This is a genomic window from Pantoea stewartii subsp. stewartii (assembly GCF_008801695.1).
GTDB lineage: Bacteria > Pseudomonadota > Gammaproteobacteria > Enterobacterales > Enterobacteriaceae > Pantoea > Pantoea stewartii.
The window spans coordinates 1-45,442 of record NZ_VZPF01000038.1 but is presented as its reverse complement, the minus strand read 5'-3'; the positions used below and the strand labels follow the sequence as shown (position 1 = coordinate 45,442).

Annotated in this window: 52 protein-coding genes, 1 tRNA gene and 2 pseudogenes; 26 read left to right on the top strand and 29 right to left on the bottom strand. The window is 55.4% G+C overall.

The genetic code is table 11. From position 1 onward, the window contains the following. Both F7Q90_RS13085 and F7Q90_RS13080 read left to right on the top strand, forming a co-directional pair. A partial coding sequence (locus tag F7Q90_RS13085) for a transposase domain-containing protein (RefSeq protein ID WP_151161016.1) occupies window positions 1-97 on the top strand: 97 nt, incomplete at its 5' end. A 31-nt stretch (window positions 98-128) separates the two neighbouring features. Next, a pseudogene (locus F7Q90_RS13080) lies at window positions 129-881 on the top strand (aldo/keto reductase); the annotation flags it as partial. 135 nt (window positions 882-1,016) lie between these two features. On the opposite strand, the gene pgpA reads toward F7Q90_RS13080, so the two are convergent. From pgpA to F7Q90_RS26695, 7 genes are all read right to left on the bottom strand, one after another. Further along, window positions 1,017-1,475, bottom strand: coding sequence for a phosphatidylglycerophosphatase A (gene pgpA, locus F7Q90_RS13075; protein WP_375093900.1), 459 nt, complete (start codon window positions 1,473-1,475; stop codon window positions 1,017-1,019). Window positions 1,476-1,500: 25 nt separating this feature from the next. Further along, complete coding sequence (thiL, locus tag F7Q90_RS13070) at window positions 1,501-2,478, bottom strand: thiamine-phosphate kinase (RefSeq protein ID WP_006117982.1); 978 nt, start codon at window positions 2,476-2,478, stop codon at window positions 1,501-1,503. A 54-nt stretch (window positions 2,479-2,532) separates the two neighbouring features. Next, a complete protein-coding gene (gene nusB / locus F7Q90_RS13065) occupies window positions 2,533-2,952 on the bottom strand; it encodes a transcription antitermination factor NusB (protein WP_006117983.1) in 420 nt (139 codons plus the stop codon). A gap of 19 nt (window positions 2,953-2,971) precedes the next feature. After that, window positions 2,972-3,442 (bottom strand): 6,7-dimethyl-8-ribityllumazine synthase, encoded by a 471-nt coding sequence (gene ribH, locus F7Q90_RS13060; RefSeq protein WP_006117984.1) that lies wholly within the window; start codon window positions 3,440-3,442, stop codon window positions 2,972-2,974. 90 nt (window positions 3,443-3,532) lie between these two features. Beyond that, window positions 3,533-4,636 (bottom strand): bifunctional diaminohydroxyphosphoribosylaminopyrimidine deaminase/5-amino-6-(5-phosphoribosylamino)uracil reductase RibD, encoded by a 1,104-nt coding sequence (gene ribD, locus F7Q90_RS13055; RefSeq protein ID WP_006117985.1) that lies wholly within the window; start codon window positions 4,634-4,636, stop codon window positions 3,533-3,535. 3 nt (window positions 4,637-4,639) lie between these two features. Then, the gene (gene nrdR / locus F7Q90_RS13050) at window positions 4,640-5,089 is read right to left on the bottom strand and encodes a transcriptional regulator NrdR (protein ID WP_006117986.1); all 450 of its coding nucleotides are present in this window, start codon (window positions 5,087-5,089) and stop codon (window positions 4,640-4,642) included. Between the two features lie 90 nt (window positions 5,090-5,179). Next, the gene (locus tag F7Q90_RS26695; protein WP_006117987.1) at window positions 5,180-5,344 is read right to left on the bottom strand and encodes a hypothetical protein; all 165 of its coding nucleotides are present in this window, start codon (window positions 5,342-5,344) and stop codon (window positions 5,180-5,182) included. Window positions 5,345-5,547: 203 nt separating this feature from the next. Between F7Q90_RS26695 and F7Q90_RS13045 the strand changes: the two genes are divergently transcribed. Continuing rightward, the gene (locus F7Q90_RS13045; RefSeq protein WP_006117988.1) at window positions 5,548-6,096 is read left to right on the top strand and encodes a SadB/YajI family lipoprotein; all 549 of its coding nucleotides are present in this window, start codon (window positions 5,548-5,550) and stop codon (window positions 6,094-6,096) included. A 51-nt stretch (window positions 6,097-6,147) separates the two neighbouring features. Here F7Q90_RS13045 and secF read toward each other — a convergent pair whose 3' ends face one another. The 9 genes from secF to F7Q90_RS13005 all read right to left on the bottom strand — a co-directional run bounded on the left by secF (window position 6,148) and on the right by F7Q90_RS13005 (window position 12,749). Beyond that, the gene (gene secF, locus F7Q90_RS13040) at window positions 6,148-7,116 is read right to left on the bottom strand and encodes a protein translocase subunit SecF (RefSeq protein ID WP_006117989.1); all 969 of its coding nucleotides are present in this window, start codon (window positions 7,114-7,116) and stop codon (window positions 6,148-6,150) included. Window positions 7,117-7,126: 10 nt separating this feature from the next. Beyond that, window positions 7,127-8,974 (bottom strand): protein translocase subunit SecD, encoded by a 1,848-nt coding sequence (secD, locus tag F7Q90_RS13035; protein ID WP_006117990.1) that lies wholly within the window; start codon window positions 8,972-8,974, stop codon window positions 7,127-7,129. 25 nt (window positions 8,975-8,999) lie between these two features. Next, window positions 9,000-9,332, bottom strand: coding sequence for a preprotein translocase subunit YajC (gene yajC, locus F7Q90_RS13030; RefSeq protein WP_006117993.1), 333 nt, complete (start codon window positions 9,330-9,332; stop codon window positions 9,000-9,002). Next, window positions 9,332-10,480 (bottom strand): tRNA guanosine(34) transglycosylase Tgt, encoded by a 1,149-nt coding sequence (tgt, locus tag F7Q90_RS13025; RefSeq protein WP_006117994.1) that lies wholly within the window; start codon window positions 10,478-10,480, stop codon window positions 9,332-9,334. Before tgt ends, yajC begins: the two co-directional genes overlap by 1 nt. A gap of 122 nt (window positions 10,481-10,602) precedes the next feature. Then, a complete protein-coding gene (locus F7Q90_RS13020) occupies window positions 10,603-10,956 on the bottom strand; it encodes a S24/S26 family peptidase (RefSeq protein WP_044241411.1) in 354 nt (117 codons plus the stop codon). Window position 10,957: 1 nt separating this feature from the next. After that, window positions 10,958-11,137 (bottom strand): DNA polymerase V, encoded by a 180-nt coding sequence (locus F7Q90_RS13015; RefSeq protein ID WP_237166074.1) that lies wholly within the window; start codon window positions 11,135-11,137, stop codon window positions 10,958-10,960. A 202-nt stretch (window positions 11,138-11,339) separates the two neighbouring features. Beyond that, window positions 11,340-11,492 (bottom strand): hypothetical protein, encoded by a 153-nt coding sequence (locus F7Q90_RS26690; RefSeq protein WP_006117996.1) that lies wholly within the window; start codon window positions 11,490-11,492, stop codon window positions 11,340-11,342. 1 nt (window position 11,493) lies between these two features. Further along, window positions 11,494-11,910: a tail fiber assembly protein gene (locus F7Q90_RS13010; RefSeq protein WP_052310104.1), complete on the bottom strand. Its 417-nt coding sequence runs from the start codon at window positions 11,908-11,910 to the stop codon at window positions 11,494-11,496. Continuing rightward, a complete protein-coding gene (locus F7Q90_RS13005) occupies window positions 11,910-12,749 on the bottom strand; it encodes a gp53-like domain-containing protein (RefSeq protein ID WP_006117998.1) in 840 nt (279 codons plus the stop codon). Before F7Q90_RS13005 ends, F7Q90_RS13010 begins: the two co-directional genes overlap by 1 nt. Window positions 12,750-13,022: 273 nt before the next feature. Here F7Q90_RS13005 and F7Q90_RS13000 point away from each other — a divergent pair, with 273 nt between their 5' ends. Beyond that, window positions 13,023-13,814: an endonuclease/exonuclease/phosphatase family protein gene (locus F7Q90_RS13000; RefSeq protein WP_006117999.1), complete on the top strand. Its 792-nt coding sequence runs from the start codon at window positions 13,023-13,025 to the stop codon at window positions 13,812-13,814. Between the two features lie 100 nt (window positions 13,815-13,914). Here F7Q90_RS13000 and mltD read toward each other — a convergent pair whose 3' ends face one another. Then, window positions 13,915-15,291: a murein transglycosylase D gene (gene mltD, locus F7Q90_RS12995; RefSeq protein WP_006118000.1), complete on the bottom strand. Its 1,377-nt coding sequence runs from the start codon at window positions 15,289-15,291 to the stop codon at window positions 13,915-13,917. Window positions 15,292-15,362: 71 nt separating this feature from the next. Next, a complete protein-coding gene (gene gloB, locus F7Q90_RS12990; protein WP_006118001.1) occupies window positions 15,363-16,118 on the bottom strand; it encodes a hydroxyacylglutathione hydrolase in 756 nt (251 codons plus the stop codon). Between the two features lie 40 nt (window positions 16,119-16,158). Between gloB and F7Q90_RS12985 the strand changes: the two genes are divergently transcribed. Next, a complete protein-coding gene (locus F7Q90_RS12985) occupies window positions 16,159-16,893 on the top strand; it encodes a class I SAM-dependent methyltransferase (protein ID WP_006118002.1) in 735 nt (244 codons plus the stop codon). Here F7Q90_RS12985 and rnhA read toward each other — a convergent pair. Continuing rightward, entirely contained in the window at window positions 16,878-17,345 is a 468-nt protein-coding gene (gene rnhA / locus F7Q90_RS12980; RefSeq protein WP_006118003.1) for a ribonuclease HI, read from the bottom strand. The genes F7Q90_RS12985 and rnhA overlap by 16 nt on opposite strands. Before the next feature lie 53 nt (window positions 17,346-17,398). Here rnhA and dnaQ point away from each other — a divergent pair, with 53 nt between their 5' ends. Both dnaQ and F7Q90_RS12970 read left to right on the top strand, forming a co-directional pair. Further along, window positions 17,399-18,130 carry a DNA polymerase III subunit epsilon gene (gene dnaQ, locus F7Q90_RS12975; RefSeq protein WP_006118004.1) on the top strand — a complete coding sequence of 244 codons (732 nt, stop codon included), beginning with the start codon at window positions 17,399-17,401 and terminating at the stop codon, window positions 18,128-18,130. A 134-nt stretch (window positions 18,131-18,264) separates the two neighbouring features. Continuing rightward, window positions 18,265-18,341, top strand: a tRNA-Asp gene (locus F7Q90_RS12970). 223 nt (window positions 18,342-18,564) lie between these two features. Here the strand turns inward: F7Q90_RS12970 and F7Q90_RS12965 are convergent. Beyond that, on the bottom strand, window positions 18,565-20,064 hold the full coding sequence (locus tag F7Q90_RS12965; protein WP_006118005.1) for an NCS1 family nucleobase:cation symporter-1: 1,500 nt from the start codon (window positions 20,062-20,064) through the stop codon (window positions 18,565-18,567). 142 nt (window positions 20,065-20,206) lie between these two features. On the opposite strand from F7Q90_RS12965, the gene F7Q90_RS12960 reads away from it, so the two are divergent. Genes F7Q90_RS12960 through puuE form a run of 3 tightly spaced genes read left to right on the top strand, consistent with a single transcriptional unit; the run spans window position 20,207 to window position 22,651 of the window. Next, complete coding sequence (locus F7Q90_RS12960; RefSeq protein WP_006118006.1) at window positions 20,207-20,929, top strand: GntR family transcriptional regulator; 723 nt, start codon at window positions 20,207-20,209, stop codon at window positions 20,927-20,929. Continuing rightward, entirely contained in the window at window positions 20,926-21,657 is a 732-nt protein-coding gene (gene hpxA, locus F7Q90_RS12955) for an allantoin racemase (protein WP_006118007.1), read from the top strand. Before F7Q90_RS12960 ends, hpxA begins: the two co-directional genes overlap by 4 nt. Before the next feature lie 34 nt (window positions 21,658-21,691). Continuing rightward, entirely contained in the window at window positions 21,692-22,651 is a 960-nt protein-coding gene (gene puuE / locus F7Q90_RS12950) for an allantoinase PuuE (RefSeq protein WP_006118008.1), read from the top strand. 84 nt (window positions 22,652-22,735) lie between these two features. On the opposite strand, the gene F7Q90_RS12945 is transcribed toward puuE, so the two are convergent. The 4 genes from F7Q90_RS12945 to F7Q90_RS12930 are packed head-to-tail and all read right to left on the bottom strand — an operon-like array spanning window position 22,736 to window position 26,773. Beyond that, window positions 22,736-23,467, bottom strand: a complete 732-nt coding sequence (locus F7Q90_RS12945) for a class II aldolase and adducin N-terminal domain-containing protein (protein WP_006118009.1) — start codon at window positions 23,465-23,467, stop codon at window positions 22,736-22,738. A gap of 43 nt (window positions 23,468-23,510) precedes the next feature. Continuing rightward, window positions 23,511-24,326, bottom strand: coding sequence for an ABC transporter substrate-binding protein (locus F7Q90_RS12940; protein ID WP_006118010.1), 816 nt, complete (start codon window positions 24,324-24,326; stop codon window positions 23,511-23,513). Window positions 24,327-24,349: 23 nt separating this feature from the next. Then, window positions 24,350-25,222, bottom strand: a complete 873-nt coding sequence (locus F7Q90_RS12935; RefSeq protein WP_006118011.1) for a phytanoyl-CoA dioxygenase family protein — start codon at window positions 25,220-25,222, stop codon at window positions 24,350-24,352. 27 nt (window positions 25,223-25,249) lie between these two features. Beyond that, on the bottom strand, window positions 25,250-26,773 hold the full coding sequence (locus F7Q90_RS12930; protein ID WP_006118012.1) for an amino acid ABC transporter permease/ATP-binding protein: 1,524 nt from the start codon (window positions 26,771-26,773) through the stop codon (window positions 25,250-25,252). A gap of 408 nt (window positions 26,774-27,181) precedes the next feature. On the opposite strand from F7Q90_RS12930, the gene F7Q90_RS12925 reads away from it, so the two are divergent. From F7Q90_RS12925 to argE, 5 genes are all read left to right on the top strand, one after another. Beyond that, window positions 27,182-28,087: a LysR substrate-binding domain-containing protein gene (locus F7Q90_RS12925; RefSeq protein ID WP_006118014.1), complete on the top strand. Its 906-nt coding sequence runs from the start codon at window positions 27,182-27,184 to the stop codon at window positions 28,085-28,087. A gap of 245 nt (window positions 28,088-28,332) precedes the next feature. Next, complete coding sequence (locus F7Q90_RS12920; RefSeq protein WP_006118015.1) at window positions 28,333-29,598, top strand: flavin-containing monooxygenase; 1,266 nt, start codon at window positions 28,333-28,335, stop codon at window positions 29,596-29,598. A gap of 17 nt (window positions 29,599-29,615) precedes the next feature. Beyond that, window positions 29,616-30,050, top strand: a complete 435-nt coding sequence (locus F7Q90_RS12915; RefSeq protein WP_006118016.1) for a RidA family protein — start codon at window positions 29,616-29,618, stop codon at window positions 30,048-30,050. Further along, window positions 30,047-30,721, top strand: coding sequence for a DUF1028 domain-containing protein (locus F7Q90_RS12910; protein ID WP_006118017.1), 675 nt, complete (start codon window positions 30,047-30,049; stop codon window positions 30,719-30,721). The genes F7Q90_RS12915 and F7Q90_RS12910 overlap by 4 nt, the downstream gene beginning before the upstream one ends. After that, window positions 30,699-31,910 carry an acetylornithine deacetylase gene (gene argE, locus F7Q90_RS12905; protein WP_006118018.1) on the top strand — a complete coding sequence of 404 codons (1,212 nt, stop codon included), beginning with the start codon at window positions 30,699-30,701 and terminating at the stop codon, window positions 31,908-31,910. Before F7Q90_RS12910 ends, argE begins: the two co-directional genes overlap by 23 nt. A gap of 26 nt (window positions 31,911-31,936) precedes the next feature. Here argE and F7Q90_RS12900 read toward each other — a convergent pair whose 3' ends face one another. Then, window positions 31,937-32,710: a HalD/BesD family halogenase gene (locus F7Q90_RS12900; protein WP_006118019.1), complete on the bottom strand. Its 774-nt coding sequence runs from the start codon at window positions 32,708-32,710 to the stop codon at window positions 31,937-31,939. A 98-nt stretch (window positions 32,711-32,808) separates the two neighbouring features. On the opposite strand from F7Q90_RS12900, the gene F7Q90_RS12895 reads away from it, so the two are divergent. Beyond that, the gene (locus F7Q90_RS12895; protein ID WP_006118020.1) at window positions 32,809-33,711 is read left to right on the top strand and encodes a LysR substrate-binding domain-containing protein; all 903 of its coding nucleotides are present in this window, start codon (window positions 32,809-32,811) and stop codon (window positions 33,709-33,711) included. A gap of 90 nt (window positions 33,712-33,801) precedes the next feature. Here F7Q90_RS12895 and hpxZ read toward each other — a convergent pair whose 3' ends face one another. The 4 genes from hpxZ to F7Q90_RS12875 are packed head-to-tail and all read right to left on the bottom strand — an operon-like array spanning window position 33,802 to window position 37,360. Continuing rightward, window positions 33,802-34,185 (bottom strand): oxalurate catabolism protein HpxZ, encoded by a 384-nt coding sequence (gene hpxZ, locus F7Q90_RS12890; protein WP_006118021.1) that lies wholly within the window; start codon window positions 34,183-34,185, stop codon window positions 33,802-33,804. Then, window positions 34,182-35,582 carry an AtzE family amidohydrolase gene (locus tag F7Q90_RS12885; RefSeq protein ID WP_006118022.1) on the bottom strand — a complete coding sequence of 467 codons (1,401 nt, stop codon included), beginning with the start codon at window positions 35,580-35,582 and terminating at the stop codon, window positions 34,182-34,184. Before F7Q90_RS12885 ends, hpxZ begins: the two co-directional genes overlap by 4 nt. Beyond that, entirely contained in the window at window positions 35,579-35,761 is a 183-nt protein-coding gene (gene hpxX / locus F7Q90_RS12880) for an oxalurate catabolism protein HpxX (protein WP_006118023.1), read from the bottom strand. The genes F7Q90_RS12885 and hpxX overlap by 4 nt, the downstream gene beginning before the upstream one ends. Before the next feature lie 12 nt (window positions 35,762-35,773). Beyond that, complete coding sequence (locus F7Q90_RS12875; protein ID WP_006118024.1) at window positions 35,774-37,360, bottom strand: gamma-glutamyltransferase family protein; 1,587 nt, start codon at window positions 37,358-37,360, stop codon at window positions 35,774-35,776. Window positions 37,361-37,517: 157 nt separating this feature from the next. On the opposite strand from F7Q90_RS12875, the gene hpxU reads away from it, so the two are divergent. From hpxU to F7Q90_RS12825, 10 genes and pseudogenes are all read left to right on the top strand, one after another. Further along, entirely contained in the window at window positions 37,518-38,357 is an 840-nt protein-coding gene (hpxU, locus tag F7Q90_RS12870) for a MurR/RpiR family transcriptional regulator HpxU (RefSeq protein WP_006118025.1), read from the top strand. Between the two features lie 192 nt (window positions 38,358-38,549). Then, the gene (locus tag F7Q90_RS12865; protein WP_006118026.1) at window positions 38,550-39,335 is read left to right on the top strand and encodes a transporter substrate-binding domain-containing protein; all 786 of its coding nucleotides are present in this window, start codon (window positions 38,550-38,552) and stop codon (window positions 39,333-39,335) included. A 10-nt stretch (window positions 39,336-39,345) separates the two neighbouring features. Continuing rightward, the gene (locus F7Q90_RS12860; protein WP_006118027.1) at window positions 39,346-40,011 is read left to right on the top strand and encodes an amino acid ABC transporter permease; all 666 of its coding nucleotides are present in this window, start codon (window positions 39,346-39,348) and stop codon (window positions 40,009-40,011) included. Beyond that, a complete protein-coding gene (locus F7Q90_RS12855; RefSeq protein WP_033738775.1) occupies window positions 40,011-40,667 on the top strand; it encodes an amino acid ABC transporter permease in 657 nt (218 codons plus the stop codon). The genes F7Q90_RS12860 and F7Q90_RS12855 overlap by 1 nt, the downstream gene beginning before the upstream one ends. Continuing rightward, a complete protein-coding gene (locus F7Q90_RS12850) occupies window positions 40,648-41,379 on the top strand; it encodes an amino acid ABC transporter ATP-binding protein (RefSeq protein WP_006118029.1) in 732 nt (243 codons plus the stop codon). The genes F7Q90_RS12855 and F7Q90_RS12850 overlap by 20 nt, the downstream gene beginning before the upstream one ends. Before the next feature lie 21 nt (window positions 41,380-41,400). Then, window positions 41,401-42,636 carry a pyridoxal-phosphate-dependent aminotransferase family protein gene (locus F7Q90_RS12845; protein ID WP_006118030.1) on the top strand — a complete coding sequence of 412 codons (1,236 nt, stop codon included), beginning with the start codon at window positions 41,401-41,403 and terminating at the stop codon, window positions 42,634-42,636. Next, window positions 42,633-43,886 carry an allantoate amidohydrolase gene (hpxK, locus tag F7Q90_RS12840; RefSeq protein WP_006118031.1) on the top strand — a complete coding sequence of 418 codons (1,254 nt, stop codon included), beginning with the start codon at window positions 42,633-42,635 and terminating at the stop codon, window positions 43,884-43,886. Before F7Q90_RS12845 ends, hpxK begins: the two co-directional genes overlap by 4 nt. 1 nt (window position 43,887) lies before the next feature. Continuing rightward, on the top strand, window positions 43,888-44,382 hold the full coding sequence (gene uraD, locus F7Q90_RS12835; protein ID WP_006118032.1) for a 2-oxo-4-hydroxy-4-carboxy-5-ureidoimidazoline decarboxylase: 495 nt from the start codon (window positions 43,888-43,890) through the stop codon (window positions 44,380-44,382). Further along, window positions 44,379-44,714: a hydroxyisourate hydrolase gene (uraH, locus tag F7Q90_RS12830; protein ID WP_006118033.1), complete on the top strand. Its 336-nt coding sequence runs from the start codon at window positions 44,379-44,381 to the stop codon at window positions 44,712-44,714. Before uraD ends, uraH begins: the two co-directional genes overlap by 4 nt. 137 nt (window positions 44,715-44,851) lie before the next feature. Continuing rightward, window positions 44,852-45,316, top strand: a pseudogene (locus tag F7Q90_RS12825) (catalase-peroxidase); the annotation flags it as partial. Between the last annotated feature and the right edge of the window lie 126 nt (window positions 45,317-45,442).

Below are 45,442 nucleotides of genomic sequence, written 5' to 3'. Positions count from 1 at the left end.
GGCGTGGCTGCGCTATGTGCTGGGGCATATCCAGGACTGGCCGGTAAACCGGCTGCACGATCTGCTGCCGTGGAAAGTCGATCTTACCTCAGCCTGACAGTCAATACGGTCTGGATGTGACGCTTACCAGGGATTTCGCCCGCCGCGAGGAGGTCGTGGTCGCCACCAAAGTCTATTTCCCGCTGAGTAATCTGTCACAAGGCCTGTCCCGTAAAAACATTCTGCAATCCATTGATGACAGCCTGCAACGGCTGGGCATGGAGTATGTCGATCTGCTGCAGATTCACCGCTGGGACTATGACACGCCGCTCGAAGAAACCCTGTCGGCACTTGATGAGGTGGTGAAATCCGGCAAAGCACGTTATATCGGCGCCTCGTCCATGCACGCCAGTCAGTTTGCACAGGCCTTAACCATGCAGGCAGAACAGGGCTGGGCCCGCTTCGTCAGCATGCAGGATCAGTACAACCTGATTCAGCGCGAAGAAGAACGTGAGATGCACCCGCTGTGCCAGCGTGAAAATGTTGCGGTCCTGCCATGGAGTCCACTGGCACGCGGTAAGCTCACCCGGCCATGGGGCGAAACCACCGCCCGCTCCGTTTCTGATGAGGTGATGAGCACGCTCTATGCTTCAACGGAGGAAAACGATGCGGCGATTGCGGCGCGCCTGGCGCAGGTAGCAGCCGACAAAGGCGTAACGCGAGCGCAGGTCGCACTGGCGTGGTTACTGAGCAAACCGGTGGTGACAGCGCCCATCATTGGCGCCTCCCGCGCAGAGCAGTTTGCTGAGCTGGTGGAAGCCGTGAACGTTGACCTGACAACGCAGGATATTGCGGCCCTGGAAAGTGAATATCAGCCTCACCCGGCAACCGGCTATCAGTGATACCAACGCAGCGTGTTCACAGGCGTGACGCGCTCATTCGGCCCGGCCGGGAGAGAGATAATGGTGAGACAACCGTACGCCGGTATTTCGGCTACGGTTGCAAAACGGTGATGATAAGGACCGCAGGACGAACGCTTAACCGGCGAGATAAACCCCGGCACCATAAAGGATGGCTGCAGCAATAATGCCCGCAATAATGTCATCGACCATAATGCCCATGCCGCCATGCACGTTACGGTCGAACCAGCGAATCGGCCAGGGCTTCCAGATATCCAGCACGCGGAACAGCACAAAACCGGCCACCACCCACTGCCAGCTGTTCACCGGAATGGCCATCAGCGTAATCCACATCCCGATAAACTCATCCCAGACAATGCTGCCGTGATCGTGAACGCCCATGTCTTTGGCGGTGCGATGGCAAAGGTACACGCCCACGCTGATGCCTAGCAGCACGACCAGCGAATACAGATCGTGCGGAAGCAAGGTCAGCAGACACCAAAAAGGAATGGCGGCCAGCGATCCCACTGTACCGGGCATAACAGGGCTGAGCCCACTGCCAAAACCGGTCGCCAGTAAATGCCAGGGATTACGCATCCGCAGACGACCTTTGGCGATATGTTTATCTGATGTCAAAATGGTCGAATCCTTTAAAACGCATATCTGTCGGTTTGCCGTTTTCGAGCAGTGACAGTCCTTCTGACTCGGGCGCCATCTGCCCAATACAGGTATAAGGCACGCCAAGATGTCCCAGCGCCACGTCCAGTGCACCCCGATTCACTTCCGGCACACTGAAGCACAGCTCATAGTCTTCGCCGCCGCTGAGCGCCCAGCGCAGCACCTGTGACGCATCAAAATTGTCACGCAGTGCCGGGGACAGCGGAAGCGCGTCAAGGTTGATACGTGCCCCGCAGCCGCTGGCTTTCAGCACATGACCTATATCAGAAATCAGCCCGTCTGAGATATCGATAGCGGAAGAGGCCAGCGAACGCAGTGACTGCCCCTGTAACACGCGCGGCATGGGCCGCAGGTGACGTTTAATCAGGGCTTCATGAATGGCCGGATCGTCAATGCGGCAGTGATGCTGCAGCAACGCCAGCCCGGCCGCGCTGTCGCCCAATGTACCGGTGACATAGATCCAGTCGCCGGGTTTTGCGCCCGAACGCTTTAACGCTTTGCCGTGAGGAATCAGCCCATGAATACCCAGCGTCAGGCTGAGAGGCCCCCGCGTCGTGTCTCCCCCCACCAGCTGCATATCGTAATATTCCAGCAGGTCAAACAGGCTTTCGCTGAAGCTGCTCAGCCAGCTTTCATTCACATCCGGCAAGGTCAGCGCCAGGGTTAGCCAGGCAGGATCGGCACCCATCGCGGCCAAATCGCTCAGATTCACCGCCAGTGATTTATAGGCTAAATCTGCAGGATGGATCGTGGGCAGGAAGTGGATACCGGAAACCAGCGTATCGGTGCTGACCGCCAGCGTTTGCTTTTCGGGCACGCTCAGCAGCGCGCAATCGTCGCCGATGCCGAGTTCGACATCACGGCGGCTACGCGTTCTGCGATTGAAGTAGCGTGCGATGAGTTCAAATTCACCACATGACATAATTGCGTTCCGCTTAACCATTAATGAAAAAGGCCGGCAAGCCGGCCTTATTGATTATTTGCGTTGGGGTCGAATTTGCGGACCGGCTTTATCCAGCACACCGTTGACAAATTTATGGCTGTCTTCAGCGCCAAATACTTTCGCCAGTTCGATACCTTCGTTGATGGCCACTTTATAAGGCACATCAGAACGCTTGCTCAGTTCATACAGCGACACACGCAGAATGGCTTTTTCCACCTGCCCCAGTTCTTCTAACTGGCGCGACAGATAGGGTTGCATCAATCCATCCAGGTACGCGCTGTTGGTCGCCACACCGGCCAGCAGTTCGCGGAAATAAGTAATATCGACGTCTTTAACGTCCTGTTCCGCCAGAAACTGGTATTCCACATCGGCAATGTCGTTGTTAGACAACTGCCAGGAGTAAAGCGCCTGGACAGCGCACTCACGGGCGCGACGGCGAGCAGCAGGTTTCACAAAATTCCCCTTACAAAAATCAGGCTTTAATGGCTTTCAATACGTTGATCATTTCAAGTGCGGTCAGGGCCGCTTCGGCACCTTTGTTACCCGCTTTGGTTCCAGCACGCTCAATGGCCTGCTCGATATTTTCGGTTGTCAGTACGCCGAATGCCACAGGAATATCGCTGTCCATGGCAACACTGGCAATGCCCGAGCTGGCTTCACCCGCGACGTATTCGAAGTGCGCCGTGCCACCACGAATCACGGTACCCAGCGCAATCACGGCATCATGTTTGCCGGTTTTAGCCAGCGCACGCGCGGCCAGCGGCAGTTCGTAAGCACCCGGTACCCAGACGACAGTGATATTGTCATCGTTGACCTGGCCGATACGCTTCAGGGCATCCACAGCGCCGTCTAACAGGCTCTCGTTGATAAAGTTGTTAAAACGCGCGATAACGATGGCAATTTTTGCCTCTGGCGTTGCAACGGCAGCTTCGATAACTTTCATACATATCCTTTCAGGGGTTTGTCTAGCCCCGCGCAGGGGGACGGATTCTAACATACTCTTTGGCGGCGTGCTCTCGCTTTTCCGCCTCTGTTATTGCGGTATCAGGGTCAGACGGAGATCGCTGCCGACCTGACGCACGTCGCTGAAAGCAAAAACCGGCGCGTCAGCCAACTGCGTCAGCCCCGTAAGCTGACACAAACCGCGCGCGTCATTACCCAGTAATTTCGGTGCCACATACACAATGAGTTCGTCAACCAGACCGGCCTGAAGCAGTGCCCCTGCCAGCGTGGCACCGGCTTCAACCCAGACGCTGTTAATCTGGCGCTGGCCCAGCACAATCATCAGCGCCACTAAATCCAGTTGGCTGTCGCGTAAAGGAACCGGAATTTGCGTCACCGAGTCAGGCCAGCGCTGAGTGTCGGCCTGCTGTCGCATCAGCCAGGTTTCGCCCAATTGTTCTATAAGTTTGTGCTGCGGTGTTACGCGATTCTGGCTGTCGACGATGACGCGTACTGGCTGGCGTAAGGTCTGCGCATCGATCAGGCGCTGACTGTCGCTGTCCAGTTCGGCCCAGCGTACGGTCAGGGAAGGATCGTCGGCCAGCACCGTTGCGCTGCTGCTGAGAATGGCGGCGCTCTGCGCTCGCAAACGCTGGACATCGCGTCGGGCAGCCGGCGAGGTGATCCACTGGCTTTCGCCACTCGCCATGGCGGTGCGGCCATCCAGTGATGCACCCAGTTTAAGCTGTATCCAGGGGAAGCCGGTCCGCATGCGTTTCAGGAATCCTCGGTTCAGGGCTTCCGCTTCCTGCATCATCAGTCCGTGGCTGACTTCAATGCCCGCCTGCTGCAGTCGATGTAATCCCCGTCCGGCGACCTGCGGATTGGGATCCTGCATCGCGGCCACGACGCGTTTTACACCGGCCTCAATAAGCGCGTCGCAACACGGCGGCGTGCGCCCGTGATGACTGCATGGTTCCAGCGTTACATAGGCTGTCGCCCCACGCGCACGCGCACCGGCCATGCGCAGGGCATGCACTTCCGCATGCGGTTCTCCGGCGCGCTGGTGCCAGCCTTCGCCAACAATGTCGCCATCGCGTACAATGACGCAACCGACATTAGGGTTTGGCATGGTAGTAAAACGTCCGCGCCGCGCCAGTTCCAGCGCGCGCGCCATATAACGTTCATCGGTCATGATTTAATCCTGTAATCTGGCAATCTCTTCGCCAAAATCACGCACGTCCTCAAAGCTGCGATAAACAGATGCAAAGCGAATATAGGCCACTTTATCGAGTTTTTTTAGCTCGTCCATGACCAGGTTACCGATCAGCTTGCTGGGAATTTCACGTTCACCCGTCGCACGCAACTGCGTTTTGATATGGCTTACCGCACTCTCTACGGCATCCGCACTGACCGGACGTTTCTCCAGCGCTTTCATCATGCCGCTGGCAAGTTTGTCTTCATTGAAAGGTTCACGCACATCGTTGCTTTTCACCACGCGTGGCATGACCAGCTCAGCGACTTCAAACGTAGTAAATCGCTCATGGCACACCAGACACTGACGACGGCGCCGCACTGACGAACCCTCACTGACCAGACGAGAATCAATCACTTTTGTGTCTACAGCGGAGCAGAATGGGCAATGCATGACGTTTCCTGACACGAGATAAATGGGCCGTACAGTGTAGCGCGAACTGCAAGTCAACAAAATCGATTCCCGTGTTTTACCCCGCCCGCTTCACAGACCGGATGGGAAATGCCCGCCCGCGTAAAACCCGCTACGCTTAAAGCGCTCAGGGCAAAAAGCGGAGAACGTAGCCACGTTCGTGCCGATCCGGGGTACTGCATCACCGGATACCTGCGCCACCGCGCTGGCCGGATGCCCGATATCAACCTGTTTCACCTTGCATCATTACGCGTAACGCGAGGTGAAATCGGCACGCCAGCGGCTACGGCATTTTATCGCTCAGGGAAAGGCAATTTCAGAGCACACTTAAGGTAATCGGCGTGATTTCAGTTCAGGCTTCAACGCCATAAGCGGATGCTGATGGGTCCCGCGACAAGGGGCAATTATTACGTCATTTGAATAAAGGATAAAAAAACATGATGAACAGGATGGTTTGGGCACCCGCGGCCCTGTCACTGGTTCTGCTAAGTGGTTGCAGCACCCCAGCCCAGCCGCAGGTGAAACAACTGCACCGGGAAGTCAGTCAGCTTAATCAGCAGATGCAGCAACTCACCAGCCAGGCAAGTGCGGTTGAAATTCAGGGACAGCTGAACGCCCATTCACAGCAGGGCGCATGGCTGTTGCCGCAGGCAAACACGCCCGTGGCACTTCAAACGCAGGTTGGCACGCTGCGCCTGTCGCTCGCACGCATTGAGGCTGAGGCCGGCGGTACGCATGCTGACCTGACGCTTCGCACACAAGACAATTCACCGCTGCCCGGGATGCATGCGACAGTAGTCTGGGGCCAGCTCGATCCCGCAACCGGTAAGCCAATTGAGGCCGACAGCCTGACGCAAACCCTCAGCGTTCCCGCTTCACTGACGCCACGCAGTTCGGTCACCGTACCATTACGGTTAAAGGATGTGACGCCGGAGCAACTGGGTTATGTTCGAATTCACCAGGTGATCGCAGATACGTCCAGGCCCTGAAAACAAAAAAGCCGCCAGATTACGCTGGCGGCTTTTTTTATCGTACCAATACTACGGCAGGATCGAAGGCTGATCGGCGCCCTCTTTCTCCACTTTCTGTACCAGCATATGTTCGCGTTTCATGCCCAGCTTCAGCGCCAGCGCTGAAGAAACGTAGATCGACGAAACGGTACCGATGGTGACACCAATCAGCATGGTCAGTGAGAAGCCTTTCAGCAGCGCACCACCAAAGATGAACAGGATCAGGATCATCGCCAGCGTAGTCAGGGAGGTGATCAGGGTACGGCTTAACGTCTGCGTCAGGGACACGTTCGTAATGTCATAAGAGGAGCCGCGACGGATCTTGCGGAAGTTCTCACGAATACGGTCCGAGACCACGATTTTATCGTTCAGCGAGTAACCGATGACCGACATCAGCGAGGCCACAATCGTAAGGTCAATCTCGACCCGGAACAGCGACAGCAGTCCACAGGTGATAATGACGTCATGCGCCAGCGCCAAAACCGTACCCAGTGCTAGACGCCACTCAAAGCGAATACCGATATAAATCAGAATTGCAATCAGTGCCGACAGCAGGGCTAACGCCCCGGCCTGCGCCAGATCGCTGCCCACGCTCGGTCCGACAAACTCGATACGTTTGACCGTCGCGTTTTGCTGCGTCGTCTGGTTGATAACCGTTACCACTTTATTACCCAGCTCGGTTCCCGCAGGCCCGGTGACCGGCGGCATACGCACCATCACATCGCGGCTGCTACCGAAATTCTGGATCAACGGTTCCTGGAACCCGGACTTCACCAGCGCACCGCGGATGGCGTCGAGATCGGCCGGTTTCTCCAGATTGATCTCAATGACCGTACCGCCGGTGAAATCGAGCCCCCAGTTAAAACCGCGTACGCCAACAATGGCAATCGAGATGATGATTAACAGTCCCGAAATGATGAATGCCAGCGTATCCCAGCGCATAAAGTCAACGACTTTACGGCCGTGGTTTAACTGCTCAATGTTATATTCCTGTGCCACAACGCACTCCTCAGATAGACAGCTTCTTAACGCGCTTGCCACCGTACATCAGGTTGATAATGGCGCGGGTTCCGACGATCGATGTGAACATGGAGGTCGCAATACCGATAGCCGTTGTAATCGCAAAGCCCTTAATGGAGCCCGTACCAATTGCATACAGAATCACCACCTTAATCAGGGTCGTCACGTTCGCATCGACAATACTGGAGAAGGCACCTTTGTAGCCCTCATGAATTGCCTGCTGTACGGAACGCCCGTTGCGCAGTTCTTCTTTAATACGTTCATTGATCAGGACGTTTGCATCGACTGCCACCGCCAGCGTCAGCACAATACCGGCGATGCCTGGCATGGTCAGCGTGGCCCCCGGTAACAGCGACATAATGCCGACAATCAGCACCAGGTTTGCCAGCAGTGCGCTGGTCGCAATCAGGCCCACTTTCTTGTAGTACAGCACCATAAACAGGATGGAGGCGACCAGGCCCCACAGGCAGGCTTCCAGCCCCTGAGTAATGTTCTGCTGACCCATTGTCGGACCGATTGTCCGCTCTTCCACAATCTGGATAGGCGCAATCAAGGCCCCGGCGCGCAGCAGCAGCGACAGCTGACGTGCTTCGTTCGGGTTGCTGATACCGGTGATGCGGAAGCTGTTGCCCAGGCGTGACTGGATGTTGGCGACGTTAATCACCTCTTCCTGTTTCACCAGAATGGCGCGACCATTCGCATCTTTCTTACCGCTGTCTTTGTACTCCACAAACAGGGTCGCCATCGGTTTACCGATGTTGTCCTTGGTGAAGTTCGACATGATATTACCGCCCACGCCATCGAGTGAAATATTCACCTGAGGCTGGTTGTATTCGTCCATGCTGGAGGTCGAATCGGTAATGTGGTCACCGGTCAGAATCACGCGTTTGTACAGCACGACAGGCTGGCCGTCACGCATGTCTTTGACCTCGGAATCCCCCGGCACGCGACCATTGGCGGCGGCGGTCGGATCAACGCTGGTATTGACCAGACGAAACTCCAGCGTCGCGGTTGCGCCCAGAATTTCTTTGGCGCGCGCCGTGTCCTGAATACCTGGCAGTTCTACCACGATGCGGTCAGAACCCTGACGTTGCACCAGCGGCTCCGCGACACCCAGTTGGTTCACACGATTACGCAGGATAGTGATGTTCTGCTGAACGGCATATTCGCGCGCTTCGCTGAGGCGAGCATCGGTCATGGTGGCTCGCAGAGCATCGTTACCGCTGTTGCTGATCACCAGATCCTGATGACGGGATGACAGCCACTTCACGGCAGCGTCACGGCTGGCTGCGTCACGGAAACGGATTTCCACGCCGTAGTTAGCAATCTTGCTGACGTTGGTATAAGGGATATTCTTTTCGCGCAGGTCGCTGCGCAGGCTGTCCGCATTCTGCTCTTGCAGTTTGCTCAGGGCAGTGTCCATATCCACTTCCATCAGGAAGTGCACGCCACCGCGCAGATCGAGGCCAAGTTTCATTGGCTGCGCCGCCAGCAGGGTAAGCCAGCGCGGCGTTGCGGGAGCCAGATTCAGCGCCACAACATAGTTTTCGCCCAGCGCTTTCATGATCGCTTCACGGGCGCGCAACTGCACATCCGTGTTAGAAAAACGCGCCGTAATCGCCCCGTTTTCCAGGGCAACAGACTTCGCCTGAATATTATCTTGTTTTAATACGTTCTGAATTTGATCCAACGTTTGCTCACTGGCGGCGCTTCCGCGCGCGCCAGTGATTTGAACAGCCGGATCCTCACCATAAAGGTTGGGAAGTGCATATACCAGGCCAATGACAAGCACCACGACCAGCATTATGTACTTCCACAAAGGATAACGATTTAACACGGCAGTTCCCTTAGGGAAGTAAAAATTACAGCGCCTTCATAGAACCTTTCGGCAGGACGGCAGCCACGAAATCACGTTTAATAACCACTTCGGTAGTGTCGTTCAGCGCAATCGCAATGTAGCCGGTTTCTGCCACTTTGGTTACGCGACCCACCAGGCCACCATTCGTCAGCACTTCATCACCTTTGGAGATAGAATCCATCAGCTTCTTGTGCTCTTTTGCGCGTTTCTGCTGAGGGCGCAGGATCATGAAGTAAAAAATCAGGCCAAAGACGACCAGCATGATCACCAGAGAATACGGACTTCCCTGAGACGGTGCGCCTGCTGCAGCCACAGCGTCAGAAATGAAAAAGCTCATTAAATTTCCCTCATTGATGAATTATCAGACGTTAAAGGCGGAACCGCTTTGCCCGTCCGTTGGTAGAACTCGGTAACAAAGCGCTCTAATTTACCCTCTTCAATAGCCTGGCGTAAACCTGCCATCAGGCGCTGGTAGTAGCGCAGGTTATGAATCGTGTTCAGACGCGCGCCCAGTATTTCGTTACAGCGATCAAGATGATGCAAGTAAGCACGGCTGTAATTGCGACAGGTGTAACAATCACACTCGGCATCCAGCGGCGACACATCGTCTTTATGCTTCGCATTGCGGATTTTTACCACGCCGTCCGTCACAAATAAGTGACCATTACGTGCATTACGCGTTGGCATCACACAGTCAAACATGTCCACGCCACGACGCACACCTTCGACCAGATCTTCAGGTTTGCCCACGCCCATTAAATAACGCGGTTTGTCCTCAGGGATCTGCGGGCAAACATGCTCCAGGATGCGGTGCATGTCCTCTTTCGGCTCACCGACCGCCAGGCCGCCCACAGCGTACCCATCAAAGCCAATCTCTACCAGACCTTTCACAGACACATCACGTAAATCTTCGTAAACCGAGCCCTGAATAATACCGAACAGCGCGTTCTTGTTGCCCAGGCTGTCAAAGCGGTCACGGCTGCGCTGCGCCCAGCGCAACGACATCTCCATTGAGCGTTTCGCATAATCCCAGTCGGCCGGGTACGGCGTGCACTCATCGAAGATCATGACGATATCGGAGCCCAGATCGTACTGAATTTCCATGGATTTTTCTGGATCGAGGAAAATCTGATCGCCATTGATCGGGTTACGGAAGTGAACGCCCGCTTCGGTGATTTTACGAATGTCGCCCAGGCTGAAGACCTGGAAACCGCCGGAGTCCGTCAGGATAGGGCCTTTCCACTGCATAAAATCATGCAGATCGCCATGCAGCTTCATGATTTCCTGACCGGGACGCAGCCAGAGGTGGAAAGTATTGCCCAGAATAATTTGCGCGCCGGTATCCTGCACTTCTTCCGGCGTCATGCCTTTTACGGTGCCATAGGTGCCCACGGGCATAAACGCCGGGGTTTCGACCACGCCACGATCAAAAATCAGACGCCCGCGACGCGCGCGACCGTCTGTGGTATCAAGCTCAAATTTCACAAGACCTCCATCGGAGAAACAGTCCGATGTATGATTAAAAGTGGCGCATGATAACAACCACAGAAGCCGCTACACAAGCCAGCCAGCAAGTTAGCGTATGACAGGATTTATCGATTTCTGCTTCATTGTGTCAATTTTCTGGCACAATTTTGCCACACCGGCATCCAGTCGGCTTCATATATAGAAAGGATTTCATGCGTCACTACCCCGAGCATCACCACACCCTCCAGTGATTCCCCGTCTATCGTCTCACCCTCTTCGGTGACGATTCCCGTTCTGAAGTACTTCCCAATCATCGGGTAGCCATCAACCTGCCAGGCAACCTTATTGCCCGGGACCGGAGTGATGGAACTGTCTACCAGAGCAAACCCTCTCGGCGTTTCAATTCGGATGGTAGATGACGGCCGGTGAATCATCAGCCTGTTCAAATCTATGCGGCTCTCAACGAAGTCTGCCGCTGGTGAAGGAAATCCCATATCAATACTCCCCGTAGTGATAGAAACGCTGCCAGAGCTTGTTCTCGCCCTCTTCCGGCGACTGATCTCTGAATGTCATCACGTTCTGCGCTATCCACTCATTGGCCTGCCTGTGGCTCATCTCCCAGTTACGCTTAGCAAGCTCAGCAACGAAGTCAGACGTTGAGACCGTAACACCCATTTTCGCGCTGCGCCGCATTGCCTCGTGGAATGAAACACTTATGTCGCCGTAACGTGGCATGACGATAGCTCCGATTTATACTGTATATAATTACAGTAATATCGATTTGCATAAGCGATCAAGTGGGAAGTGGCGGGAGTTTTGTAAAGTGGATGTTCTGGAAGGATTTATTGATGGGAAACAGGCCGTCCATGGCGATGGTTCATTCCTTAACTTCTTCATAGCCGCACTCAGGGCACTTCCAGATATCGAAAGTGACGCCGTCTACGGTCAGTGTTGAGGTTTGCATGATTTCGGCACAAATAGGGCAAAACTTAGGTAATACATAGCCTGTTGTTGCAGGTTTTTCGTCCATCTTATACCCCGTATTTAACCTTTAGCGCATTGCTGTCTGTAATGTACTGCGCTTTCAGGCTTTGATATTGCTGGTAAATAGCCGTTTGTTTTGTGTTTTGAGATGGACCGTCTGCCAAGGCGGCAGTGGCGTAAGATTCGCTCAGAGTGTTCACATCATTTTTATATTTAAGATTTAATGCGGCGGACTCTTCCTTATAAAGGTCATTATTAGTTTTTGCCGGAAGATCAACCCATGCAGGCATTGAGTCTTTTCCTGCGCCTCTTGTTTTTCCTTCTGGTGGTGTACCACTGAACTGCTCAAACACTTCATCTGATACCTCGATTCCGTCATCGGGCCACGTATTACTTTTGCGATAATCGGCCTCAAGTTCTGTAGGATAGAAGTTCTTATTTGATGGAGAAAATACGTACGTCATTATTTACCTCTCGCAAACCAGATGCAGTTAGCTGAAATAGATGGCTCTACTGCACTGTCACCTTTGACTACCTTGCCAATATTCCTTGCCTGAAAACCGCTCAATGTGATTGAGTTTATTTGCCACAAGGTCAGGTTCGTGCCTCCGCCATTGTCATGCTCACCTACAAAATAAACCCCAGTGGTAAATGGGACCGGAAAGGTAACGCTTACTGAATCAGTTGTTGCGCCAGAAACGCCCCACTGCTCAATAAAACCATCAGGGGCCTTTCTCCAGCCTGAGCTGCCCGTCCAGTACGACATATCTGGTATTTGAGTGGGGCTACTGTTGCCGACAGTTCTTGTTGATGCGTTGCCCAGAGAAAGGTTTGCTATGGCAGTTTTAACAAATGCTGTGGACGCCGTTTGTGTGCTGTTAGACGTACTTGCCGCTGTGGGAACGGTTGGTATCGCGCCTGTCGAGTCCAGTACGAACCATGACGTTGCAGCCGCTGACCAGATAACACGGACCAGGCTGCCTGCAGCAATCTCTCCCGCTGTTAACGTAGCGCCGAACTGATTAAGGACAGGGAACACACCCAGCGCTGAGACATTCAGCGTGCTTGCCGCCGTATTCGCGTTGGTGGCCCGAAAAAGCACCTCCATTCCTGATGTCAGAGAGGAAATTCCCGGATTGATGTTTACCACATAGGCATTAGCCGAGCCGGTATCTGCGCCATAGCGCAAAACATTGCGCTGAATGCCATCAATGACCCCCGCAGAAGGCAGAAAGGGGGCGTTCGCATATACACTGATATTTGAATCATTGTTTCCTTCACGTGAAATAGCGCCTGAGGCCATATACCGCTAATTAAAGCACAGCCTGCCGTTTACCCCCTTGGCGCGGATGGCTTTTTGGTAAAGCGGGCTAAAGAAGACGAAAGCGCCTTTCCGTCAGGCCGGTTATCTTTTTAGTGGAAGAAACGGTCTGCACAGGCCGGATTACGCCATTCGTGACGACAATAAAGTGGGAGGGCGGTCTCGAACAATCGTCGGCATCGATTGAAACTGCGTACTAAAATCCCTATAACAGATAAGTGACATGAATTTCTGAATGATTAGCCAGGCGGGACAGTGCGCAAAAAAACCTATGCGATGAGATATGTAGCCGGACAGCCAGCGGAAAGGATCTTTCCTCCGGGTGCCATGTTTCATCTCGGCCAGGCACTGCCACCGGGTGAGCCACTGCCCGCCGATCCCACTTTGAAAGTATTAGTATGGAATATCTTTAAGCAGCAGCGCGCTGACTGGATGTCCGTGCTGGAAGGGTTTGGTAAGGATGCCCATCTGGTTCTGCTTCAGGAAGCGCAGACGACGCCCGAGCTAATCCGCTTTGCGACCAGTAACTATCTGGCGGCCGATCAGGTTCCGGCTTTAGTGCTGCCTCAGCACCCCTCTGGCGTCATGACGTTAGCTTCTGCTCACCCTGTTTATTGTTGCCCCCTGCGCGAGCGAGAACCCCTGTTAAGGCTCTCAAAATCCGCCTTAGTCACAGCGTATCCGCTTCCCACGGGCGAGATGCTGATGGTGGTGAACATCCACGCGGTAAATTTTAGCCTGGGCGTGGATGTTTACAGCAAGCAGCTCGGCCCCATTGGCGAACAGATTATCCATCATCGCGGGCCTGTCATTATGGCGGGCGACTTCAATGCCTGGAGCCGCCAGCGCATTAACGCCCTCTATCGCTTTGCGCATCAGATGAAACTGGAAGAGGTGATGTTTACCGCCGATCACCGACGTAAAGCCTTTGGCAGACCTTTAGATTTCGTTTTTTATCGCGATATACACGTCAGTGAAGCCTCGGTTCTGGTGACGCAGGCATCCGACCATAACCCGCTTTTGGTTGAGTTCAGTACCAGACGATAAAGGTGACATCAGGCAGGAAAGGGCAGAGAGAACGTGGTCACGGGCAGGATGTAGAATCAAACAAGAAAAAAGGCTGACAAATGTCAGCCTTTTCAACGTATCAGGTATCTGGTGTTGCGTTATTCTTAACGAACAACGTGAGCTCGTCACCAGGCTGAATATCTTTTGCGTTACTCACAACACTGTTCCAGCGCATCACGTCTTTGATGTTAACGCCGTGACGACGGGCGATACTGTCAAGAGAATCACCCTTACGAACGCGATAGGTGATGCTGTTGCTATTATCCGCCAGGCTCGTGCCATTCGAACCCACAGTCAGTAACTGACCGGGACGAATACTGGCACTGCGCAGGTTATTTTGCTGCTTCAGTGTGGCCACGCTGACGCCTAACTTATTCGCAATACCGGATAAGGTATCGCCGCTTCGCACTTTGTAGCCCCCCTCATTGCTGGCTTTCGCCAGTTGTGTGGGCTGCACGGCAGAGATATCACCGGAAGCCAGTGAATCACGCAGCTTTGCGACGTTAGACTTCGGCACCAGAATGTAATGTGGCCCATTGGGTGCTGTTGCGCCGCCTTTATAACCGGTATTGAAGCTCTTCAACTTGGTGAGCGACATCCCCGCCATTTCTGCGGCCTGCGTCAGTTTTATCTGCTGACCCACTTCAACGCGTGCCAGAGCACGGTTTTCGTCAGGCGTCGGCAGTTTGATACTGTAACGCTTGTTGTGCTTAAGCAACTCGCTCAAGGCCAACATTTTTGGTACATAAACCGTGGTTTCACGTGGAAGCGAAAGATGCCAGAAGTCGGTAGGCTTACCGCGCGCCTTGTTCTGTTTAATCGCTTTGAGTACCCGTCCTTCTCCGCTGTTGTAAGCCGCCACTGTCAAAAGCCAGTCACCACCAAACATCGTATTAAGACGCTGCATCATATCCAGTGCTACTTTCGTTGAGGCGACAACATCGCGACGACCATCGTAGTAACGGTTCTGTTTTAAACCATAGTTTCGACCCGTACTCCCAACGATCTGCCAGATGCCAGCGGCATTTGCAGATGACGTTGCGTGAGGATCAAAAGCGCTCTCCACTATGGGTAGCAGTACCAGTTCCATCGGCATATTACGTTTCTTAATCTGCTCGACTATCCAGTACATGTACGGCTCTGCCCGTAATGTTACATCGTGGAGATAGCTCTTATTTTTTAAAAACTTTAATTTCTGTTCGCGGATCCGGGCGTTTTCCGGAATCCCCATCTTCAACTCGTCACTAATGAAACGCCAGAGATCATTATCTTCTGCGAGGCCAGTTCCATCTTCCTGCCATCGCGGCGATAAAAGTCGATCACCGTATTTTCCATTTTCACTTTGACCAGCTGAAGACAGACTCTGGGCATGCTGTTCGGGGATATTGGCGTCATTCCGTGATGCCTGACATCCTACCAGCAAGACCGAGGCGAATAATATCGCTTTAGCCTTCATGTGTGTGTCAATAGTTCGCTTAAAAGACGAGCAACTATACGTGACGGTCCTTCACAACACAACCCGAAAAATCAAAAAGCGTCTTTCTTCTCGCGTAGAACAGCAAATGTTTGCCATACGGGCCCAACCCCAGCATCAACGTTTAAAGCGCGTTGTAAATCAGAATCTTGCGTTCGGAGAAATAAATTTATCACACGCTCATGGGCCAGTTTTGTAGGTAAAGTAATGCGGTTTTCGGCCCGTAAGTCCTTAATTTTATGGTATTCAGCCGTTATTTGCGGATCGTGGGGTAAAATTGCCGCAGCAAACTTCAAATTGGATAAAGTATATTCATGCGCACAGCACACTAATGTGTCTTCCGGGAGCGAATTAAGCTTTTGAAAGGATTGGTACATTTGCTCAGGGGTGCCTTCGAAAAGCCGTCCGCAACCACCTGAGAACATCGTATCTCCACAAAAAAGATAAGGTGCACTGTAATATGAGATATGTCCTAAAGTGTGCCCCGGCGTAGCGATGACCGCGAATGACAGGCCCAAAACGTCAACGTTATCTCCTTCACGCACGCATGTTTTTGCCCCTTTATCTGCCGTTTCCTGCGGACCGTAAACGGCAATCTCGGGAAAATGTTCACAGAGCGTTTTCACGCCACCGACATGATCGTTGTGATGATGCGTCAGCAAAATGGCGACAGGCTGCCAGTCATTGGCCTGAATTTTCTCCAGAACCGGCTGGGCTTCACCCGGGTCAACAATCAGGCATTTTCCTTCGTCATCTGTTAACGTCCAGATGTAGTTATCTTGCAGTGCAGGAATGCTGGTAAGATTCATAAATACCTCTCGCTGGTCGTTAAAAGGAAAATGGTAAAGCATGAAGCCCGCCAAGACACGCCAAATCCTGAACGCCCCACGCTCATGGCACGATATGCCATGGGGCATTTACTTTCGCGATGCCCTGACGCAGCAACTTCAGCCTTACCTCGGAAAGCTTTATGGCTTTCATATGCTTAAGCTTGGCAACCTCAGCGCAGAAATCAATACGGAACAGTGCGCGATTTCCCATCAGGTCAGCGTAGGTGTCGAAGGTGAAGGCTTACAGGTCCTGGCGCATCCCACCCAGCTCCCGTTCGAAGCCAAGTCTGTCGATGCCTGTTTACTGGCACATACGTTATCCTGGAGTCAGGATCCCCACCGGGTATTGCGGGAAGTGGACCGGGTATTGATCGATGATGGCTGGATGATAATCAGCGGCTTCAATCCGTTCAGTCTGCTGGGCATCAGTAAAATAGTACCCGGAATACAGCGTAAAGCGCCCTGGAGCGGGCGCATGTTCAGCCAGATGCGATTACTGGACTGGCTGGGATTGCTGAATTATGAAGTGGTCTTTCGTACGCGTTTTCAGGTGTTGCCCTGGCACCGGCAGGGCGGCAGAATGATCAGCGCTCACTTACCTGCTTTAGGGTGCCTGAATATCGTCGTTGCGCGTAAGCGCAGTTTCCCTCTCACGCCGACCAAGGCAAGAATGAGTCTGAGCAAAAGGCCCCTGCCGCAGCCTGTGAATGCGACACGGCAGTTCAGACACGTCAACGATCAGGATTCTGGTTGATAGCCGATATCATCAAAAGCCGGATGGTTTGCGGCATGGCGTGCCAGTTCATCGCAGCGTTCATTCTCCGGGTGGCCCGCATGGCCTTTAACCCACTCCCATTGAATCTGATGGGTGCTGAGCGCAGTATCAAGCCGTTGCCACAGATCGACGTTCTTAACCGGCTTCTTATCGGCTGTTTTCCAGCCGCGTTTTTTCCAGTTATGAATCCATTGCGTAATGCCCTGGCGCACATACTGACTGTCGGTACTCAATACCACGTCACAGGGTTGTTTCAGGGCTTCCAGCGAGACGATAGCCGCCATCAGTTCCATGCGATTATTGGTCGTCAGGCGGTAACCGGCGCTAAATGTTTTTTCATGTTGCCCATAACGCAAAATTGCGCCATAACCCCCCGGGCCCGGGTTGCCGAGGCAGGAACCATCGGTATAAATTTCTACCTGTTTGCGCATCTCTGGTAGACTTCCTTCTGACAAAACGCCAAGTCTGACATAAAACGAGCCCTATGAGCACTGCAAATAACCGCCAAATCGTTCTCGATACTGAAACCACCGGTATGAATATGATCGGGGTGCATTATGAAGGTCACCGCATCATTGAGATCGGTGCCGTTGAAGTGGTGAACCGTCGCCTGACAGGGAACAACTTCCACATGTATCTCAAGCCCGATCGGCTGGTCGACCCGGAAGCGTTTGGCGTTCACGGTATTGCCGATGAGTTTCTGCTGGATAAACCGACCTTCAGTGAGATTGCCGATGAGTTTCTTGACTACATCCGTGGTGCAGAACTTGTCATTCATAATGCCTCGTTTGATATCGGCTTTATGGATTATGAGTTCAGCAAGCTTGAGCGCGGCATCGAAAAAACGGAAACCTTCTGCAAGATTACTGACAGCCTGGCGATGGCGCGCCGTATGTTCCCCGGTAAGCGCAACAGCCTTGACGCGCTGTGTTCACGTTATGAGATAGACAACAGTAAGCGTACGTTGCACGGCGCACTGCTCGATGCCGAGATCCTGGCCGAAGTCTTTTTAACCATGACGGGCGGACAAACGTCCTTGTCTTTCTCGTCGGAGGAGGATCGCTCGCGTCAGCAGCAGAGCGAAGGCATTCAGCGCATCGTTCGGCCCACATCAGGATTGCGCGTGGTCACCGCCAGTGATGAGGAAATCAGTCATCACGAATCACGGCTGGATCTGATCATGAAGAAGGGGGGCAGTTGCCTCTGGCGCGCCTGAGTCGCAAAGATTTGTGTGTAAAATCAACATCGGGGCGAAAATAGCAGCAAACGGAAGCGGGCAGGGGGAAAACCGTTGACGGCGAGTAATGATGTGATTAATATGCGCCTCGTTCCCGACGGGGAACAAAGCGCGGAGCGGTAGTTCAGTTGGTTAGAATACCTGCCTGTCACGCAGGGGGTCGCGGGTTCGAGCCCCGTCCGTTCCGCCAAATTTTGACGCCATGCTGGTTATCAGCATGGCGTTTTTGCTTTCTGGCTCTGGACGTTTCTCGTCTTCCTCTCAACAGCCGGTTTTCCCGTCACGCTCAGTGCTATCCCGTATTTTCGACCTGATGCCCGTCGCACCCAATAAATGCCCCATAAAGGCAGGGTAAGAACGACGTTCCCACAGCCAGTCCTCACAGAAACGGACTGACTGACAGTAAGCGTGAATCAGTCTTTCTGCATCGCGACGGCACCCGACGGGATTGTCGTATGTTTTCCTGCAACCTGTTTTTCCCGCGCCACCAGCCAGTAGCAGCTCGCCGCCAGCGCCACGCCGATAAACCAGCTAAAGTTGGCGACCTGATGCAGAGAAGGGATAAAGCTAATCACCAGACAAATAGCGACCGAGGGCAGCAGGGCAACAATGGCTTTCGGGTTAAATCCACCGCGATACCAGTAGCGCCCCTGCGGTGTGGCATCGAACAGATCGTCCACAGAAATACGGCCGCCTTTGATCAGGTAAAAATCGGCTAACAGAATGCCAAACAAAGGCCCGATAAACGAACCCAGTACGTCCAGCGTATAGTGAATCAGTTCAGGCGACTGGAACAAATTCCACGGCGTGAGCAGGACCGAACCCACCGCTGCAATCATCCCCCCGGTACGAAAACTGATTTTCTGAGGCGAGCAGTTAGAAAAATCGAAAGCAGGAGACACGAAGTTCGCCACGATGTTGATGCCAATCGTCGCGGTAATCATGGTCAGTAAGCCAATCGCCACGGCTAAATCGCTGCCAACCATGCTCACGGTTTCGATAGGATCGGTGATCATTTTGCCAAACAAGGACTGCGTACCCGATACAATCACAACGGTCACGATGGAGAACAGCAGGAAATTGAACGGCAGTCCCCAGCGGTTACCCCGGCGAACCTCACACATGCTTTTGCCGTAGCGAGAAAAGTCACCAAAGTTCAGCAGCGGGCCTGAGAAGTAAGACACGACCAGTGCCGTTGCCGTAATCATCTGCCAGGTTTGTTCACCGATGGACAGCGATTTGCCGGCCAGCGTAAACGAAATACCGTCGAATCCGGTTTTGTATACAATCCAGCCCGCCAGTGCCAGCATGACGACGTAAACGGCGGGACCAGCGATATCAATAAAGCGCTTAATCGCACTCATGCCGTGCCAGAACACCATCGCCTGCAGAACCCACATCACGCCAAAGCAGTACCAGCCCAGTTGCGATAAGCCAAGCCAGTGGCTGTGCGTCAGGCTTTCCAGCGACGGATAAAACTTCAGCAGCACCAGCATCAGCGCATTCGCCGCCAGCCAGGTCTGAATACCGTACCAGGCAAACGCAATCAGGCCGCGGATCACCGCCGGAATATTGGCGCCAAAGACACCGAATGCCTGGCGGCAAATGACCGCATAAGGCACGCCGGCCATCTGGCTGGGTTTAGCGACCAGGTTGGCGCAGAGCTGAACAATACAGATTCCCGCCAGCAAACACAGCAGCACCTGCCAGCTGGCCAGCCCTAATGTGAAGAAGCTTGCCGCGACCACGTAGCCGCCCATGCTGTGCACATCCGACATCCAGAAGGAAAAGATGTTGTACCACGACCAGTTTTGATGACGGGTAGGCGCCAGGTCAGCATTACATAGCTTCGGACTGTATGCTTTTCCGGCTTCAGAGGCCGATGTGTTACCCACCGTTGAATGATTTGGCATGAAACCTGCTCCTCTCAAAGACATGAATAAAATAACCTTGTGAAATCACATTGCAGGATCCAGGCCAGATTTGTTTTTTGTATACAAAATTTATTTTTCACGTATACGATAAGTGACGCAATGATGTTTACCGGAGCGGGTGATGAAGAGTGAAACAGGCCAGAGAACGGCGGCCGAGCTGCATGATAAAGATGAACCTATCTATCAGGCGTTAATGAACGCCATTGTCGAACATCAACTGCCGCCCGGCAGCAAATTGCCGGAAGAAGCGCTTTCAGAGGTCTTTGGCGTGAGCCGCACGGGCATCCGTAAGGTCTTGCAGCGCCTTGCTGCGGTGCAAATGATCACGCTCACGCCCAAACGTGGTGCACATGTCGCCACACCGGGCGTGGAGGAAGCGCGGGATATTTTCCGCACCCGAAGCCTGCTTGAGTGCGGCAATCTTTCTGCGGTGCTGGAACATCTGCAGGCACCGCACCTGGCCGGGCTCACGGCCCTGGTTGAGCAGGAAAAAGAGGCGATTGCCCGGCATGACGGGCCGGCGGCGATTCGTCTGTCCGCGGCCTTTCATATCCAGTTGCAGGCGATTTCGGGCAATCAGGTATTAACGGATTTGGTGACGCAACTGGCCCAGCGATCGTCGCTGGTGATTGCCACCTGGGGCGCGCCCTGGCAGCGCGGTTGTCGCTGTGACGATCACGGCCAGTTACTCCAGCGACTCCGGGAAAAAGACCTGGTGTCACTGACCGCCTCGCTGCAGCACCATTTTGAACACATCGTTGCCAGCCTCCATTTTGAGCGCGGAGGCGAAACACTACCGGATTTTTCCCGACTGTTTGCCGGGCATAAAGGAGCTGTATCATGAGCCTGATTCAGGTTATCAATCCCAATACCAGCCAGGCGATGACCGAAACCATCGGTCATGCGGCCCGCGCGGTGGCCGCACTTGGAACGGACATTATTGCCGTTTGCCCTTCGCAGGGCGTGCCGTCGATTGAAGGGCATTTTGATGAGGCGATAGCGGCGATCGGCGTGCTGGAACAGGTGAAGCTCGGCAAAGCGCAGGGCGTCAGTGGCCATGTGATTGCCTGTTTTGGCGATCCTGGCTTGCTGGCGGCACGCGAACTGGCCAGCGGGCCGGTCATCGGTATCGCGGAGGCGGCCATGCATACCGCCACATTGGTGGCAACGCGTTTTTCAATTGTCACGACGTTGCCCCGCACGCTGGTCATCGCACGCCATTTACTTCAGCAGTACGGTTTTACGCACCATTGTGCTGCTTTACATGCTATTGATTTACCCGTGCTGGCGCTGGAAGACGGCAGCGGCGTGGCGCAGGAGAAAGTGCGCCAGCGCTGTATCCAGGCAAAGCGGGAAGATGGCTGTGGCGCCATTGTTTTAGGCTGTGGGGGCATGGCAACGCTGGCCGCGTCGCTGACAAAAGAGCTGGAGATGCCGGTGATTGATGGCGTCAGCGCCGCCGTTAAGATGGTGGAATCGCTGGTGGCGCTGGGTTTTGGCACCAGTAAACAAGGCGATTTAGCTTATCCGCTACATAAACCGCTCTCAGGTGTCTTTCAGCACCTAAACTAAGCAGATGTTCCCGTTCAACGACAGGATGCAAGTGATGACTGAAAGCCAGGATAAAAAAACCTACAGCTTCAATAAGAATTACCCGCGTGACCTGATCGGTTACGGTGGAAAGCCTCCACATGCGCGCTGGCCAAAGAAAGCGCGCGTCGCGGTGCAGTTTGCACTCAACTATGAGGAAGGGGCAGAAAACAACGTTTTGCACGGCGACACGGGTTCAGAACAGTTCCTGTCTGACATCGTTGGGGCGGCCAGTTATCCGGATCGGCATATGTCGATGGAATCCCTGTACGAGTATGGATCCCGCGCCGGTTTCTGGCGCATTCACAATGAGTTTCAGAAGCGCGGACTGCCCCTGACCGTGTTTGGCGTCGCGATGGCGTTGGCGCGCCACCCGGACATCGTGGACGCCATAAAACAGGCGCAGTATGACGTGGTCAGCCACGGCTGGCGCTGGATCCACTATCAGTGCATTGATGCTAAAACCGAACGTCAGCACATGCAGCAGGCGGTGGATGTGTTAACGGACCTGTTTGGCAAAGCGCCCACAGGCTGGTACACCGGACGCGACAGCCCCAATACGCGGCGGCTGGTGGTGGAACAGGGCGGCTTCAGTTATGACAGCGACTATTATGGTGATGATTTGCCATTCTGGACTCAGGTCACCTGTCAGGACGGTACGGTAAAACCCCATCTGATCATTCCTTACACGCTGGAATGCAACGATATGCGCTTTGCCTCGCCCCAGGGTTTCAATACCGCAGAGCAGTTCTTCACCTATCTGCGCGATACGTTCGACGTGCTTTATGAAGAAGGCGAAACCGCGCCCAAAATGATGTCGGTGGGGATGCACTGCCGCCTGTTAGGTCGCCCGGGAAAATTCCGCGCCTTGCAAAATTTCCTCGACCACATTCAGCAGCATAAAGATGTGTGGATTTGCACCCGGCAGCAGATTGCCGATCACTGGATAAAAACCTACCCCGCGCCAGAGGCGTAATCTCCCGGCGGCAAGCGCGTGACGGCAAAAGGATGTCGCCACGCGCTGCCCCGGTTTCCGGCATTGTCGTCCGCACGGCCCCACTCAGTCACATAACGTGGGATCGGCCTCAATCATCAACTGCTTCATCTCTTCGAAATGCCGCAGAGAGAAGTCGGGGATGCCTTCCCAGTCACGGGCCGTTTTTTCCGCGACCTCGTCGCTCAGCACCTTCAACGGTTGCCCGGTAGACCAGGCGGTGACCAGAATCTGGCAGGCCCGCTCCAGTGTCCAGATATCATCATAGGCCTCGCCCACCGTCTGGGCGGTAACCATAACGCCGTGATTACCCATCAACAGACGACGCTTATCGGTCAGCAGGCTGGCCAGTCGGGCGCCTTCCTCCTGAGTGTCTGCCATGCCCCCGTACAGGGTATCCACCGCGATACGGTTGAAGTAGCGCGCACTGTTTTGATCGACAGGCGGAATGTGTGGCTGCGCCAGACAGGCGACGCTGGTGGTGTAAACCGGATGCAGATGCATCACGACCCGGGTTTCTGGCAGCCGCTGATGAATTTGCCCATGGATCGACCAGGCGGTGGCGTCTACATCGTCCCGCTCTCCACAGGCGGTATCTTCTGCATTAAGCAGCAGCAGGTCGCTGGCGCGAAGCCGTGAAAAGTGTTTCCACTTTGGGTTCATCAGAAACTGCTTACCATCCGGTGAAACTGCGGCACTGAAATGGTTCGCTACCGCCTCATGCATGCCCAGGTGGGCAATAATGCGAAAGGCCGCCGCCAGATCGATACGGGTCTGCTCTTCAAAAGAAAGCGCCATATTCCCTCCTGAAAATGAACGCGTGACGGGCACGCGTTTGAGATTAAGGTTTTGGCATCAGGGTGTTGAGATCGTCGGCTGTTGGCGCTTCAAAATGGTATTTTTTGAGCAGCGCGGCATATTCAGGCGTTTTACTGAAGGTAGCCAGCGCAGCGACCAGGGCTTTTTTCACCTCCGTATTGTCCTTCTTCACGCCAAAACCGTTTAACACCGGATAGATAAGTGTCGTGGAGGAAATCTGAATACGGTCGCCCAGCTTTTGCACCACACCACGCGCCACGGCGGCATCGGTAATCTGTGCTTCGACCGCATGGGAGAGCATCGCCTGCGTTGTCTGCGGATCGGTCGAATATTCGCTAATCGCGATGGGGGGTTTACCGTTTTTCACACAGTAGTCGTCAGACAGTTTGTGTAACTGCTGCAACCACGACGTGGCGCCCATCGAACCGATTTTATGGCCGCAGAAATCTTCAGGCGTTTTGGGTTGATAATCGCTTCCCTTCAACGACAGGATAGCTTCGCCGCTTTTCAGATAGGGAATCATGTCGATCACTTTCATGCGATCGGCGGTGATGTACATCGACGAATTAGTAATATCAAACCGGTTACTCTGCAAGCCGGTAATCAGGTTAGGGAAACGGGTATCAATGTTAACGGCCTGACGGCCCATCACTTTGGCCAGACCATCAAGAAACTCAATGTCAAAGCCGGCGGGTTTATTATCCTTCATGTACTCATACGGAAAGAAGGTCATATCCGATCCGGCGATAATTTTGCCGGGTTGTAAAAAGGCTGAGGCGTTAAAGGACGCCAGTACAGCGCCTGCGGCAAGCAGACTTAACATGTAGGTTTTCATCATTATTCTCTCTCTGAAAAATGCCATCAGACGTTGGCAAGATCTTTACCGGCCTGTTGAACAAAAAACGAAGCACCGCGCGGTTTCTGCGGCAGGCGGAAGGCGTTTGCGGTGCTGCGGATCATGCCGCTCTCCTGACCGTAAACCAGCGTGCCCGCATCCGGGCTGGGTAACGGGTTTTCACCGAACGGCAGTGCATCTTCAGCGGCGTACACGGCGATAAACAGTGTGCGCGGCCATTCGGTTTCATTGGGACTGGAGGCGTGCAGCAGTCGGGTATGCATAAAGCACACAGAACCCGAGGGACCAAAACAGGCGGTAGGCTGCTGGCACTGTTCTTTCACCACTGCGGGATCAACGGCACCGGTAAAGCGGCCACCCTGCCAGTGTGAATAAACCGGCCCCTGATGGCTGCCCGGCACCACGTTCAGCGGACCATTTTCCGGCGTGACCTCACTGACCATCAGCAGCGCGGTCACGATATCGTCGTTGCTGTGCGGGGTGAACAGGAAATCCTGGTGCCACTCCACTTTCGTTGCGGTATGGGGCAGTTTCGAGTTGATCTTACTGTGATGATAGCGTGCACCGCTGCCCCCGATTAACTGTCCGGCAATCTGCGCCATACGTGACTGCAGTGCCGCATGGCGATAGGCGGCAGAGATATCGTTCGGTGAGCTGACGCGGCGCAAAGAAGGATGATCGGCACGGTGATCGCTCTCAATATCGAAACGCGGACGCCCATCCTGCGTATCGCCCCAGGGCGCATTCTGGCTGCGGCTTTCCTCAACCCACTGGTCAAAGTCGTGTTGTAGCGCTGCGATTTCATCGCTTGTCAGGACATTTTCAACTACCAGAAATCCCTGCTGGTGATACTGATCTACCTGCCACTGTTCAATCATGGTCGTGCCCTCGTGATTAATACATCGTTACGCCAGCGAGACATCCTTCAGAAAAGCTTCCACGCGCGGATGCTGGCCATCGCGTAGAGCCTGCGGCGCGTCGTCACAGACCACGCGTCCTTTTTCCATAAAGACAATCCGGTCAGACACCTTGAAGGCGAAGTTCATCTCATGAGTCACGATCACCATGGTGATGCCCTCGCTTGCTAGGGCTTCAATGACCTGAAGCACTTCATTCACTTTTTCGGGATCCAGTGCAGAGGTGGGTTCATCGAACAGCATGATTTGCGGACGCATCATCAAGGCACGTGCGATAGCCACGCGTTGCTGCTGACCGCCGGAGAGCTGATGAGGGTACTTCCACGCATGGTCGAGCATGCCGACTTTAAAAAGCAGCGCAGCTGCCTGCTGTTTTAATACCGCGGCAGGCGCGAGCTTGTGATAGCGAGGCGCCAGCAACAGGTTGTCCATAACGCTGAGATGACTGAACAAATTAAAGCTCTGAAAGACCATCCCGATATTAAGACGATGCTCTGCATGCTCAACGAAGCGTGGCTTGCGTTGCTCTCCCTGCTGACTGAGATGAATAAAGGGTTTTCCGTTAATACGAATTTCACCGTTATCGATCTGCTCCAGACCATTAAGCAGGCGAATCAGCGTGGTTTTTCCTGAACCTGAAGGCCCGATTACGGAAACCACTTCGCCAGGATGGATCTGCAGGTTAACGGCGCCCAGCACTTCAACATTGTTGTAAGCCTTGTGCAGACGCAGGGCCTGCAACGCTGGTCCGCTGGCGTGAAACGCCTGACGGACAGGATTCACCGCTGCGCGTTGTGCGAGTTCGAAAAGATGTGCATCAGGTTTGCCGGACGGTTGGCGTTGTGTCACGTCCAGATAGCGCTCCAGCTGTTTCAGCAGGAAGTCAAAGACGGTAACGATCAGCACGTAATAGAAGGCCACTGCCGCCATGGTTTCCATGACCAGAAAGTTTTGCGAGTAGAGTCGCTGGCCGACCATCAAAATTTCGGTAAGCGAGATAACAGAGACCAGTGACGTCAGCTTCACGATCGCGATGTATTCATTCGCCAGTGCCGGTAAGGCCACACGCAGTGCCTGCGGGATAATGATGCGCCACTGAATGCCTGCATAGCGTAATCCCAGTGCCCGGGCAGCCTCGCTCTGGCCTTTGGGAATCGCCAGCAGCCCGCCACGGTGAATCTCTGCGATATAGGCGCTTTCACACATGGTCAGCGCAATAAATCCTGCCCAGAATGGATCGCTCAGTACCGTCGACGTGGCGGGCAATGCCTGAGGCAGGTTATAAACAAAGATCAGCAGCACCAGCAAAGGCAGGCTGCGAAAGAGCCAGATATAAAACCGGGCCGGCAGCGTCAATAAGGGATGGCGCGACTGCTTGGCCAGCGCCAGGATAAATCCCGCAATAATGCTCGTTCCCCAGGTCAGCAGGCTCAGTTTGATGACAGTCCATGTCGCCAGCCAAAAAGTAGCGTCGCTAAACAGACTGAACATATAGTTCCAGTTAAATGTCATGGGCTTGCTCACATTAAACAGAAGGGGTGAATAATTCTGTAATTCACTATGGCGGCAGGACGGGAACGATAGCAATTAGTAATTTGCTGGCTTCTGATTTTAAAAAAACTATCCAACTGTTATATCCCTTTTTAAACGGTGTCTTTTTAACAGTGCAGGGCAATAATTAACGTATTCTTTTCCTGTTTGCGCTTATTTAGGGCAGCACGCTGATCATTGCGACGCAGGGTGAGAGTTATTGGTGCAATTTCTTTTTGATGATTACGTTTCTGCCAGACGTAAAAAAACAGGTAATACATAAACGGCGTTCAGGTGGAACGGGCAGGTAAGTGGCACAGCATTTGCTGTGTTGCTTAGGCCGGAACGAAGCAAGGTGTCTTGCTGACTATAAAAAACAGAGGTAACACCATGAGTCGCTTTACACTTAAACAGCTCAGATATTTCGTCGCCGTGGTGAAGACGGAAAGCATTGCGGAAGCCTCGCGTCAGTTGCATATCGCTCAGCCCTCCATTTCCGTTTCCATCAAAAACCTGGAGGACGCCTTCGATCAGCAACTGCTCATCCGCCATCACGCACAAGGTGTTTCACTGACGCCCGGCGGCCGCCGTTTTTACGAAAAGGCGCAGGAGCTGCTACGTCTGACACACGAGTTTGAGCAAAACTCACGTGCAGATAACACCCTGATTTCAGGCACGATTGCGGTGGGATGTTTTGAATCTGCGGCGCCGCTGTATATGCCCAAACTGATAGCCGGGTTTAAAAAACACTATCCGGATATTACCATTGAACTGTACGATGGCGAGCAGCATGAACTGATGCATGGACTCCATCGCGGACGTTTTGATCTGGCTTTTCTCTACGATCTTGAGCTGGATAACACCATTCAAAAAACCACGTTAAACGCCCCGCATAAACCTTACGTGCTCCTGCCGGTAAACCATCCACTGGCACAAAAATCCCTGGTCACGCTGCGTGAGCTGAGTCAGGAACCTATGATTTTGCTGGATGCGGTACCCAGCAGGAATTACTTCATCAATATTTTCAAAAGCAAAGGGTACCACCCGCAGGTAGCCTACAGTTCGCCCTCCATTGAAATGGTGCGTTGCATGGTAGGGCTGGGGTTTTCAGTTCTGGTCACCCGCCCCTGCACTGATGTGACTTATGACGGTGAAAAGCTGGCGCAGATTGATATTGAAGATGATATGGAAGCCTCGACGTTAATCATGGCCTGGTTAAGTCATAATGAACCGACTCGACCGACAAAACTTTTTATGGACTATTGCCAGAATAGTGCGTTGGGGCCCACCGTGTAAAAGTGCCGCGCAATTACCGTGCTGTTTGGTAAGAAAAAGAAATGTATTTGCGGTAAATCTCATCGGCTAATTTCGCGCTTTATTCGCTGAGTGGCTTTAATAACCGGGCACGTATCTTCTGCTTATTAATTTCTTATTCAGATATTAGCTTTATAATATTTTACCCATTCATCTGCCTCGAATAGTCTTGGCGCTGGCGCGTGTCAGGAACACGTCATTAAAACGTCGGGCTTGAGGATGATGGAATGACAATATCAGAGCAAGAAACAGATACCCTGGTGATTGGGGCAGGGCAGGCCGGCATCGCCATGAGCGAGCATCTGGGGCGGCTCGGCATTCCGCATTGCGTGCTGGAAAAAAATCGTATTGCCGAAGCGTGGCGGACCCGGCGCTGGGACTCGCTGGTCGCCAACGGCCCGGCCTGGCACGATCGGTTTCCCGGCATGACTTTTCCGGGGCAGGATCCTGACAGCTTTGTGCCTAAAGAACAGATTGCTGACTATTTTGAAGCGTATGTGCAGCATATCGAGGCGCCTGTCAAAACGGGCGTCGAAGTCATCAGCGTGGTACCGCGTGTCGGGCGCAGCGGGTTCGACGTCTCAACCTCTGCTGGTCCGATCGTTGCCCGGCGCGTAGTCGTCGCCACAGGGCCTTTTCAGAAGCCTGTGATTCCCACCATTGCGCCCACGGATACACGGTTCACCCAGTTACATTCGGCGGACTACCGTAACCCGCAACAACTGCCTGAAGGTGGTGTGCTGGTTATCGGCGCGGGCTCGTCAGGGGTGCAGATTGCCGATGAGCTTCAGCGTGCAGGAAAAGACGTGTGGCTCTCCGTTGGTCCCCACGATCGTCCGCCTCGCCGCTATCGCAACCGGGACTTTTGCTGGTGGTTAGGAGTCCTTGGCCTGTGGGATGCGGCAGCCAGCCAACCTGGGAAAGAACACGTCACCATCGCGGTCAGCGGCGCGCGCGGCGGGCATACCGTCGACTTTCGCAAACTGGCGGAGCAGGGCATCAACCTGGTCGGATTGACGGAGCGCTTTTCCGGCGAGGTCGTGACCTTTAAGCCCGATCTGGCGCAAAACATTGCCGCAGGCGATGAAAACTATTTATCCCTGCTGGATGCGGCCGATGCCTGGGTTGAACGCCATGGCCTGAATTTACCCGAGGATCCGGCCGCACGCGCCTTTCTGCCCGATCCGGAAAGCGTCTCGCATCCCGTGCAGTCGCTCAATCTGGTCCGCGCAGGGATCACGACGCTCATCTGGGCGACAGGCTATGCCACGGATTATACCTGGCTGAAGGTTAACGCCTTTGACGAGAAAAACAGCCCCCTCCATCAACGCGGCGTCTCCCCAGAGTCCGGACTCTATTTCTTCGGGCTGCCCTGGCAGTCGCGCCGCGGCTCCTCGTTTATCTGGGGCGTGTGGCATGACGCAAAGTATGTTGCCGACCATATTGCTATCCAGCGCCAATATCAGGATTACCGTGCCGCGTCAGAAAACTGAACCAGGAGACTGCTGTTATGCCAACCCATACTCGTATTCGGATGTTTAACACCAAAGAAACGTACCCTAATCAAACGCTGGACAACGATCTTTGCCAGGTCGTACGTGCAGGTAACACGGTGTACCTGCGCGGCCAGGTCGGCACTGACTTCGACGGTAATCTGATTGGCCTGGGCGATCCGGCCGCGCAGGCGGCGCAGGCGATGAAAAATGTGAAGCAACTGCTGGAAGAGGCGGGGAGCGATCTGTCGCATATTGTCAAAACCACCACGTATATAGTCGACCCGCGTTATCGCGAACCGGTCTACCGGGAAGTCGGAAAGTGGCTAAAAGGTGTTTTCCCCGTCTCAACAGGGCTGATGATTTCGGCTCTGGCACAGCCGCAGTGGCTGATGGAAATTGATGTCATTGCGGTGATTCCGGATGACTGGAAATGTGGAGCAGACCAATGACCTTATCAGTGACAGCACGGTGTGAAGAAACCGGTCAGCTCGGCATCGCTATCAGTTCATCCAGCATTGCGGTAGGCGCGCGCTGTCCCTGGCTCCACGCCGGCGTGGGTGCCGTATCCAGCCAGAATATTACGTTGCCCTCTCTGGGGCAGCAGATTCTGTTGCATCTGGATCAGGGCAGCGATCTGAACGTGGCGCTAAAGCGGGCGCTGGCCGGCGACAGATTCAGTGATTACCGCCAGGTCGCCGCGATTGATATTCAGGGTAACACGGCGTTTTTCAGTGGCAGCAAGACGCTGGGTATCTGGAGCATGGCCGAAGGAAAAAACTGTATCGCCGCAGGCAATATGCTGGCGAACAAGGGCGTAACGGCATCCATGTGCGCAGCCTTTGAAGCGGCCTCCGGTGAACTGGCCAGTCGGCTGCTTGCCGCCCTTCAGGCCGGCGTGGCAGCAGGCGGAGAAGCCGGGCCGTTACATTCAGCTGCGCTCAAACTTGTGGATGATTATCCCTGGCCGCTGGTGGATCTGCGCATCGACTGGACCGTGCACGACCCTGTCGGGCAGTTGACACAACTGTGGCTTGCCTATGAACCCCAGATGGAAGCCTATGTCACGCGCGCGCTGGATCCGCGTGAGGCACCGGCCTATGGTGTGCCCGGCGATGAATGAGACGTTACGGGCGCTTCTGGCCTCTCTGCTGGCCTTTGACACAACCAGTCGGGTGTCAAACCTGGCCCTGATCCAGTTTATTGACGACTACCTGACTGACAGAGGCATAACGACGCAGTGGCTGTATGACGACAGCGGTAAAAAAGCCAATCTGTATGCGCGTCTGGGGCCGGAGGGCGAAGGCGGCGTTATGCTGTCAGGGCATACGGACGTGGTGCCGGTTGAGGGGCAAAACTGGTCCGTGCCGCCTTTCGCCCTGACGGAACGTGACGGACGATATTACGGTCGGGGAAGCGCCGATATGAAAGGCTTTATTGCCTGCGTGCTGGCCATGCTGGATGCGTTTCTTCAGCAGCCTCTGCGCATGCCTTTGCATCTGGCGTTTTCCTGTGACGAAGAGGTGGGGTGCCTGGGCGTGCGCTCGCTGGTGGCGATGCTCAATGCCTCACCGGCAAAACCGGCGATGTGTATTGTGGGTGAGCCGACCGCCATGCAGCCGGTTTACGGACATAAGGGAAAACGGGCGGTGCGCTGTCGGGTGCAGGGCCACGCCTGCCACTCTGCCTATACGCATCAGGGCGTGAATGCGGTTCACTACGCCGCCCGGTTAATTGCGCATCTTTTGCAGCAGGAAGAAGCGTTAAAGCAGCAACGTGACGAACGGTTTGAACCGCCTTACAGCACGCTGCAGATTGGCACGATTCAGGGCGGGACAGCACTGAATATTGTTCCTGAGACCTGCCAGTTTGATATGGAGTGGCGAACGCTGCCTGGTACGGATGCTCAGGCGCTGTATGACAGCGTACGCCACTTCGCCGAAGCAGAACTGGTGCCTGAAATGCAGCGCACTGAACCGTTGTGCAACATTACCTTTCAACCACTGAGCGACTACCCTGGCTTATTGACCGATCCGCAGACCGACTTTGCCCGCTGGCTGGCGCAGTGGAGCGGACATAACGAGTTCGCTACGGTCGCCTTTGGCACCGAAGGGGGATTATTTGACGAGATTGGGGTAGCCACGTTGGTCTGCGGGCCGGGAAGCATGGAACAGGGACACAAAGCAGATGAGTTTGTCAGTCTTGAACAGCTTGAATGCTGTATGGCAATGCTACAAAACCTGCGTCAGTGGATGGCGGTAACGTCCACCAATAAAGCCACGCAGGGTAGAGCGCGCCGCGCGGCCAGATGATCGGCAAAAACGTTTGCGGGTGCGGTTTACAACCGGCCGTAAAACGTCAGGCGGGCCGTTTCCGACAGGGCGATGCCGGGCGCGGTATTGTAGGCCAGCACCGCCAGCATGCGCGTGACGTCGCCTTCTGTGGGCGTCACGCGATGCAGTGAATTTCGCCCACGAAACAGTACCAGGTCACCGGCATCCATAGCCAGTTCATCGACGGGGTGCTGTTCATCGAGCACGGCGGCCACGCCCGCGTAATTCATTTCGCCCGCATCAGCATCCCGCAGGTCTTTCACATACTGAAACCGTCCACCGCCCAGCGGTTTCTGCACCAGCAACGTGATGGCAAACGAGGAGTTATCAAAATGCCACCCCAGCTCTTTATCCTGTGGCGCATAGTGCAGGTTAATCGAAGACAACGGGTCGGCGTAGGGATACAGCGCCTCTTCGTCCAGCACTTCGCATAAGAAAGACTGAAACAGCGCATCGTCATACAACTGACGCAGCGGGGAATCCGCTGCAATCATATCGTCCGTAATGCACCCTTTGGTGCTGTTCACTTCGCGGTTGCGTGGATGGCTGTCGCTGAAGCCGGCATCCGTTTTCATCAGGTAAACGTTGTGCTGACTGACAGTGTAATAAGCCCGATCGCGCTGCGCATTGCCTTCTGCGACGATGGCCTGCAGGGCGGCAGGCTGCAAAAAATGACGCAACACCAGCGCGCCGTGTTGATTAAGTTGCCTGCGACAGTCTTGACGCCAGGCGTGGTCGGTCAGAGGATGTAAGTCAGTACGTACCAGGGCTTTGGGCATCGTCGCGGTCTCATAATGAAGGGATGAATTGTCACACTAGCCTGCCCGGCATCAGCTGAATACCAATAAATCGTTAATACCCTGATAAGGAATGCTTAATGCCCAACCCGCCATCGCGCCTGCCTAAAATCAACGTGATTCAGTCATTTAAAGTGGCTGCGGAAACCGGCAGCCTGACCAGGGCCGCGGCACAGCTGGCCTTAACCCCTGCGGCGGTGAGTCAGCAAATTCGCCAGCTTGAAGATCATCTTGGCTGCGTCCTGTTTTTACGTACGCAACAGGGTGTGATGCTGACGGAGACGGGCAAGCAGTATCTTCGCTATGTCACGGAAGCCTTTGCGGTTCTCCAGCTTGGTCAGCGCAACATAGGACGCACTGAGACCGCCGCACAGCTTACGCTTTACACGCTGCCGGCGCTGGCGTCGAAATGGCTGTTGCCGCATCTGTGCCGCTGGCGTGAACGCTGTCCGGATGTCAGTCTTTCCTTACATGGCACGCACGCGGAGGTGGATTTTGCTCAAACGCCGGCCGACTTTGTGATGTGCTTCGGCGAGGAAGCGTATCCCAGACTGAATAAAGCGTATCTGTTTCATGATGAGGTGCTCCCGGTCGCCAGCCCGCGGCTGATCGACGCCTTTTCCCGCGAGGATCTGTTACGGCATGCGCCGCTGATTCATCTCGACTGGGGCAAAGAAGGGCGCTTTTTGCCAGACTGGTCGGGCTGGTTTGAGGCGAAAGGAATGGCTGTGCCAGCAGCTCGTCCAGCCATGACCTTTAACCTGACCTCGCTGGCGATTGATGCCGCCGTGGCCGGCGCTGGTGTGCTGCTGGGACAGCGCCGGATGATCGCCCAGGTGCTGGACCGGGGCGAACTGGTCATTGTAGATGCGCTCGCGTTGCCGCTCAGCAAGCCCTATTATCTGGCCTGGCCGAATCGCACGCTGAACCAGCCTGGCGCAGAGGCAATGATCGCCTGGTTAGGCGAGCTCGCCGCCCTGTAGGGCGGCGTAGGGGTTGCAGTTGAGCGCTTTCGCGACGTGAAGCGTTAGACTCAGGCCTCCCGGCCTTAACATATGACTGCTCCGCCGGGCTTAGCTCATCAGACTGACCTGCGCTGCTACGATGCGCCAGCCCTGCGGAAACTTCACCCAGGTCTGTTGCTGACGGCCAATTTTCTCCGTGCCCGCCCGGGTAAATTCGGTGCTGCACACCGCGTACGCGTCACCAAACGTGGTGATCACCGTATTGCGCAGCGTGCGGTCCAGCCCCGCCGACGGTCTTGCCGCGCGAAACGCGCGGATTTCATCGATGCCGTACAGGTTCTCGCCAGCGCCTAAGCGCACGGTCCGCGGATCGTGCCAGAACAGCTCATCCAGGACGGCAATGTCGTTGCCCGTCAGCGCCTTTTCATAACGGTAGAACGCGGCGGTAACGGCGTTCAGCACCTCGGGAAGATTAATCGCGTCAGTATTCATTGTGCTCCTGCCCTGCGGATGGGCGAAAATGTCAGTCCTTGTTGTTCAAGGGCACAGGCTGCGCGTAAGACAGCCTGTTCGTTAAAGGGGGCGCCAATTAACTGCACGCCAATCGGTAAACCGCTCGCCGTCGTCATCGGCACAGTACAGACGGGAAGTCCAAGGAAGGAGATCGGCTGCGTCAGCATGCCCATGCTGGCCTTCGTCGGCAGATTCTGCCCGTTAATGGCAATCGTTTCCTGACCAATTAACGGCGCGCTACATGGCGTGGCAGGGGCGATAAGCACATCGTACTGCGCAAACAGCGGGACGACCTGCTGCTGAAAGTGGCGGCGGAAGCGCTGGGCCTGAACATACCATGCCGCGGGCAGCATCGCACCAGCCAGCAGGCGTTCACGCGAATGGGGCTCAAACAGGTCGGGCTGCTGACGCAGCGCAGGCAGGTAATGATTGCCGCCTTCAGAGGCGGTCATAATAAAGGCGGCCGAGCGTGCTAACTCAGCCTCCGCGATTACCACGTCGTCCTGAGCCTGTAACGCCTGCGCCACCTGTAATTGCGCCGCGCGGGCATCATCATTACACCAGGTCGAAAAGAAGCCGCCCAGTACGGCACAGCGCAAATCCTGTGCACCGTTTTTCAACTGCGGTAAGGTGGCTGCCAGCGGGCGATCGGCCTGGAAGGCGTCCGTGCTGTCGTGCCCTTGCAACAGATCGTAAACCAGGGCCAGATCGTCCACCCGACGGGCGAAGGGACCGATATGATCCAGGCTGGCGACAAACGGATGGCTGCCGCTGCGGGATAAGCGGCCAAAAGTCGGTTTCAGGCCAAAAATCCCACACAGGGAAGCCGGGACGCGGATTGAGCCGTTGGTGTCCGTCCCCAGCGAGAAAGGCACCAGTCCCGCTGCCACGGCGGCGGCCGAACCGCCGGATGAGCCGCCCGCAATGCGCGCCAGATCATGCGGGTTGTGCGTCGCCCCATAGTGGGTATTTTCGGTGGTAAAACCGTAGGCATAGGCATCCATGTTGACCATGCCGGAAAGCAGGGCACCGGCCTGCTGAAGTTGGGTGATGGCAAAGGCATCCCGGGTTGCGGTCGGACGCTGACGAAACAGTCTGGCCCCCGCCAGGGTAGTGTAACCCTGCACGTCAAACAGGTTTTTTACCGCATAGGGAATGCCCGCCAGCGGCGGTAAGGTCTCGCCGCGCAGGCGTTGCTTGTCTATCGCATCCGCTTCCTGCACCATCCGCGTTGCGGTGATATCCGTCCAGGCATTAAGCTGCGGATTCTGTTTCTCAATCACGGTCAGTGTCTGCTCCGCCACTTCACGGGCGCTGATATCACCGTGCTGAATCGCCTGCTGAAGTGCCTGAATGGAAACCTCGTCTGGTCTCATGCTTTGTACACTCCTGCGACTTCGAGCCGGTCGTCCAGCGGATAAGCCATCAACGGGGCCGCCATATCGGCAATGCGCGTCATCTGTTGTAGCAGGGCGGCACGGCGATCCTCGTCCAGTTCCACGTTCAGGATTTGCTCCATTTGGGCAATATAGGCTGCCCAGTCACTCTGATTCATGATTTACTCCTGTCAGAAACCGGCGGCGCTGCCGTTGCTGCGCGGATCGCTTGCGCCTTCAAACATACCGTTGTTGTGACGAACAATGGCACCTGCATGGCCGACGGCCTCACTGTAGGCCGGCAGCGACTCCACGTCATGTCCTAACGCACGTAGCGCCTCCAGGGTGTCGGGCGCGAAGCGACTTTCCAGTTTGAGCGAGTCCGACAGCTGGCCCCAGGTCCGCCCCAGCAGCCAGCGAGGTGCGCTAACGGCCTGCTGCAGCGGCAGGCGCTGAATAACATGGCGGGTAAAAATGGCTGCCTGAGTTTGCGGCTGGCCATCGCCGCCCATGGAGCCGTATACCATGGTGCGACCATCCTTCAGGCGTGCGGCGGCAGGATTCAGCGTATGGAAGGGTTGTTTACCGGGCGCCAGCGCCAGCATATGGTCGGGATCGAGGCTAAAAGCCGCTCCCCGGTTTTGCCAGACAAGTCCGGTGCCGGGCACCACTACACCGCTGCCAAACTCATGATAAATACTTTGGATAAAGGAAACGGAAAGCCCGCTGCTGTCCATCACGCCCATCCAGACGGTATCGCCAGGCCCGCGACCGGTTCCCCAGGGCGCAGCGCGATCATCCTGAATCTGGCTGGCGAGGGTGGCGAGGGTTTCGCCGTCAAGCAGTGCCTGCAGATCCTCAACCACATGGCGGGGATCGGTAATATGCTGATCCCGAAGGGCAAACGCTTTTTTGGTGGCTTCGACGATACGGTGGATCGTTTGCACCTCATCTGCGTTCGCCATGTCCAGATGATCCGTGATGCCCAGTATGGCCAGCGACACCATACCTTGTGTCGGTGGAGTGATATTCCAGATATCGCCTTCGCTGTGGCGAATATGGAGCGGCGTGACGCGGCGAGCCCGTTGCTGCTGTAAATCCGCTAGGGTGATGGGAATGCCCAGATTGACCATTTCTTCCGCAAGGTGCTGTGCCAGCGTGCCGCGATAAAAACTGTCCAGACCTTCTTCGCTCAGCAGGCTCAATGTACGGGCTAAATCAGGCTGGGTGAAACGGCTGCCTTCCGCTGGCACATCGCCGTCCGGTAAAAACGTGGCGGCAAAGCCAGGCAGATGCTGTAGCTCGTCGCGCTTCGTCCGCGTCGCAGCGGCTTGTGAGGCGGTGACGGGAATGCCATCGGCAGCATAGCGAACAGCATCGCGGAGTAAGCGCGGTAAAGGCAGGGTGGTTCCCCCCAGTTCTGCGGACAGGTCCAGTGCCGCCTGCCAGCCGCTCACCGTGCCCGCCACCGTCAGGGCCGCTTTAGGCCCACGATGAGGGATATGGGTTTCCCCCTTATAGAAGTCAAAATTCGCCAGCGAACCCGCTCTGCCACTGCCATCAATGCCAACCGGATCGCCTTTGCCTGGCATGATCAGCCAGAATCCGTCACCGCCCAGCCCATTCATGTGCGGATAGACCACCGCAATCGTCGCCGCGGCGGCCACCATGGCCTCAATCGCGTTCCCCCCTTCCCGCAGTACCGCCAGCGCACTTTCACTGGCCAGATGATGCGGCGTCACGGCCATGCCTAACGGGGCCAAATTGCTCTGAATCATGCTCTTCTCATTCTGTTTTTCAGGGTACAAAGCAAAAGGTTAAGCAAGAGCCGTTCCAGTTTTTAAGAAGACAACGTCTCTGGACAGGTTTATCTGGCCCAAATTATGCTAGCTTCTGTGGCAATCCCGCGATTGAAACAAAAGTTACAGGACCTGAATGAAACAGCTTGATGAGCGACTCAGAACGCATTACCCCCAGCTTTCGCTGCAGGAGCAGCGTATAGCCGACTTTATTTTTGACCACTTTGATGACCTGATTAGCTATAACAGTGCCGAGCTGGCACGCCTGAGCGGTGTCTCAAAAGCCACGGTGAGCCGACTGTTTAAGCGCCTGGGCTATGACAAATATAAAGACATGCGCGATGAGCTTCGTACCCTGCGCCAGAGCGGTATGCCGTTAACGGATAACCGGGATGCGGTACAGGGAAATACCCTGCTGTCGCGGCATTACAAGCAGGAAATGGCCAATCTGACACAATGGGTTAACAGCATTGATCCCCAGCAATTCGCCGATGTGATCGCCCAACTGGCGCAGGCAAAGCGTATCTATATTGTTGGCATGCGTAATGCCTATCCGGTGGCGCTGCATCTGCGTCAGCAGCTCATTCAGACGCGTGCTCAGGTGCATATTCTGCCCCAGCCGGGCCAGACGCTGGCAGAGGATTTGGTGGACATCACGCCGGAGGACATGGTGGTCGTGATTGCGTTTCGCCGCCGCACCCGCATTATTCAGCCGTTAATGCAGCAGCTGCAAAACGCAAGGATTCCGGTACTGGCGCTGTGTGAGCCTCAGGCGCAGAGCGTGATTTCACTGGCGCGCTGGCAGTTTTGCGCCCCGCTGGACAGCGTCTCCGCCTTCGACAGCTACGCTTCGGCCATGAGCCTGGTGAACCTGCTCGCCAACGCCCTGCTGCATGAATTACTGGCGCTGGGGCGGCCGCGTATTCATCAGATTGCCGATCTTTATCAGCACCTTGATGAGCTGGAGCACCGTTAGTAGGCACCATTTTGGTGCTTTGCCCCTTTTTGGACCGTCTCCCGGGGTGACTCGGGAATCGTATCGAGCTTAGTAAAAGCCGCCATTTCAGCGTTAATCCGCATTTATCTCCCTCCCGTTGCGTTGGCACATTAGTTGCAGAATGCCAATCATAAGAATCTTTTGTTTCACACAATTTCACCGGGGTGCATAATGAAAAAAGTATTAATGGCCGTTGTCGCGGCAGCCGTACTGATGGCACAGGCTGGCAGCGTGCTGGCGGATCAACTGCAGGACATCCAGAAACGCGGCGTGCTGCGGGTGGCAGTACCGCAGGATTTCCCACCGTTTGGCTCCGTGGGGACCGATCTGCAACCGCAGGGCTATGACATCGACATGGCAAAGTATCTGGCCAAACAGATGAAACTTAAGTTGCAACTGGTGCCGGTCAGCAGTGCCAACCGTGTGCCTTATCTGCAGACGGACAAGGTGGATCTGGTGATCTCCAGCATGGGGAAAAATCCTGAGCGTGAAAAGGTAATTGATTTCAGCCGGGCTTACGCGCCGTTCTTTCTGGGCGTTTTTGGACCTAAAGGCGATCATCTGAAAGATCCCGCCGCGCTGAGCGGCAAGTCGGTGGGTGTCACCCGTGGTGCGGTGGAAGATATGGTGCTGAGCGAGGTGGCGCCGAAAGACGCGCAGGTGAAACGTTATGAAGATAACAACACCACGTTATCAGCCTACCTCTCCGGACAGGTGCAGTATGTCGCTACCGGCAACCTGGTCGTCGCAGCCATTACGCGTCAGAACCCGGCTAAAGCCCCTGTTGCGCAGTTCATGCTGAAAGACTCGCCGTGCTATATCGGACTGAAAAAAGACGAGCCGGCACTGAAAGAGAAAGTGAATGCGCTGATCGACCAGGGCATTAAAGACGGCACGCTGAACAAAATGTCCGAAGAGTGGCTGAAAGCGCCGCTGCCAGCCAACCTGGGCGCATAAGGACGGGGCAATGACCGGGCAACTTAATTTCCCTGCATTATTGCCGTACTGGCCGGAGTTGCTCTCCGGCCTGTGGGTAACGATCCAGTTAACGGTGCTGGCGACGGTCGGCGGCGTCAGTATCGGTATTATCGGCGCGGCGCTGCGCAGCGGTAAACCCAGTTGGTTAAGCCGCCTGTGGGGCATCTATGTCGAACTGATTCGTAATACGCCGTTTGTGGTGCAGCTGTTCTTTATTGTGTTCGGTTTACCCAACCTGGGGCTGAAACTCACCGCAGGGGAAGCCGCACTGCTGGCGATGCTGGTTAACCTGGGTGCCTATAGCACGGAAATTATCCGGGCGGGCATTCAGGTCACGCCAAAAGGGCAGTGGGAAGCCGGTCGGGTGCTGGGATTAACGCGCAGCCAGACCTTTCTGCGCGTGGTGTTGCCACCGTCGCTGCAACGGATTTATCCGGCGCTGGTGAGTCAGTGCATCATTGTGATGCTGGGATCGTCGGTCGTCTCGCAGGTCTCCTACGAGGAGCTGACCTTTGCCGCCAACCTGATTCAGTCACGCACGTTTTTGAGTTTCGAAGTCTACTCGGTGACCACGTTGATCTACCTGGCGTTGTCGATAGTGATGCGTCAGCTGCTGCTGGCGATTGGCCGCAAGTGGCTGGGGGTGCAGGCATGATGACAACCTTTACCGACTGGGACATCGTGCGCAACCTGCTGCTGGCCGCGCGCTGGACGATTGCCCTGTCGCTGGTGGCCTTTTTAGGCGGTACGCTCGTGACGTTACCTCTGCTGTTTTTACGTCTGTTAAAGCGTAAATGGCTGACGCGAATCATTCGCGCGTACACCGAGCTGTTCCAGGGCACACCGCTGCTGATGCAGCTGTTTCTGGCTTTCTTTGGCGTCGGGCTGTTTGGCATCGACGTTGCGCCCTGGACCGCTGCGTCGCTGGCGCTGACCTTTTATACCAGCGCCTATTTGCTGGATATCTGGCACGGCAGTATTCAGGCGCTGCCAAAAGGGCAGTGGGAAGCGTCACGCTGCCTCGGCCTGAACTTTGGTCAGACGCTCACGCGGGTGATTGCGCCTCAGGCGATCCGTATTGCGATTGCCCCGACAGTGGGGTTTGCCGTGCAGGTCATTAAAGGCACCGCGCTGGCCTCCATTATCGGATTTGTCGAGCTGACCAAAGCCGGCACCATTTTGAATAACGTGACCTACCAGCCGTTTAAAGTCTTTGGGCTGGTGGCACTGGGCTACTTCCTGATGTGTTATCCGCTGTCGCGTTACAGCCAGTATCTGGAGAAAAAATTCAATGCCGCTCATCACCATTAATCAGGTCCAGAAGTATTACGGCACCAACCATGTTTTGAAAGGCGTGGATCTGGATATCGATATGGGAGAAGTGATCTCGATTATCGGTCGCAGCGGTTCCGGCAAAAGTACACTGCTGCGCTGCATGAACGGGCTGGAAGGCTATCAGGATGGCAGCATTAAACTCGGCGGCATGACCATCACCGACCGCGACTCACAGGCGCGCGAAATCAGCCGCTCCGTAGGGATGGTATTTCAGAACTTCAACCTGTTCCCACATATGACGGCGCTGGAAAACGTCATGCTGGCACCGCGTCGGGTTCTGAAAAAAAGTCAGGCCGAGTGCCGCGAACTGGCAGCCCGTATGCTGGAAAAAGTGGGGCTGGGCGAGCGGCTGGATTATTACCCGTCCAGCCTGTCAGGCGGACAGCAACAGCGCGTAGCCATTGCCCGCGCACTGGCCATGGAACCCCGGGTATTACTGTGTGATGAGATCACCTCAGCCCTGGACCCGGAGCTGGTCGGCGAAGTGCTGAAAGTGCTGGAGCAACTTGCCGCCGAAGGCATGACGTTAATTCTCGTCACCCATGAAATGAACTTCGCCCGCGATGTGGGCGATCGTGTGGTCTTTATGCATCAGGGGCGCGTCTGGGAACAGGGGGACAGCAAAACACTGTTTGCCCATCCGCAGACGGCGGAGCTAAAGCAGTTTATTTCCTCTGTGCGTCTGTGAGTGCTTAACAAGGAATTCACTATGGATATCTCTCAATTTTCGCAAATTAATCCGCCTCAGCGCCTGTTAATGGGCCCCGGTCCGATCAACGCCGATCCGCGTGTGCTGCGCGCGATGTCGAGCCAGTTGCTCGGACAATATGATCCGGCGATGACCCATTACATGAATGAAGTGATGGCGCTCTATCGCGGCGTGTTCCGCACCGAAAACCGCTGGACGCTGCTGATCGACGGTACCTCACGCGCCGGTATTGAAGCGATCCTGCTGTCGGCGATTCGCCCTGGCGATAAGGTGCTGGTGCCGGTCTATGGCCGTTTTGGTCATCTGCTGTGTGAAATTGCCCGTCGCTGCCGGGCCGATGTGCACACCATTGCGGTGCCGTGGGGAGAGGTGTTTACGCCCGATCAGATCGAAGATGCGATTAAAAAAGTAAAACCGCGTTTGCTGTTGACCGTACAGGGCGATACCTCAACCACTATGCTGCAGCCGCTGGCGGAGCTGGGGGCGATCTGCAAAAAATATGGTGTGCTGTTTTACACCGATGCCACGGCGTCGCTGGCGGGCAATGCGCTGGAAACCGATGCATGGGGCCTGGACGCGGTGTCCGCCGGCATGCAGAAATGCCTGGGTGGTCCGTCAGGAACTTCGCCGATCACGCTGAGCGATGAGATGGCAGCGGTGATCCGCCAGCGCAAATGCGTAGAGCAGGGGATCCGCACGGATGCGCACCAGGATGGCGATGACGAGATGATCTACTCCAACTATTTCGATCTCGGCATGATCATGGATTACTGGGGCCCGGAACGCCTCAATCATCACACTGAAGCGACCAGCGCCCTGTTCGGCGCGCGTGAATGCGCGCGTCTGATTCTGCAGGAAGGGCTGGATAACGGGATTGCGCGCCACAAGCTGCACGGCGAAGCGATGTTAAAAGGCATTCAGGGGATGGGGCTGGAAACCTTTGGCGATCTCAGCAACAAAATGAGTAACGTGCTGGGCGTAGTGATCCCTCAGGGCGTCAATGGCGATGAGGTCCGTAAGCTGATGCTGGAAGATTTCGGCATTGAAATCGGCACGTCGTTTGGTCCGCTGCACGGCAAAGTCTGGCGCATCGGCACAATGGGTTACAACGCGCGCAAAGACTGCGTGATGCAAACCCTGGCCGCGCTGGAAATGGTGTTGTCGCATGTCGGTTACCGTACGCCACAGGGCGCGGGCTCGCAGGCGGCATGGAACCACTACGGGAGCCATGCATGATGATGAATGCCAGCGAGGCTCAGGTTGCCGCCCGGCGCGTGATGGCGCGCTGTGATGCGCTGGCTGAGATCAGTGAAAGCGAACAAGGGCTGACAAGGGTTTATCTGTCGCCGGAACACCTGCGTGCCAACGCGCGCGTCGGTGAGTGGATGCAGGCCGCCGGTATGACGGTCTGGCAGGATGAAGTCGGCAATATCTGCGGCCGCTACGACGCCGCCCAGCCTGGCGCACCTGCGCTGCTGCTGGGCTCGCATCTGGACACGGTTCGTAATGCGGGCCGCTATGACGGCATGCTGGGCGTGCTGAGCGCGATTGAAACCGTGCAGTGGCTCCACGATCGCCAGCGTCGCCTGCCCCTGGCCATTGAAATCATCGGCTTTGGTGATGAAGAAGGCACGCGTTTTGGCATTACCCTGCTGGGCAGTCGCGGCATTACCGGCACCTGGCCTGACAGCTGGTCGACCCATCCTGACGGCAATGGCATTACGGTGGCACAGGCGATGCAGGATGTCGGCCTGGACGCCAGCCAGATCTCACGTGCCGCGCGTAACGTCAGCGACATCGTGGCCTATCTTGAACTGCACATAGAGCAGGGGCCTTGCCTGGAGCAGGAAGATCTCGCGTTGGGTGTGGTTACCGCGATCAACGGTGCCCGTCGCCTCAATTGCTGTTTCACCGGTGAGGCCGGTCATGCCGGAACCGTACCCATGGCGCATCGTAAAGACGCGCTGGCCGCTGCCGCAGAGTGGATGGTATTCATCGAGCATACCACGCGCGATCAGACTTCACCGCTGGTCGCCACGGTGGGCACGCTGAACTGCGCGCCGGGCGCGGTGAACGTCATTCCGGGGGAGGTGCATCTGTCGCTGGATGTGCGTGGACCCGAGGACGCGCCACTTGAATCGTTGCTGTCCTCGTTGCTGACCCAGGCGGAAGCCATTGCACTGCGTCGCGGTTTAACCTTTAGCGCGCAGGAGTATTACCGTATCGCGGCAACGGCCTGCGATGCCGGATTGCAACAGGCGCTGAGCCACGCGGTAGAAACCGTTCAGGGACGCTGCCTGGCGCTGCCCAGCGGGGCGGGTCATGATGCTATTGCCATTGCAGAGCGCTGGCCGGTGGGGATGCTGTTCGTGCGTAACCACCGCGGCATCAGCCACCATCCGGCAGAATCGGTGAATGAAGCCGATGTCGCGCCAGCGGTTCAGGCCTATTTGCAGACGATTTGCCACCTTGCGGAGCAGCATTAATATGGATCTGGATACCTTTAACCAGTTACCGGAAGCCGCTGCACAGCTTGCCCTGTCCCACTGCGTTGCGCTGCCGCACTGGCAGCTGGCGCTGGTGGCGGCCCGCCCGTTTCACAGCCTTGATGCCCTGCTGGCTGAAGCACAACGGCTGACACAGGACTGGCAGGAGGACGATCTGAATCAGGCGCTCTCCGCTCATCCACGTATCGGGGAAAAGGCGCAGGGCAACGAGAAGGAAAAACAGTTGTCGCGTAGCGAACAGGCGGCCATGCAACACGCAGACGACGCGTTACATCAGGCCATGGTGCGGGGCAATCAGGCATATGAGGCGCGCTTTAAACGGGTATTTTTGATTCGGGCCAAAGGACGCAGCGCACAGACGCTGCTTGATGAACTCACTCGGCGGCTGGACAACAGCCCGGAAACCGAGCAACAGGAAGCCCTGGCGCAGTTGCGGGAAATCACCCTGCTGCGCTTAAAGGAGAGTTTTTCATGAGCACCATCAGCACTCACATTCTGGATACGGCGCTGGGAAAACCCGCGCCGGGCGTTGCCATGTTGCTGGAACAGCACACGGCACAAGGCTGGACTCCCTGTGCACAAGGCGTCACAGATAACGATGGTCGTCTGAAGGATCTGACACCTGAGCCACTTGCGCCTGGGCAGTATCGCCTCACGGCAGATATTGGCGCCTACTTTCGCGCGGACGGACGGGAAACCTTATACGTCAGCGCACAAATTGATTTTGTCCTCACGGAAAGCGGCAGCCATTACCACTTGCCCTTTTTGATATCCCCCTGGAGCTGGTCCACCTATCGCGGCAGCTGACGGGTCCATCGGGCGCAGCTTTTTTTTCGCTGCGCTTGAAAGCTAATGGCTATCAATACCTTCGGCCCATCCGACTATATTCCTGCTAACGCCAGGGTTATCTTAGCGATGACAATGTGAAGGCAACGGAGCCGATAATGAGCACGCCAAAAGATAATGATGTAGCCGCTTCAGGTAAATGTCCCTTTCATCACGGTAAATCGGAAGAAGAAAGCGTTCTGGCTCGTGGAGCCGGTAGTGGTACCAGCAATCGCGACTGGTGGCCAAATATGCTGCGCGTGGATCTGCTGAACCAGCACTCCAAGCGCTCTAATCCCCTCGGCGAGAACTTCAACTACCGCGAAGAGTTCAGCAAACTGGACTATTCCGCACTGAAAGCCGATATCCGGGCGTTGCTCACCGACTCCCAGTCATGGTGGCCTGCCGACTGGGGCAGCTACATTGGTCTGTTCATCCGCAAGGCGTGGCACAGTGCCGGCACATACCGCACTATCGATGGCCGTGGCGGCTCCGGTCGTGGTCAGCAGCGTTTCGCGCCGCTGAACTCCTGGCCTGACAACGTCAGCCTGGACAAAGCCCGTCGCCTGCTGTGGCCGGTCAAATCGGCATAGGAGGCAGGCATCTCAGCCTGCTCCCCTGCCACACCACCCGGCATGCGGGCCCGCACCGGGCGGTTCGAAAGTTTGAGGTTACACGAGTCGGGGTAAACCTTGTCTGTCGAACCACGC

Excerpts from the sequence above, each read along its gene's own strand:
- F7Q90_RS12940 (WP_006118010.1), bottom strand. The coding sequence starts at position 24,326 with ATGATGAAAACCTACATGTTAAGTCTGCTTGCCGCAGGCGCTGTACTG.
- F7Q90_RS12885 (WP_006118022.1), bottom strand. The coding sequence starts at position 35,582 with ATGAGACCAGACGAGGTTTCCATTCAGGCACTTCAGCAGGCGATTCAG.
- F7Q90_RS12960 (WP_006118006.1), top strand. The coding sequence starts at position 20,207 with ATGAAGAGTGAAACAGGCCAGAGAACGGCGGCCGAGCTGCATGATAAA.
- ribD (WP_006117985.1), bottom strand. The coding sequence starts at position 4,636 with ATGACCGATGAACGTTATATGGCGCGCGCGCTGGAACTGGCGCGGCGC.
- F7Q90_RS13020 (WP_044241411.1), bottom strand. The coding sequence starts at position 10,956 with ATGGGATTTCCTTCACCAGCGGCAGACTTCGTTGAGAGCCGCATAGAT.
- F7Q90_RS13010 (WP_052310104.1), bottom strand. The coding sequence starts at position 11,910 with ATGACGTACGTATTTTCTCCATCAAATAAGAACTTCTATCCTACAGAA.
- hpxU (WP_006118025.1), top strand. The coding sequence starts at position 37,518 with ATGAAACAGCTTGATGAGCGACTCAGAACGCATTACCCCCAGCTTTCG.
- argE (WP_006118018.1), top strand. The coding sequence starts at position 30,699 with ATGGTGTGCCCGGCGATGAATGAGACGTTACGGGCGCTTCTGGCCTCT.
- F7Q90_RS12855 (WP_033738775.1), top strand. The coding sequence starts at position 40,011 with ATGACAACCTTTACCGACTGGGACATCGTGCGCAACCTGCTGCTGGCC.
- F7Q90_RS12935 (WP_006118011.1), bottom strand. The coding sequence starts at position 25,222 with ATGATTGAACAGTGGCAGGTAGATCAGTATCACCAGCAGGGATTTCTG.
- F7Q90_RS12965 (WP_006118005.1), bottom strand. The coding sequence starts at position 20,064 with ATGCCAAATCATTCAACGGTGGGTAACACATCGGCCTCTGAAGCCGGA.
- F7Q90_RS12860 (WP_006118027.1), top strand. The coding sequence starts at position 39,346 with ATGACCGGGCAACTTAATTTCCCTGCATTATTGCCGTACTGGCCGGAG.
- rnhA (WP_006118003.1), bottom strand. The coding sequence starts at position 17,345 with ATGCGCAAACAGGTAGAAATTTATACCGATGGTTCCTGCCTCGGCAAC.
- F7Q90_RS12925 (WP_006118014.1), top strand. The coding sequence starts at position 27,182 with ATGAGTCGCTTTACACTTAAACAGCTCAGATATTTCGTCGCCGTGGTG.
- dnaQ (WP_006118004.1), top strand. The coding sequence starts at position 17,399 with ATGAGCACTGCAAATAACCGCCAAATCGTTCTCGATACTGAAACCACC.
- pgpA (WP_375093900.1), bottom strand. The coding sequence starts at position 1,475 with ATGCGTAATCCCTGGCATTTACTGGCGACCGGTTTTGGCAGTGGGCTC.
- gloB (WP_006118001.1), bottom strand. The coding sequence starts at position 16,118 with ATGAATCTTACCAGCATTCCTGCACTGCAAGATAACTACATCTGGACG.
- F7Q90_RS13045 (WP_006117988.1), top strand. The coding sequence starts at position 5,548 with ATGAACAGGATGGTTTGGGCACCCGCGGCCCTGTCACTGGTTCTGCTA.
- F7Q90_RS12910 (WP_006118017.1), top strand. The coding sequence starts at position 30,047 with ATGACCTTATCAGTGACAGCACGGTGTGAAGAAACCGGTCAGCTCGGC.
- puuE (WP_006118008.1), top strand. The coding sequence starts at position 21,692 with ATGACTGAAAGCCAGGATAAAAAAACCTACAGCTTCAATAAGAATTAC.
- uraH (WP_006118033.1), top strand. The coding sequence starts at position 44,379 with ATGAGCACCATCAGCACTCACATTCTGGATACGGCGCTGGGAAAACCC.
- uraD (WP_006118032.1), top strand. The coding sequence starts at position 43,888 with ATGGATCTGGATACCTTTAACCAGTTACCGGAAGCCGCTGCACAGCTT.
- F7Q90_RS26690 (WP_006117996.1), bottom strand. The coding sequence starts at position 11,492 with ATGGACGAAAAACCTGCAACAACAGGCTATGTATTACCTAAGTTTTGC.
- nrdR (WP_006117986.1), bottom strand. The coding sequence starts at position 5,089 with ATGCATTGCCCATTCTGCTCCGCTGTAGACACAAAAGTGATTGATTCT.
- thiL (WP_006117982.1), bottom strand. The coding sequence starts at position 2,478 with ATGTCATGTGGTGAATTTGAACTCATCGCACGCTACTTCAATCGCAGA.
- yajC (WP_006117993.1), bottom strand. The coding sequence starts at position 9,332 with ATGAGCTTTTTCATTTCTGACGCTGTGGCTGCAGCAGGCGCACCGTCT.
- ribH (WP_006117984.1), bottom strand. The coding sequence starts at position 3,442 with ATGAAAGTTATCGAAGCTGCCGTTGCAACGCCAGAGGCAAAAATTGCC.
- hpxK (WP_006118031.1), top strand. The coding sequence starts at position 42,633 with ATGATGATGAATGCCAGCGAGGCTCAGGTTGCCGCCCGGCGCGTGATG.
- F7Q90_RS12865 (WP_006118026.1), top strand. The coding sequence starts at position 38,550 with ATGAAAAAAGTATTAATGGCCGTTGTCGCGGCAGCCGTACTGATGGCA.
- F7Q90_RS12875 (WP_006118024.1), bottom strand. The coding sequence starts at position 37,360 with ATGATTCAGAGCAATTTGGCCCCGTTAGGCATGGCCGTGACGCCGCAT.
- F7Q90_RS12850 (WP_006118029.1), top strand. The coding sequence starts at position 40,648 with ATGCCGCTCATCACCATTAATCAGGTCCAGAAGTATTACGGCACCAAC.
- mltD (WP_006118000.1), bottom strand. The coding sequence starts at position 15,291 with ATGAAGGCTAAAGCGATATTATTCGCCTCGGTCTTGCTGGTAGGATGT.
- F7Q90_RS12930 (WP_006118012.1), bottom strand. The coding sequence starts at position 26,773 with ATGACATTTAACTGGAACTATATGTTCAGTCTGTTTAGCGACGCTACT.
- F7Q90_RS13005 (WP_006117998.1), bottom strand. The coding sequence starts at position 12,749 with ATGGCCTCAGGCGCTATTTCACGTGAAGGAAACAATGATTCAAATATC.
- F7Q90_RS12920 (WP_006118015.1), top strand. The coding sequence starts at position 28,333 with ATGACAATATCAGAGCAAGAAACAGATACCCTGGTGATTGGGGCAGGG.
- F7Q90_RS12900 (WP_006118019.1), bottom strand. The coding sequence starts at position 32,710 with ATGCCCAAAGCCCTGGTACGTACTGACTTACATCCTCTGACCGACCAC.
- F7Q90_RS13015 (WP_237166074.1), bottom strand. The coding sequence starts at position 11,137 with ATGGGTGTTACGGTCTCAACGTCTGACTTCGTTGCTGAGCTTGCTAAG.
- F7Q90_RS12945 (WP_006118009.1), bottom strand. The coding sequence starts at position 23,467 with ATGGCGCTTTCTTTTGAAGAGCAGACCCGTATCGATCTGGCGGCGGCC.
- F7Q90_RS12845 (WP_006118030.1), top strand. The coding sequence starts at position 41,401 with ATGGATATCTCTCAATTTTCGCAAATTAATCCGCCTCAGCGCCTGTTA.
- hpxZ (WP_006118021.1), bottom strand. The coding sequence starts at position 34,185 with ATGAATACTGACGCGATTAATCTTCCCGAGGTGCTGAACGCCGTTACC.
- F7Q90_RS12895 (WP_006118020.1), top strand. The coding sequence starts at position 32,809 with ATGCCCAACCCGCCATCGCGCCTGCCTAAAATCAACGTGATTCAGTCA.
- F7Q90_RS12915 (WP_006118016.1), top strand. The coding sequence starts at position 29,616 with ATGCCAACCCATACTCGTATTCGGATGTTTAACACCAAAGAAACGTAC.
- hpxA (WP_006118007.1), top strand. The coding sequence starts at position 20,926 with ATGAGCCTGATTCAGGTTATCAATCCCAATACCAGCCAGGCGATGACC.
- F7Q90_RS12985 (WP_006118002.1), top strand. The coding sequence starts at position 16,159 with ATGAAGCCCGCCAAGACACGCCAAATCCTGAACGCCCCACGCTCATGG.
- hpxX (WP_006118023.1), bottom strand. The coding sequence starts at position 35,761 with ATGAATCAGAGTGACTGGGCAGCCTATATTGCCCAAATGGAGCAAATC.